The organism is Cytobacillus eiseniae (genome assembly GCF_017874625.1).
GTDB lineage: Bacteria > Bacillota > Bacilli > Bacillales > Cytobacillaceae > Cytobacillus > Cytobacillus eiseniae.
This window is the reverse complement of sequence record NZ_JAGIKZ010000013.1, coordinates 1-57,671: the sequence shown is the minus strand read 5'-3', so window position 1 is coordinate 57,671 and position 57,671 is coordinate 1. Positions and strand designations below refer to the sequence as shown.

General features: G+C 36.8%; 58 protein-coding genes, 1 pseudogene and 1 riboswitch (1 of these 60 running past the window's edge). Of the genes and pseudogenes, 46 read left to right on the top strand and 13 right to left on the bottom strand.

What is annotated here, in order from left to right; all coding sequences use genetic code 11:
* From cls to J2Z40_RS12105, 4 genes are all read left to right on the top strand, one after another.
* On the top strand, positions 1-375 hold the end of the coding sequence (gene cls / locus J2Z40_RS12120; RefSeq protein ID WP_066391576.1) for a cardiolipin synthase. It extends 1,137 nt beyond the left edge of the window; only the last 375 of its 1,512 coding nucleotides appear in the window; the start codon falls outside the window, past its left edge; the stop codon is at positions 373-375.
* 103 nt (positions 376-478) lie between these two features.
* Positions 479-1,876: a TldD/PmbA family protein gene (locus J2Z40_RS12115; RefSeq protein ID WP_066391578.1), complete on the top strand. Its 1,398-nt coding sequence runs from the start codon at positions 479-481 to the stop codon at positions 1,874-1,876.
* Entirely contained in the window at positions 1,873-3,216 is a 1,344-nt protein-coding gene (locus J2Z40_RS12110) for a TldD/PmbA family protein (protein ID WP_066391580.1), read from the top strand. The genes J2Z40_RS12115 and J2Z40_RS12110 overlap by 4 nt, the downstream gene beginning before the upstream one ends.
* Positions 3,217-3,317: 101 nt before the next feature.
* Positions 3,318-3,605 carry a hypothetical protein gene (locus J2Z40_RS12105; RefSeq protein WP_066391582.1) on the top strand — a complete coding sequence of 96 codons (288 nt, stop codon included), beginning with the start codon at positions 3,318-3,320 and terminating at the stop codon, positions 3,603-3,605.
* 28 nt (positions 3,606-3,633) lie between these two features.
* Here J2Z40_RS12105 and J2Z40_RS12100 read toward each other — a convergent pair.
* The 3 genes and pseudogenes from J2Z40_RS12100 to mscL all read right to left on the bottom strand — a co-directional run.
* Positions 3,634-4,068: pseudogene (locus J2Z40_RS12100) on the bottom strand (peroxiredoxin-like family protein); the annotation flags it as partial.
* A 232-nt stretch (positions 4,069-4,300) separates the two neighbouring features.
* Positions 4,301-4,939 (bottom strand): Bax inhibitor-1/YccA family protein, encoded by a 639-nt coding sequence (locus tag J2Z40_RS12095; RefSeq protein ID WP_066391591.1) that lies wholly within the window; start codon positions 4,937-4,939, stop codon positions 4,301-4,303.
* A gap of 66 nt (positions 4,940-5,005) precedes the next feature.
* Positions 5,006-5,380, bottom strand: a complete 375-nt coding sequence (mscL, locus tag J2Z40_RS12090; RefSeq protein ID WP_066391593.1) for a large conductance mechanosensitive channel protein MscL — start codon at positions 5,378-5,380, stop codon at positions 5,006-5,008.
* Positions 5,381-5,606: 226 nt separating this feature from the next.
* Between mscL and J2Z40_RS12085 the strand changes: the two genes are divergently transcribed.
* From J2Z40_RS12085 to J2Z40_RS12075, 3 genes are all read left to right on the top strand, one after another.
* Positions 5,607-5,909: a DUF997 family protein gene (locus J2Z40_RS12085; protein WP_066391596.1), complete on the top strand. Its 303-nt coding sequence runs from the start codon at positions 5,607-5,609 to the stop codon at positions 5,907-5,909.
* The gene (gene panF / locus J2Z40_RS12080; RefSeq protein WP_066391598.1) at positions 5,906-7,354 is read left to right on the top strand and encodes a sodium/pantothenate symporter; all 1,449 of its coding nucleotides are present in this window, start codon (positions 5,906-5,908) and stop codon (positions 7,352-7,354) included. The genes J2Z40_RS12085 and panF overlap by 4 nt, the downstream gene beginning before the upstream one ends.
* Positions 7,355-7,553: 199 nt before the next feature.
* The gene (locus J2Z40_RS12075) at positions 7,554-8,696 is read left to right on the top strand and encodes a DUF4309 domain-containing protein (protein ID WP_066391600.1); all 1,143 of its coding nucleotides are present in this window, start codon (positions 7,554-7,556) and stop codon (positions 8,694-8,696) included.
* Positions 8,697-8,741: 45 nt separating this feature from the next.
* On the opposite strand, the gene J2Z40_RS12070 is transcribed toward J2Z40_RS12075, so the two are convergent.
* Together J2Z40_RS12070 and J2Z40_RS12065 are read right to left on the bottom strand one after the other, a co-directional pair.
* Positions 8,742-9,974 carry an aminopeptidase gene (locus J2Z40_RS12070; RefSeq protein ID WP_066391602.1) on the bottom strand — a complete coding sequence of 411 codons (1,233 nt, stop codon included), beginning with the start codon at positions 9,972-9,974 and terminating at the stop codon, positions 8,742-8,744.
* Between the two features lie 97 nt (positions 9,975-10,071).
* Complete coding sequence (locus J2Z40_RS12065) at positions 10,072-11,352, bottom strand: MDR family MFS transporter (protein ID WP_066391603.1); 1,281 nt, start codon at positions 11,350-11,352, stop codon at positions 10,072-10,074.
* 122 nt (positions 11,353-11,474) lie between these two features.
* Between J2Z40_RS12065 and J2Z40_RS20010 the strand changes: the two genes are divergently transcribed.
* The 4 genes from J2Z40_RS20010 to hutH all read left to right on the top strand — a co-directional run bounded on the left by J2Z40_RS20010 (position 11,475) and on the right by hutH (position 15,894).
* Positions 11,475-11,609: a hypothetical protein gene (locus J2Z40_RS20010; protein ID WP_281064476.1), complete on the top strand. Its 135-nt coding sequence runs from the start codon at positions 11,475-11,477 to the stop codon at positions 11,607-11,609.
* 112 nt (positions 11,610-11,721) lie between these two features.
* Complete coding sequence (locus tag J2Z40_RS12060) at positions 11,722-11,946, top strand: hypothetical protein (protein WP_066391604.1); 225 nt, start codon at positions 11,722-11,724, stop codon at positions 11,944-11,946.
* Positions 11,947-11,953: 7 nt separating this feature from the next.
* Positions 11,954-14,143 (top strand): DNA topoisomerase III, encoded by a 2,190-nt coding sequence (locus tag J2Z40_RS12055; protein ID WP_066391605.1) that lies wholly within the window; start codon positions 11,954-11,956, stop codon positions 14,141-14,143.
* A gap of 257 nt (positions 14,144-14,400) precedes the next feature.
* Positions 14,401-15,894, top strand: a complete 1,494-nt coding sequence (hutH, locus tag J2Z40_RS12050; RefSeq protein ID WP_066391608.1) for a histidine ammonia-lyase — start codon at positions 14,401-14,403, stop codon at positions 15,892-15,894.
* 110 nt (positions 15,895-16,004) lie between these two features.
* Here the strand turns inward: hutH and J2Z40_RS12045 are convergent, their stop codons facing one another.
* Entirely contained in the window at positions 16,005-16,172 is a 168-nt protein-coding gene (locus J2Z40_RS12045; protein WP_162840468.1) for a hypothetical protein, read from the bottom strand.
* A 318-nt stretch (positions 16,173-16,490) separates the two neighbouring features.
* Here J2Z40_RS12045 and J2Z40_RS12040 point away from each other — a divergent pair, with 318 nt between their 5' ends.
* The 3 genes from J2Z40_RS12040 to motB all read left to right on the top strand — a co-directional run bounded on the left by J2Z40_RS12040 (position 16,491) and on the right by motB (position 18,457).
* Complete coding sequence (locus tag J2Z40_RS12040) at positions 16,491-16,706, top strand: hypothetical protein (protein ID WP_066391611.1); 216 nt, start codon at positions 16,491-16,493, stop codon at positions 16,704-16,706.
* Positions 16,707-16,890: 184 nt separating this feature from the next.
* Positions 16,891-17,685, top strand: coding sequence for a flagellar motor stator protein MotA (motA, locus tag J2Z40_RS12035; RefSeq protein ID WP_066391614.1), 795 nt, complete (start codon positions 16,891-16,893; stop codon positions 17,683-17,685).
* A complete protein-coding gene (gene motB / locus J2Z40_RS12030; protein ID WP_066391616.1) occupies positions 17,678-18,457 on the top strand; it encodes a flagellar motor protein MotB in 780 nt (259 codons plus the stop codon). The genes motA and motB overlap by 8 nt, the downstream gene beginning before the upstream one ends.
* A 431-nt stretch (positions 18,458-18,888) precedes the next feature.
* Here motB and J2Z40_RS12025 read toward each other — a convergent pair whose 3' ends face one another.
* Positions 18,889-20,094 carry an MFS transporter gene (locus tag J2Z40_RS12025; RefSeq protein ID WP_066391620.1) on the bottom strand — a complete coding sequence of 402 codons (1,206 nt, stop codon included), beginning with the start codon at positions 20,092-20,094 and terminating at the stop codon, positions 18,889-18,891.
* Positions 20,095-20,228: 134 nt separating this feature from the next.
* On the bottom strand, positions 20,229-20,645 hold the full coding sequence (locus J2Z40_RS12020) for a MarR family winged helix-turn-helix transcriptional regulator (protein ID WP_066391622.1): 417 nt from the start codon (positions 20,643-20,645) through the stop codon (positions 20,229-20,231).
* A 154-nt stretch (positions 20,646-20,799) separates the two neighbouring features.
* On the opposite strand from J2Z40_RS12020, the gene J2Z40_RS12015 reads away from it, so the two are divergent.
* From J2Z40_RS12015 to J2Z40_RS11905, 23 genes are all read left to right on the top strand, one after another.
* Entirely contained in the window at positions 20,800-21,894 is a 1,095-nt protein-coding gene (locus J2Z40_RS12015; protein WP_066391624.1) for a carbohydrate kinase, read from the top strand.
* A gap of 16 nt (positions 21,895-21,910) precedes the next feature.
* On the top strand, positions 21,911-22,819 hold the full coding sequence (locus J2Z40_RS12010) for a pseudouridine-5'-phosphate glycosidase (RefSeq protein WP_066391626.1): 909 nt from the start codon (positions 21,911-21,913) through the stop codon (positions 22,817-22,819).
* Between the two features lie 475 nt (positions 22,820-23,294).
* Positions 23,295-25,112 (top strand): polysaccharide biosynthesis protein, encoded by a 1,818-nt coding sequence (locus tag J2Z40_RS12005; RefSeq protein WP_066391628.1) that lies wholly within the window; start codon positions 23,295-23,297, stop codon positions 25,110-25,112.
* A gap of 29 nt (positions 25,113-25,141) precedes the next feature.
* Positions 25,142-26,026: a UTP--glucose-1-phosphate uridylyltransferase GalU gene (gene galU, locus J2Z40_RS12000; RefSeq protein WP_066391631.1), complete on the top strand. Its 885-nt coding sequence runs from the start codon at positions 25,142-25,144 to the stop codon at positions 26,024-26,026.
* 177 nt (positions 26,027-26,203) lie between these two features.
* Positions 26,204-26,800: a sugar transferase gene (locus tag J2Z40_RS11995; protein ID WP_066391634.1), complete on the top strand. Its 597-nt coding sequence runs from the start codon at positions 26,204-26,206 to the stop codon at positions 26,798-26,800.
* 29 nt (positions 26,801-26,829) lie between these two features.
* Positions 26,830-27,987, top strand: a complete 1,158-nt coding sequence (locus J2Z40_RS11990) for a DegT/DnrJ/EryC1/StrS family aminotransferase (protein ID WP_066391642.1) — start codon at positions 26,830-26,832, stop codon at positions 27,985-27,987.
* 68 nt (positions 27,988-28,055) lie between these two features.
* Entirely contained in the window at positions 28,056-28,412 is a 357-nt protein-coding gene (locus J2Z40_RS11985; RefSeq protein WP_066391645.1) for a helix-turn-helix domain-containing protein, read from the top strand.
* Between the two features lie 46 nt (positions 28,413-28,458).
* Complete coding sequence (locus tag J2Z40_RS11980; RefSeq protein ID WP_066391647.1) at positions 28,459-29,184, top strand: YveK family protein; 726 nt, start codon at positions 28,459-28,461, stop codon at positions 29,182-29,184.
* Positions 29,174-29,857: a CpsD/CapB family tyrosine-protein kinase gene (locus J2Z40_RS11975; protein WP_066391656.1), complete on the top strand. Its 684-nt coding sequence runs from the start codon at positions 29,174-29,176 to the stop codon at positions 29,855-29,857. Before J2Z40_RS11980 ends, J2Z40_RS11975 begins: the two co-directional genes overlap by 11 nt.
* A 31-nt stretch (positions 29,858-29,888) precedes the next feature.
* Complete coding sequence (locus J2Z40_RS11970; RefSeq protein ID WP_066391657.1) at positions 29,889-30,653, top strand: tyrosine-protein phosphatase; 765 nt, start codon at positions 29,889-29,891, stop codon at positions 30,651-30,653.
* A gap of 48 nt (positions 30,654-30,701) precedes the next feature.
* On the top strand, positions 30,702-32,213 hold the full coding sequence (locus tag J2Z40_RS11965; RefSeq protein ID WP_066391658.1) for a glycosyl hydrolase family 28-related protein: 1,512 nt from the start codon (positions 30,702-30,704) through the stop codon (positions 32,211-32,213).
* 52 nt (positions 32,214-32,265) lie between these two features.
* The gene (locus tag J2Z40_RS20110; protein WP_162840469.1) at positions 32,266-33,537 is read left to right on the top strand and encodes an O-antigen ligase family protein; all 1,272 of its coding nucleotides are present in this window, start codon (positions 32,266-32,268) and stop codon (positions 33,535-33,537) included.
* A gap of 148 nt (positions 33,538-33,685) precedes the next feature.
* The gene (locus J2Z40_RS11955) at positions 33,686-34,810 is read left to right on the top strand and encodes a glycosyltransferase family 4 protein (RefSeq protein ID WP_066391659.1); all 1,125 of its coding nucleotides are present in this window, start codon (positions 33,686-33,688) and stop codon (positions 34,808-34,810) included.
* Positions 34,811-34,866: 56 nt separating this feature from the next.
* Positions 34,867-35,859, top strand: a complete 993-nt coding sequence (locus tag J2Z40_RS11950) for a glycosyltransferase (RefSeq protein WP_083953828.1) — start codon at positions 34,867-34,869, stop codon at positions 35,857-35,859.
* A 3-nt stretch (positions 35,860-35,862) separates the two neighbouring features.
* Entirely contained in the window at positions 35,863-37,350 is a 1,488-nt protein-coding gene (locus J2Z40_RS11945; RefSeq protein ID WP_066391663.1) for a lipopolysaccharide biosynthesis protein, read from the top strand.
* A gap of 54 nt (positions 37,351-37,404) precedes the next feature.
* The gene (locus J2Z40_RS11940; protein WP_066391665.1) at positions 37,405-38,712 is read left to right on the top strand and encodes a phosphotransferase; all 1,308 of its coding nucleotides are present in this window, start codon (positions 37,405-37,407) and stop codon (positions 38,710-38,712) included.
* Positions 38,713-38,748: 36 nt separating this feature from the next.
* Positions 38,749-39,663, top strand: a complete 915-nt coding sequence (rfbA, locus tag J2Z40_RS11935) for a glucose-1-phosphate thymidylyltransferase RfbA (protein ID WP_066391667.1) — start codon at positions 38,749-38,751, stop codon at positions 39,661-39,663.
* A 20-nt stretch (positions 39,664-39,683) separates the two neighbouring features.
* Positions 39,684-40,709 carry an ATP-grasp domain-containing protein gene (locus J2Z40_RS11930; protein ID WP_066391668.1) on the top strand — a complete coding sequence of 342 codons (1,026 nt, stop codon included), beginning with the start codon at positions 39,684-39,686 and terminating at the stop codon, positions 40,707-40,709.
* A gap of 75 nt (positions 40,710-40,784) precedes the next feature.
* Positions 40,785-41,873: a DegT/DnrJ/EryC1/StrS family aminotransferase gene (locus J2Z40_RS11925; protein WP_066391670.1), complete on the top strand. Its 1,089-nt coding sequence runs from the start codon at positions 40,785-40,787 to the stop codon at positions 41,871-41,873.
* Between the two features lie 29 nt (positions 41,874-41,902).
* Positions 41,903-42,934, top strand: a complete 1,032-nt coding sequence (rfbB, locus tag J2Z40_RS11920) for a dTDP-glucose 4,6-dehydratase (protein WP_066391672.1) — start codon at positions 41,903-41,905, stop codon at positions 42,932-42,934.
* Between the two features lie 199 nt (positions 42,935-43,133).
* Positions 43,134-44,051 carry a beta-1,6-N-acetylglucosaminyltransferase gene (locus tag J2Z40_RS11915; RefSeq protein ID WP_066391674.1) on the top strand — a complete coding sequence of 306 codons (918 nt, stop codon included), beginning with the start codon at positions 43,134-43,136 and terminating at the stop codon, positions 44,049-44,051.
* A 6-nt stretch (positions 44,052-44,057) separates the two neighbouring features.
* Positions 44,058-45,365 (top strand): type III PLP-dependent enzyme domain-containing protein, encoded by a 1,308-nt coding sequence (locus J2Z40_RS11910; RefSeq protein ID WP_245350080.1) that lies wholly within the window; start codon positions 44,058-44,060, stop codon positions 45,363-45,365.
* 21 nt (positions 45,366-45,386) lie between these two features.
* Entirely contained in the window at positions 45,387-46,343 is a 957-nt protein-coding gene (locus J2Z40_RS11905; RefSeq protein ID WP_066391675.1) for an ATP-grasp domain-containing protein, read from the top strand.
* A gap of 111 nt (positions 46,344-46,454) precedes the next feature.
* Here J2Z40_RS11905 and J2Z40_RS11900 read toward each other — a convergent pair whose 3' ends face one another.
* Positions 46,455-47,075 (bottom strand): class D sortase, encoded by a 621-nt coding sequence (locus J2Z40_RS11900; RefSeq protein WP_066391676.1) that lies wholly within the window; start codon positions 47,073-47,075, stop codon positions 46,455-46,457.
* Between the two features lie 287 nt (positions 47,076-47,362).
* Between J2Z40_RS11900 and sipW the strand changes: the two genes are divergently transcribed.
* From sipW to J2Z40_RS11870, 6 genes are all read left to right on the top strand, one after another.
* The gene (sipW, locus tag J2Z40_RS11895) at positions 47,363-47,941 is read left to right on the top strand and encodes a signal peptidase I SipW (protein ID WP_066399088.1); all 579 of its coding nucleotides are present in this window, start codon (positions 47,363-47,365) and stop codon (positions 47,939-47,941) included.
* A gap of 88 nt (positions 47,942-48,029) precedes the next feature.
* Positions 48,030-48,662 (top strand): CalY family protein, encoded by a 633-nt coding sequence (locus J2Z40_RS11890; protein ID WP_066391677.1) that lies wholly within the window; start codon positions 48,030-48,032, stop codon positions 48,660-48,662.
* A gap of 68 nt (positions 48,663-48,730) precedes the next feature.
* Entirely contained in the window at positions 48,731-49,591 is an 861-nt protein-coding gene (locus tag J2Z40_RS11885; RefSeq protein WP_066391680.1) for an LPXTG cell wall anchor domain-containing protein, read from the top strand.
* Between the two features lie 374 nt (positions 49,592-49,965).
* The gene (locus J2Z40_RS11880) at positions 49,966-50,103 is read left to right on the top strand and encodes an anti-repressor SinI family protein (protein WP_245350079.1); all 138 of its coding nucleotides are present in this window, start codon (positions 49,966-49,968) and stop codon (positions 50,101-50,103) included.
* A gap of 92 nt (positions 50,104-50,195) precedes the next feature.
* On the top strand, positions 50,196-50,495 hold the full coding sequence (locus J2Z40_RS11875) for a DUF5658 family protein (protein ID WP_066391684.1): 300 nt from the start codon (positions 50,196-50,198) through the stop codon (positions 50,493-50,495).
* Between the two features lie 284 nt (positions 50,496-50,779).
* Positions 50,780-50,870: riboswitch (cyclic di-GMP riboswitch) on the top strand.
* A gap of 38 nt (positions 50,871-50,908) precedes the next feature.
* Positions 50,909-51,034, top strand: a complete 126-nt coding sequence (locus J2Z40_RS11870; RefSeq protein WP_083953991.1) for an anti-repressor SinI family protein — start codon at positions 50,909-50,911, stop codon at positions 51,032-51,034.
* Between the two features lie 159 nt (positions 51,035-51,193).
* Here J2Z40_RS11870 and J2Z40_RS11865 read toward each other — a convergent pair whose 3' ends face one another.
* From J2Z40_RS11865 to J2Z40_RS11855, 3 genes are all read right to left on the bottom strand, one after another.
* Complete coding sequence (locus J2Z40_RS11865) at positions 51,194-51,517, bottom strand: helix-turn-helix domain-containing protein (RefSeq protein WP_066391686.1); 324 nt, start codon at positions 51,515-51,517, stop codon at positions 51,194-51,196.
* Positions 51,518-51,629: 112 nt separating this feature from the next.
* Positions 51,630-52,694, bottom strand: a complete 1,065-nt coding sequence (mnmH, locus tag J2Z40_RS11860) for a tRNA 2-selenouridine(34) synthase MnmH (protein ID WP_066391688.1) — start codon at positions 52,692-52,694, stop codon at positions 51,630-51,632.
* A gap of 126 nt (positions 52,695-52,820) precedes the next feature.
* Positions 52,821-53,048, bottom strand: coding sequence for a DUF1128 domain-containing protein (locus J2Z40_RS11855; RefSeq protein WP_066391689.1), 228 nt, complete (start codon positions 53,046-53,048; stop codon positions 52,821-52,823).
* Positions 53,049-53,312: 264 nt separating this feature from the next.
* On the opposite strand from J2Z40_RS11855, the gene J2Z40_RS11850 reads away from it, so the two are divergent.
* Genes J2Z40_RS11850 through J2Z40_RS11840 form a run of 3 tightly spaced genes read left to right on the top strand, consistent with a single transcriptional unit; the run spans position 53,313 to position 55,023 of the window.
* Positions 53,313-53,792 carry a low molecular weight protein-tyrosine-phosphatase gene (locus J2Z40_RS11850; RefSeq protein ID WP_066391690.1) on the top strand — a complete coding sequence of 160 codons (480 nt, stop codon included), beginning with the start codon at positions 53,313-53,315 and terminating at the stop codon, positions 53,790-53,792.
* A gap of 13 nt (positions 53,793-53,805) precedes the next feature.
* On the top strand, positions 53,806-54,174 hold the full coding sequence (locus tag J2Z40_RS11845) for a YtxH domain-containing protein (protein ID WP_066391692.1): 369 nt from the start codon (positions 53,806-53,808) through the stop codon (positions 54,172-54,174).
* Between the two features lie 24 nt (positions 54,175-54,198).
* Positions 54,199-55,023 carry a YihY/virulence factor BrkB family protein gene (locus tag J2Z40_RS11840; protein ID WP_066391693.1) on the top strand — a complete coding sequence of 275 codons (825 nt, stop codon included), beginning with the start codon at positions 54,199-54,201 and terminating at the stop codon, positions 55,021-55,023.
* A gap of 264 nt (positions 55,024-55,287) precedes the next feature.
* Here the strand turns inward: J2Z40_RS11840 and J2Z40_RS11835 are convergent, their stop codons facing one another.
* Entirely contained in the window at positions 55,288-57,213 is a 1,926-nt protein-coding gene (locus tag J2Z40_RS11835) for a heavy metal translocating P-type ATPase (protein ID WP_066391695.1), read from the bottom strand.
* Positions 57,214-57,671 lie beyond the last annotated feature (458 nt).

The following is a 57,671-nucleotide window of genomic DNA, read 5'->3' as shown; positions in this document are numbered from 1 at the left end:
GAAGTAAAGATTATGGTGCCAGAAATTAATGATGGTTTTCTAACTCAATATGCAAGTAGATCGTATTTTCCAGAGCTTCTCCGCACAGGTGCAGAAATATATTCTTATAAAAAAGGGTTTCTTCATCAAAAAATCATTATAATCGATGGGATTCTCGCCTCAATTGGAACAGCAAATATGGACATGCGCAGCTTTCATCTTAATTTTGAAGTGAATGTCTTTTTATATGGCACGAGTTCAATCCGAGATCTTGTTGCTCATTATGAAGAAGATATGAAGGATAGTGAGAAGATCAGCCCTGTTCAGTATTACAAAAGGGGAATGTTAGAAAGATCAAAGGAATCCTTTGCCCGCCTATTTTCGGGTGTCTTGTAAACGGCAGCTCCATTTATAGATGGAGCTGTTTTAATTAGTAAAAAGAAGAATAAGATTGTATAATTTGAATAGTTAGAAAAGAAAATCAATAAGGAGGGGTTATATGCTAGCAAAATCAGTGATTGAGGATGTTCTAACAGCAGCATTAGCAACTGGGGGAGATTTCTCGGAACTCTTTTTAGAAGACCGCTATACAAATCATCTGGATCTGCAAGGTGGAAAAATTGAAAATAGTTTGTCTGGCAGAGATTTTGGCATTGGCATTCGTGTATTTAAAGGCTTGCAAAGTGTATACACTTACACAACGGACGGGACAAAAGAGGGCTTACTAAAGGCAGCAAGAAATGCAGCCCATGCGATTTCTGGAGAAATGACTATCCAGCCCGAGCCATTAAAAAAGGAAATTATCACTTGTGCCCACCCAATTACAATGAATCCAAGAGAAACAGAGAAAATCCGTAAAGTGAATGTGATGAAGAAGGCGTATGAGATTGCCAAAAACTATCATTCTAGCATTCAGCAGGCAATGGTTCGTTATTTAGATGAAGAGCAAAATGTCCTGATTGCTAATAGCGAAGGGAAATGGATTGAAGATCAAAGGGTGAGAAGCAGGTTGGTCATTCAATCGATCGCCTCTAATGGCAAGCAAATCCAGCCTGGATATTATGGTCCAGGTGCTCATAAGGGTTTTGAGTTTCTTGAGAATCTAAACATAGAGCATTATGCAAATGAAGCTTCAAGGATTGCGGTAACAATGCTTGGGGCAGACCCTTGTCCGAGTGGGAAGTTCCCGGTCATTATTGATAATGAATTCGGTGGCGTTATTTTTCATGAAGCATGCGGTCATGGACTTGAAGCAACAGCTGTTGCGAAAAACAATTCTGTTTTTGCTAATCGCATTGGTGAAAAGGTGGCTTCAGATGTTGTTACATACATTGATGACGGGACAATTGCGAATGAGTGGGGCTCGATTACAATCGATGATGAAGGGGAAAAGGCACGTAAAAATGTGTTAATTGAAAATGGCATCTTGAAAGGCTATTTAATTGATAAATTGAACGGACGCAGAATGGGCATGGAGTCGACAGGTTCAGGAAGAAGACAGTCGTACCGATTTGCACCGACCTCAAGAATGACGAATACGTACATTGCAGAAGGAAAGTCGACAAGAGAGGAGATTATTTCTAATACGGAGCATGGCATCTATGCAAAATATATGGGTGGAGGTTCCGTCAATCCAGCGACAGGGGATTATAACTTTGCAGTAATGGAGGCTTATCTTGTCAAGGATGGAAAAATAGGCAAACCGCTAAAAGGAGCAACCCTTGTTGGGAATGGTCCTGAAACGATCAAGCTTGTCGATATGGTAGGAAATAATTTAGCGCATGGTGCGGGCATGTGCGGCTCTTTAAGTGGAAGCATTCCTGTTAATGTCGGTCAGCCGATGATTCGTGTCAGTGAAATGACTGTGGGCGGAAGCAAGGAGGCGAATGTAGAATGAATATTCAACAATTCCAGGAAAAGCTATTTGAAATCGGTGAACAGCATGGCTTTACAGATATGGAGTTCTATTTTGAGCGCAAAGAAAAATTTAAATGTGGACTATTTAAGGGTGAAATTGATACTTATGAAACGTCTGAAATTGCTGGGGGTTCATTTCGTGGGCTATACGATGGGAAAATGGGGTATGCCTTTACAGAGAATTTAGATGAATCTTCCTTACTATATCTTGTTGAAAATGCGAAGGAAAATGCGCAATTTATTGAAGCTGAAATTCAGGAAGATATTTTCGAAGGCAGCAAGACGTATCAAGAAGGAAACTATTATTCTACTGAACTCGCAAAAGTAACTGTTCCTGAAAAAATAGAGCTCCTAAAAGAAATTGAAAAGCATATTTATGCTTATGATGATCGAGTAACAGGGACAAATTATTTTATTCTAGAAAGCGCAGAATCGACGAGATCCCTCATGAATACTAAAGGACTATCACTTGATGAGAGGCAGAATTATATTGGAATGTTTATTTCTGTTGTAGTGAAGCAAGGCGATGAAACAAAAACAGGGGCTTATGCGAAGGCAACCAAGGATTTTTCTGCCTTTGTCCCGAAGGAAATTGCCAAGTATGCAGTGGAGGAAGCACTTGCGAAGCTGAATGCACAGACAGCAGAAAGTAAGCATTATCCTGTATTATTGCGTAATGATGCAGCGGGAGATCTTTTTGAAACATTTTCAGAGATTTTTTCCGCTGAGAATGCCCAAATGGGAAGATCGCTGTTAAGTGGGAAGGAAGGAGAAATGATTGCTGCTTCATCCTTGCAATTGATTGATAACCCCTTTTTAGAAGAAGGGCTATTAAGTAGAAGCTTTGACAGTGAGGGTGTCGCTACAATGAAAAAGACAATTGTACAGGATGGCAAGCTTGTCACCCTTCTTCATAATCGAAAAACAGCTGGGAAAGCAGGTGTCGAGTCAACGGGCAATGCATATAAAGGATCCTATAAAGGCAGCTTAACGGTATCACCTACAAATTTATATGTGGAACCGTCAAATCAAAGCTTTGAAGAGCTTGTAGCGATGATGGATGAAGGCATTGTTATTACAGATTTAGCTGGCTTGCACTCAGGTGCAGACACGGTATCAGGTGACTTCTCACTAGCAGCTAACGGCTTTTTAGTGAAGGATGGAAAAATTCAAAAGACAGTGAAGCAAATGACAATTGCCGGAAACTTCTTTGAGTTATTAAAAAATATTAAAGCGACTGGTTCTGACCTAGAGTTTTCAATGTCTAATGTTGGTTCGCCATCGTTGTTGATTAAAGAATTGGCTGTGACTGTGGAATAGGTTGATAAAGGGCATATTACGATGAAGTGGTATGCCTTTAATTTGTTCCTAAGTATCATTTGTGTTTCAATGGATTAAGAAAATAAAGTGGGAGGTTCATTGTGGAAATTATTGCTTCCCTTCCTTATATGGTTGTGTCACGTTCGATTGAGTGGAATGAACAGCTTTTTATAGAAAGTGAAGAAAAGCTGCTTCTATTGGAGGATAAAATTATTTCCCATACAGATGATTTCACACTTGAAGAAATTTGGGATGTTTCCTACAGGGCGTCTAGCTCTGAATATGGCTTTTTTTATCTTCATACCGCTCGCGGCTTATTTTCCTATCGTGTCCATAAGATACCTGATCAATTTATACATAAGTATCGAGAAATTCAAAAAAACGGGTAAAAAGCATGATAACTTTTTACCCGTTTTTCTATTTAAATTGCCCCATTTTCACTAGTACATCATCCAATTTCGCATGATCTTCTGGTGATTCATCAATATGGTTCCAGAGCATCTTTCCTTTTGGAGAAAACAACCAGGTGCCGCCTTGTATGTAAACATCTTGAGTTTTCATGGATTTCATAACAAATTCCTTTTGCTTTTGATCAGTTGGGATGAATCCTTTTACTTTGCCTGTAATAAAGCCAAAACCAGCTTTTGCCAGCAGCTTCCATTTTGGCATCGTTTTATGCCCCATTCCTTTATACGCTTCTCTAGCTGGATCCCCCAGAATCGGGAAAGGAAACGGACCAAATTCGTGAAGGAACATTTTGATAAATGATCCTTTGGAAGGAGCAATCACAACAACCTGGAATCCCTTTTCAGTTATTTCATCGATTCGCTCACGCAACTGCGTAAGATAGTGCCTGCAAACAGGTCAACCGAGATGGCGGACAAAAACAACCATTGTGTATTGATGATTAATAACAGTTTGCAGTGAAACGTTCTTATCAGTCTCCTGTGTTTCTAAAAGAAAATTCAATGTGTATCCCACCTTTTATATGAGGTTTCTATATTATATCCAGAACGTTAAAAACAATAAAGAAATCAAACTCAGGCAATGCAAGGAACAAAAAAAGCAGGAGTTGATCTCCTGCTTAGTCCCTGCTTCCAAGAATTCCAAAAATACGTAAGATATTAATGAATAAATTGATGAAATCCAAATAAAGGTTAAGGGCCATTAAAGGCACCTCTTCAGCTGACACCCCATAATGCTTCATACGGTTAAAATCATATAGGACATATCCGCTGAATACAAGCACACCAATGAAAGAGAACGCAAGCATTCCAGTTGAGCTTAATGGCCAAAATAGGCTAAAGATTGAAATGGCGATTAATGCAAATAATGCAGCCATTAGCATCCCGCCTAAGAAGGATAAATCGCGCTTAGTCGTTGAAGCGTAAATGGCAAGTCCTGTAAATACTGTAGTTGTTGTAGCTAGTGCCAGTAATACTGGGTTTGGTCCAATTGTTGCTAAGTAATGTGAAACAATCGGATAAGTCGTTATTCCTGAGATAAATGTAAAGGCAAACAGGAATGAATAGGACATCGCTTTTTTACGGCGAAGAATGAATGCAAATACGAGCATTCCAATTTCAAGAATAATGAGCGGCAAGAACATAGCAGGTGGAATAAAAACACCTGTCATTGTACCTGCGAATGCAATCCCTAAAGAGATTGCAAATGTTCTAAGAACAGATGGCATATAGTGATTAGTCGTTTGTTGAGCATACATATTGTTTTTCCCCTTAAAAAGTTTTCTTATCTTTTATACGTTTGTCTTCTCATAAGGTTTCAAATATTATTGACCCTTTAATAAATCTCTTATTTCGGTTAATAGTTCTTCTTTTTTATCTACGACTGGTGCGGCAGGTGCTTCTTCCGTTTTCTTCTTAAATCGTTTATTAATTATTCTTATAAAAATAAAGATGGAGAAAGCGATAATAAGGAAGTCAACAACGGTTTGGATAAATAAACCATATTTAACCTTTGCTTCCCCAACTGTGATTGCTAACTCGCTAAAATCAACCCCACCAACAAGCAATCCAACTAACGGCATAATAATATCATCGACAAGGGAGGAGACAATTTTACCAAAGGCAGCTCCGATAATGACACCGACTGCAAGATCCAATACATTTCCTTTTAGTGCAAACTTTTTAAATTCATTCCACATATACTACACCTTTCTCGTATAAAATTATCGTTTATTATACTATGATAAGGATGTGAAAAACTAGTTAATAAAGGATTATTTTAGGTTCTGTTCTAAAAAAGGAAAAAATCGGCCTTACTTTATGAGAAGCAATAGTGACGAAAACAGCCTTATTTTATAATAAACGGAGGAAAAAGGAAGGGAGTGGGAGAAGATAAAAGGAAGAAATGAATTATTGGAGGTTGTGATGAGTAAAACGAACAAAAAGGCAAAGGACCCTCGATTTCTAATTGCTGAAAAGGAAGCATGGATTGGCGTAGGCCTTGTTCTATTTAATTTTATATGGTGGTTTGGATTTGCTTACGGTCCACTCGGTTCAGAATCAGTAGAAAACTATCAATATGTTTGGGGAATGCCTGCATGGTTTTTTTATAGTTGTGTCGTTGGCTTTGTCGTAATGGTTGTGCTTGTTATTATTATGGTTAAGCTGTTTTTTAAAGAGGTTTCCTTTGATGAGGAAGGAATAGAGGAAGAGGGTGAACTGAAATGAACTGGCAGGTCGTAACCCCTTTATTTCTTTTTTTAGTGATTATTTTTATTATAGGTCTTTGGGCTAGTAAAAAAATGAATGCATCTAATTCTTTTCTTCAAGAATATTTCCTAGGAGGAAGGGAACTTGGCGGCTTTATATTAGCAATGACGATGATGGCGACATACGGAAGTGCAAGCAGCTTTATTGGTGGACCTGGTGTGGCTTACACGAAGGGGCTAGGTTGGGTGCTGCTTGCAATGTCACAAGTAGTAACAGGCTATTTTGTGCTAATGATACTTGGGAAGAAATTTGCGATCATGGCTAGAAAATATCAAGCTGTGACATTGATTGACTTTTTAAAGGGAAGATATAAAAGTAAATGGGTCGTATTGCTATCCGCTTTTAGTATTATTGTTTTTCTATTTTCAGCTATGGCTGCTCAATGGGTAGGCGGGGCTAGATTAATTGAATCATTGACAGGCATGAGTTATCTTTCTTCATTATTTATTTTTGCCGTTTCAGTTATGTTTTATGTTGTTATTGGTGGATTTCGAGCGGTTGCATTAACAGATGCTGTGCAAGGAGCAATTATGTTTATCGGCACACTTATTCTGTTAATTGCGGTGATTATAGCTGGTGGGGGAATTCCAGCGATTATGGCTGATTTGGCTGCAGAAAACCCCAATTTAATTACTCCTTATGGCTATGAAAGAGAGCTCACTCCACTATATGTATCTTCGTTTTGGATTTTAGTCGGAGTTGGAGTTGTTGGTCTCCCACAAGTAACCATTCGTGCAATGTCTTATAAAAACTCAAAGGCGATGCATCGAGCCATTATTATAGGAACGATTGTTGTAGGCTTTATTATGCTAGGTATGCATTTAATTGGCGTATTTGCCCGTCCGATTTTGCCTGGGATTGAGGTAGGGGACACAGTCATGCCGCTAATCGCCTTAGAAGTATTGCCCCCGTGGCTTGCAGGTATTGTTTTAGCAGCTCCGATGGCAGCAATTATGTCGACAGTAGATTCTCTCTTGCTTTTAGTTAGTTCAGCCGTCGTAAAAGATGTCTATATTAATTACGTAAAGCCAGATGCGAGTGAAGGAATCATCAAAAAAATGAGCTTTGGAGTTACAACAATATTAGGGATTCTTGTCTTCATGATGGCCTTAAGTCCACCCGATTTGCTTATTTGGTTAAATTTGTTTTCCTTTGGCGGGTTAGAGGCCGCATTTATCTGGCCAGTTGTCCTTGGGCTTTATTGGCAGAGAGGAAATAAGTTTGGTGCAATTGCTTCAATGGTTGTTGGAATTAGCTCTTATATGATCATTCATCTATACTTTCCAGACCCATTTGGCATGCATACAGTTACCCTTCCAATTGTCCTATCATTTATCGCGTTTATTATAGTAAGCTTGATATCCAGTAGAAAACAGGTGGGGGATATGAGTTTTTCCTCTTAATGTAGATAAAGGAACGAGAATGCAAAATCAATTTGATTTTGCATTTTTTAAATCACTTTATAATTACAATGATAAAGCCTGAGGCTAAACAAGGCACTTCCGCTTTTCTAATCACTTTTGTAATATTAAGAGATTTGTAGAAATCTTTTTCTTTTGTTAAACTCTTAACAGAGTGATTCACATACTAGGGAGATTTCCAATGAAAAAATTCATTTATATCGCCTCATTATGCATGTTAACTGGCTTAACTGCTTGTGCGAATGAAATAGAAACGACGACTATTAAAATAGAAAATCAAAATATTAAAATAGATAAACAGTCACAAACTGAAAATTATTTGACAATTAGAACAGACGGAAAAGAAAAGATAGATTTGACATGGCTGAAAGAGAAAGCATTATATCAATTTGCGGCGATTGCCGATGAACAGGAGTACGTGATCTTTCTTTTCGCTCCTGATGAGCAAAATCGATTAAGCAATGAAAATAGCACGGATGGGAATAAAGGAGATCAATTATATACTGGCCATTATACAATGTTTCTTGCAGAAAAGGATGCACCATTCGCTTATAAACAAGAGGTGATGGAAGGGCTTGGGGAACTTACCTTTAATGCTTCGTCAACCCAGGTATATCCAATTAATATCGGCGGAGAAACAGTCTTAACGATGATCAATTCATCATCCAAGCCTTATTTTTATGGCATTGATAGTGGGGAAATAAAAAACATACCGATGAATGAGCAAATATTGCCAATCATCGGTAAGGAAATAAAAGCCATCAATCAAAAATTCATTCAGTCTGTTCATTTATATGGAGAGAAAGAGTGGATGTTTACAACGTGGAAATTTGATAAGGAATCAATGACTTTCATTAAGCATGATGAAACAGTGGTGAAAGGCAATGAGGGAGAAAACTGGTTTAATCTCTGGAATGAAAAGAAGGAATACTTTTTCCCCTTTCAAAATTTAGAACTTAGCAGTGATGTAATTGACAAAGCGAAGCAAGGGATCCCTTTAGGAAGTCCATATCCGATTGGAACGAATATTGCAAATATTAAAAAGTCAGATTCGAAATTTCTTGAAGAAGGCACAACCTATGTGATGTACCCTGATATTACGTATTATTTTGATGATGCGACAGGAATCGTTAATGCCGTATCAATTCCTGGAGAACGGATGAAAACAAATTTAGAGAATATAAAGAAATTATTTGGAGAACCAGCAGAAGAAGTAAATGGAAAAGATGGAAAGCGTGTTATTTATCAAGCAGATAAATATAGGGTTGAATTGATGATCAATCCAGATGAAAGTGTTGAAAGCATTTATTTAAGAAAAAAATAAAATCATGCGGAGAAATTCCGCATGATTCTTCTGCGTGAAAAATGTTTAGAACGCCCAATCTCCATTACGGAAAACAGGTTCAGAAGTGCCGTCAGCAGTAATGCCGTCAATATCCATTTCAGCTGAGCCAATCATGAAGTCTACATGTGTTAAGCTCTCGTTTAACCCATGTTCCTTCAGTTCATCGCTAGACATTTGCTTGCCGCCTTCTAGACAGAATGCATATGCACTGCCAATAGCCAGGTGATTTGAAGCATTCTCGTCAAATAAAGTATTGTAGAATAGAAGGTTTGACTGGGAGATTGGCGAGTTGAATGGAACAAGCGCCACTTCTCCTAGATAATGTGAACCTTCATCTGTTTCAACAAGCTGCTTAAGGATTTCTTCGCCTTCTTCTGCTTTTACATGAACAATGCGGCCATTTTCAAATGTGATTGTGAAGTTGTCAATGATGTTGCCCCCATAGCTTAAAGGCTTCGTGCTTGACACGGTTCCATTCACACCTGTTCTTAATGGAACAGTGAACACTTCTTCTGTCGGCATATTCGCCATAAATTCGTGGCCTTTTTCATTAATACTTCCCGCCCCACACCATAAATGCTTTTCAGGAAGTTCAATTGTTAAATCAGTACCAGGTGCTGTATAGTGAAGCTTTTTATATCTTTTGTTGTTTAAATAATCTACTTTTTCATGGAGTGTTTCATCATGCTTCTTCCATGCATCAACAGGATTTTCTACATCTGAACGTGTAGCTTTAAAAATGGCATCCCAAAGCATTTGTACTCTTGTTTCTTCTGGAGCATCAGGGAAAACCATGTCAGCCCATGCAGGAGAAGGGGCTGCAACAACTGTCCAGCTGACTTTATCGGCCATCATCATTTTTCGATAGTTCATCAGTGCTTTGCCAGCAGCTTTTTGGAAATTAGCAATACGCTCTGATTGGATGCCTTTAAATAAGTCAGGGCTTGCAGAAACAACAGACATGAATGCTGCGCCATCCTTAGCAAGCTCTTCTACTTCCTTTGCTCGCCATTCTGGGTATTCATTGAATGCCTCATCAGGTGCAAGCTCGTATTTTGTACGGGAAACAACATCATCGCTCCAGTTAACAATGACATTATGTGCCCCAACTTCGTAAGCATTTTTTACAACTAGACGGACAAATTCAGCTGAATCAAGTGTTGTGTTAATGACAAGTATTTGCCCTTTTTGAACATTTACCCCAACTTTTACCGCAAGCTCAGCGTATTTTTCTAAGTTTTTTTGAAATTCACTCATTATGTAGTCTCCTTTTTCAGAATCTTCCTTTACATTGTAGCGTTTTTGCTCTGAAAAAGAAACTTTGAATCATTTTTGGGGGCATAAAAAAAGAATCCTATGCGGATTCCTTTTTCAACTTTAGGCTGTTAGGCTTTTCAGTGATTGCAAACATGAGCCAGTATAAAAAGGCACTTAAGACAGCGAGTACAGCTAAAATAATGAATGTCCAGTCATATCCTATCCAGACGGTTAATGGAATGGATAGCGGTGCGATTGTTTTTCCAATTGTAAACCGAAGGCTAGCAGCTGCAAAGTATTGTCCACGCATATGGTTGGGGGCAATCTTCGAAACGAAGCTTTGCTGAATGCCTGTTACAATCAATTCACCGAGCGTAAAGATGGCCATCGCGAAGATTAATCCCCAAATCCAATTCGTTTGACCAATCATAAATATCGCTGCCGCATACATGAGGGAAGATAGAATAAACACATTTCTTTCCTTGTACTTCATCATTATTTTTGTTACGGCAACGGTAAACAAGGCAACAAGGAAACCATTTTCAGAAAGCAGAATACCAAAGGCTTGCTCTCCTTGAACAGTAAAGGACCAATCACCAAATTGAAATAACGTCTGGTTATGAACAAATTCCTTCATATAAACAGGAAGCAAAAGGTCGAGCTGCATAAAAGTTTGTGCAGCTAATACACCTGCGATAATAAAGAGCAAAAATGTTTTATCTCGAAAAATAACACCATAATCTTTCATTTGCCCAATTAAAACGGTATGCCACTTCTTATTTCCTTGAGAAATACCTGTCTGTACTGGCACGGTTTCACGCGTCATTTTTGCAAGTAGCCCAGATAACACCATGCAGATAATTCCAGCTATTAGTAATAAATAAAAGCGGTAATCTGCATAAAAAATCGCTCCTAAAATGGGCCCAACGACAACAGCTATATTAATAGATGTATAGAAAATAGCAAACACATGGCTGCGATCCTTTTCCTCCACGACATCAGCTACCATCGCCTGACTGGCAGGCCAATAAAGAGAACTAAATACACTTACAAGTGCGAAGCAAATAAACCCAATCCATGGAGAGTCAACCCAAGGAGAACTCGCTAAGGCAAAAACAAGATAACAGATCCCTTGACCAAAAGAGGCTAGAACCATCATCGTTTTCCGACCGAATCGATCAGCAAAATATCCGCCCATGAGGTTTGCTAAAACAGAAAATACCTGTGAAAAGACGAGCATCAGCCCTGCTTTATCCTTGCCAAACTCACCAGCGAAATAAATGGTTAAAAACGGAAAGAACATCCAAAAGGCAATATTTAAAGCGGATTCCCCAAACAATCGAACCTTTAAATTTGAATCCCAATCTCTAATTCTCATGCTGTTTCCTCAATTTTCTTTTTTTGAATAAAGTTATCATCCTACTGGAAGTAAGCGGAAACAAGGAAATCTTTACAAATTGAAAGAGTTTGTTTTTGCTAGTTTGTTCAATATAATAGTGCATGGCGAATAAAGCAGTGATCACGGCGAATAAAGCAGTGGGCATGTCGAATAAAGCAGTGAGCATGTCGAATAAAGCAGTGAGTATGGCAAATAAAACAGTGAGCACGGCGAATAAAACAGTGCATGGCGAATAAAACAGTGGGCATGGCGAATAAAACAGTGAGCATGGCGAATAAAACAGTGAACACGGCGAATAAAACAGTGAGCATGGCGAATAAACAGTGAGCACGGCGAATAAAACAGTGCATGGCGAATAAAACAGTGAGCATGGCGAATAAAACAGTGAGCACGGCGAATAAAGCAGTGAGCACGGCGAATAAAGCAGTGAGCATGGCGAATAAAACAGTGATCACGGCGAATAAAGCAGTGATCACGGCGAATAAACCAGTAAGCACTCCGAATAAATCTAGAAAATCCTCAAAAAATCCAGGGTATGCTATATTTAACATACGAAAAATAAGAAAAGGATGATTTAGTGATGGCAAAAAGCATAGTAATCGCAGAAAAGCCTTCAGTTGCACGTGATATTGCACGTGTGCTGAATTGTAATAAAAAAGGAAATGGATGTATTGAAGGGGATAAATATATCGTTACGTGGGCGCTTGGACATCTAGTTACACTTGCTGACCCGGAAAGTTACGATGTGAAATATAAACAATGGAATTTAGAAGATTTGCCAATGCTGCCTGAACGTTTGAAATTAACGGTGATCAAGCAAACGGGCAAACAGTTTCAAGCAGTTAAAACTCAGCTGATGAGAAAGGATGTAAATGAAATAATCGTAGCGACAGATGCTGGGAGAGAAGGTGAACTAGTTGCTCGCTGGATTATTGACAAAGTAAAAGTAAATAAACCGATGAAGCGTTTATGGATCTCTTCTGTTACCGATAAAGCGATTAAAGCAGGCTTTGCTAATTTAAAGCCAGGCAAAGCATATGACAATTTATATGCATCGGCTGTTGCACGCTCAGAAGCGGATTGGTATATCGGCTTAAACGCTACTCGTGCATTAACGACAAGATTCAATGCCCAGTTAAACTGTGGCCGTGTACAAACACCTACTGTTGCAATGATTGCTGCACGTGAGGATGAAATTAGAAACTTCAAAGCACAAACTTATTATGGCATTGAGGCGCAGACAGCTGATAAATTAAAGCTCACTTGGCAAGATGCAAAAGGGAATAGCAGAAGCTTTGATAAAGAAAAAATGGATTCGATTGTTAAAAAGCTAGGCAACAAAAATGCGATTGTGACGGAAATGGAGAAAAAGCCGAAGAAGTCTTATGCACCGGGTCTTTATGACTTAACAGAATTGCAGCGTGATGCGAATAAAATTTTCGGTTATTCCGCAAAGGAAACATTAAACATCATGCAAAAGCTGTATGAGCAGCATAAAGTGTTAACGTATCCACGAACAGATTCACGTTATATTTCTGCTGACATTGTTGGAACACTTTCTGAACGCTTGAAAGCATGTGGTGTTGGAGAATATCGTCCGTTAGCGAATAAAATTGCTAACAAACCAATAAAAGCATCAAAAGCCTTTGTTGACGATAGCAAAGTATCCGATCACCATGCAATCATTCCAACAGAAAGCTATGTAAACATCTCAGCCTTCACAGATAAAGAACGAAAAATTTATGACTTAGTTGTTAAACGATTTTTAGCTGTATTGTTCCCAGCCTTTGAGTACGAACAATTAACCCTCCGTGCAAAAATCGGTGAAGAGTATTTCGCTGCTCGAGGAAAAACGATCATATCGCTCGGCTGGAAGGAAGTATATGAAAATCGTTTTGAAGAGGACGAGGCAACGGATGAATTGAAAGAACAGATCCTGCCCCGCATTGAAAAAGGGGATACACTAACGGTTAAACTGATTGCACAAACATCAGGTCAAACGAAGCCGCCTGCACGCTTTAATGAGGCAACATTGCTTTCAGCAATGGAAAATCCAACGAAGTATATGGAAACAAAGGATAAAAAATTAGCTGACACTTTAAAATCAACGGGTGGATTAGGCACTGTTGCTACAAGAGCAGATATTATTGATAAGCTTTTCAATTCATTCCTCATTGAAAAACGAGGCAAAGATATTCATATTACTTCTAAAGGCAAGCAATTATTAGATTTAGTGCCTGAGGAGTTAAGATCACCAAGTCTAACTGCTGAATGGGAACAGAAGCTTGAAGCGATCGCAGCGGGCAAGCTAAAAAAGGAAGTCTTTATTGGTGAGATGAAAAGATATACGAAAGAAATTGTTTCTGAGATTAAAGCGAGTAATAAAAAATATAAGCATGACAACATTTCAACAAAGAGCTGCCCAGATTGTGGGAAACCAATGCTTGAAGTGAACGGCAAAAAAGGGAAAATGCTCGTGTGCCAGGATCGGGAGTGCGGCCATCGTAAAAATGTTGCACGTGTGACGAATGCGCGCTGTCCTCAATGTAAGAAGAAGCTTGAACTCCGTGGAGAAGGAGACGGTCAAATTTTCGTATGTACATGTGGACATCGCGAAAAACTGTCTGCTTTTGAAGCACGTCGTAAAAAAGAATCAAAGGGAAAAGTGGATAAACGTACAGTCCAAAAATATTTAAAAGAGCAAAACAAACAAGAAGAACCAATCAATAATGCATTAGCAGAAGCGTTGAAGGGATTAAAATTTGATTGAAAAAGGGATTAGAGGTATGTCTTAAACGCTTTACCTCGCTAATAATTTAATTATCTATCTTGTTAAAATTTTACATTTCATCATTGACAACTAATCTGTTTTAAACGTAAAATTAATTATATTCGGAAAATTTCTGATTGGAATGATTGCTATGACTGCTCAATTGATAGCTCGTTCATACAAAAAGGCTGTACTTCAAACGCTTGTTTGAAGTACAGCCTTTTCTTTATCTCACTAATGGAATGAGGAGGAAGGAAATGGTTATTTTATCTGGAAACACACTCACTTTAGAGGACATACGAAAGGTATTATTCGATAATGAAGAGGTTACTGCATCTGAGGAAAGCCTAGCTAAAGTTAGAAAGAGTCATGATGCTGTAAAGAGAATCGTAAATGAAGAGAGAATTGTTTATGGAATTAATACAGGATTTGGCAAGTTCAGTGATGTCCTTATTCAAGCGGATGATGTGAATGATCTACAGCTTAATCTGATTCGATCCCATGCTTGTGGTGTGGGCGAGCCTTTTCCTGAGTTTGTTTCACGTGCAATGGTTCTTTTACGAGCAAATGCGCTGCTGAAAGGTTTTTCAGGTGCGCGACCAGTCATTATTGAGCGCCTACTTGATTTAGTTAATAAAAAAATTCATCCAGTCATTCCACAGCAAGGCTCATTAGGTGCCAGTGGGGATTTGGCGCCGCTTTCTCATCTTGCACTCGTATTAGTAGGTGAGGGAGAAGTATTTTACAACGGTGAAAGAAAGCCTTCACATGAAGTTCTTTTAGAAGAAGGATTGACACCGCTCACATTAGAAGCAAAAGAAGGACTGGCCTTAATTAATGGGACCCAAGCGATGACTGCAATGGGAGTAGTCGCCTATCTCGAAGCAGAGAAGCTTGCCTATCAAAGTGAGCTCATTGCAGCAGTCACAATGGAAGGCTTGAATGGCATTATTGATGCTTTTGATGAGAAGATCCATTTGGCAAGGGGTTACAAGCAGCAGGTTGATACGGCAAGAAGAATTCGTGAATATTTATCAGGCAGTGCTTTAATTACAAAGCAAGGAGAGATCCGTGTTCAGGATGCTTACTCTATTCGCTGTATTCCGCAAGTACACGGGGCTTCTTGGCAAGCACTTGACTATGTAAAAGAAAAGCTAGAAATCGAAATGAATGCAGCAACTGATAACCCGCTCATTTTTGATGATGGTGATCATGTAATATCTGGCGGAAATTTCCATGGACAGCCGATTGCCCTAGCAATGGATTTTATGAAAATTGCGGTTGCAGAGCTTGCTAACATTTCCGAGCGAAGAATTGAACGTCTTGTTAATCCACAGTTAAGTGACTTGCCGCCATTTTTAAGTCCAGAACCGGGTCTTCAATCAGGTGCAATGATTCTTCAGTATGCAGCGGCATCGCTTGTGTCAGAAAACAAAACATTGGCACATCCAGCAAGTGTAGATTCGATTCCTTCCTCCGCGAACCAAGAGGATCATGTGAGTATGGGAACAATCGGTTCAAGACATGCGTATCAAATCATTCAAAATGTGAATCATGTCCTTGCGATTGAGCTGATTTGTGCGCTTCAGGCGGTAGAATATAGAGGCATTGAAAAAATGGCTGATAAAACAAAGCATTTTTATGAAGAGGCAAGAAAAATTATTCCTTCGATTAAAAAGGACCGTATTTTTTCTACAGACATTGCGGCTTGTTCTACTTGGCTTAAAGGCTTTGAAATCACTTCTCTATAAATCAGAAGAGGGTGTCCGAAAGGTTGTATTTCGCCTTTTGGACACCTCTTTACAAACGATTACTTTCTAGGAGTTTCACTTACCGTATATCACTTAATGGAATACGATATTCATCTAGTTTCCTCTTCCTCGACACGGTTTTTAAAAGCTTCTTGAACAACAAGAAATTCCTCATCTTCCTGAGCTTCAGTTGATGCACGCATATTCACTTTCGCATTTTCAGGGAACTCCCCTGGATGATTTTTCTTTTTGTGATTGAAATGTTCTCCACGAGCCATTTGAACCCTCCTTTTCTTTTCCTTCAACTATTTTCCCCCATTTGTAAAAACCTATGTACAAACCTTCTTTCGTTATGGTTCTTTCTCAAGCTTATTGTTATTGGCTAAAACTCACAAAAATGGTCCAGTTGACTCGATCATAAATCAAATTGTACCAACCAACATCAAGGTTGAAGTAAATAGCAATCTAGAACCATGTTGTCCATCGCTAAAATATCAGTTTTTTAACAAATGTGTTTTTTTCCTGCCAGTTTGTCCATTCGAAAAAAAAATTCATACATATTCTATAGTAACCTGAGAGGGAAAGGAGGGGGAAAGATGTCAAACTGTTGTAACAGCAATCACAACAATAATGGACGAGTATTTGGTGTTGACCAAGTGATTATCCGAGCAAATCAAGTCATTGTTCTAGGTGAGAATGATCGCAGAAATGGAAATGTTGCAGGCGCAGAAGATAACGGAAGATGTAGAAACAATAATGTAGGTGGAGCAGAGGATAATTGTAGAAGACGCAGAAGATGTTGTTGGTGGTAGTTTCTTAAAAAAAGGCAGAGCAGGGAATTCCTGTTCTGCCTTTTCTATAGCTCTTAGAATAAAAAATGTAAATTGACCTAAAGCTTAAGCAAATTTTGTCGAAATAAGAATAGAGAGTCCTTAATCTATGAAAATAGTAATGGTTCAATAAAATATAAAGATTAAAGAGATGGGTGAGACGTATATGGATAAAACATCGATAATTGGCTTAATTTTAGGATTCATTGCAGTATTCGTCGGGATGGTATTAAAAGGGGTACCGATAGTCGCTTTAGCGAATCCTGCTGCAATTCTGATCATCCTTCTTGGTACAGCAGCTACTGTTATTATTGCCTTCCCAACAAGTGAAATTAAGCGCGTACCTAAGTTATTTGGTGTTATTTTTAAAGAAAAAAAGCAAATGAATCCGACAGATTTAATTCAATTAATTTCAGAATGGGCTCAATTAGCCCGAAAAGAAGGCTTACTAGCATTAGAAGCGAAAACAACTGAAATAGATGATCCATTTCTTAAAAATGGATTGTCATTAGCTGTAGATGGTCAAAGTGCTGACTACATACGAGATGTGTTAAATGAAGAAATCGATGCAATGGAAGAAAGACATTCTGCTGGAGCATTAATATTTACTCAAGCAGGTACCTATGCCCCTACATTAGGAGTATTGGGAGCTGTTGTAGGTTTAATTGCTGCATTAGGTGATATGAGTGACACAGATGCGCTAGGACATGCAATTAGTGCTGCATTCGTTGCTACTTTGTTAGGGATCTTTACTGGGTATGTGCTATGGCACCCATTTGCTAATAAGTTAAAAAGGAAATCAAAGTTAGAATCAAGATTGAAATTAATGATGATTGAAGGTGTTTTATCTGTCTTGGAAGGAGAAGCACCGCGAGTGATCGAACAAAAGCTTGCTTCCTATCTACCTGTTGGAGAAAGAAAGAAATTTCTTGAAGAAAGCAGCGTGAAGGCAAATGAGTAGACGAAAAAAGAAAAAACATGATGAGGGGCATGTGGATGAATCCTGGCTCCTTCCATATTCAGATTTGCTTACTTTATTGCTTGCTTTATTTATCGTTCTTTTTGCCTCAAGCTCTGTTGATGCAGTAAAATTTCAAGCCATTTCCAAAGCCTTTAATAGTGCACTTACTGGTGGAACAGGTGTTTTTGAATTTCAAAGTCCAATGCCTGAAGGGCAAAAGAATGCGGATATAGAGGATGCAGAAGAAACAGAGGAAAAGGATGAAAATGCGCCTAATATATCTGAGGATATGCTTAGTGAAGTGGATAAGGAAGAGTTGAAAGCAATTCAAAATAAGGTAAATGCCTATATTGAAGAAAATGAGTTATCAGGAAGACTGGATACTTTATTAACAGGCGAAGGATTAATGGTTTCGATAAGAGATAATGTGCTATTTGCATCAGGAAGTGCAGATGTAAGAACAAATGATATAAACATTGCGAATGAAATTGCAGAGCTTCTTATTATGGATCCACCTAGGAATATTATTATCAGCGGCCATACAGATAATGTACCAATCGGAAATGCACCTTTTGATTCAAATTGGGAACTAAGTGTAATGAGAGCAATCAATTTCATGAAAATTATTTTGAAAAATGACGAGCTTGATCCAAGAATGTTCAGTGCTAAGGGATTTGGAGAATTCCAGCCTGTTGCATCTAATGATAATAGTGCAGGAAAAGCAAAGAATAGAAGAGTAGAAATTTTAATTTTGCCAAGAACTGAAAGCTAAACCAAAAAAGGTTTGGCTTTTTTTTATGGGCTGATGCTTCCCTTGTTTAATTATTCAAGAGGGGAGCTACTTCTTTTGATGATCAAGTCGCTCGGGGCCTTAATTATTTGCAAAATAAGCCATAAAAAAAACTGCTCAAACAGCAGCAGTGAACAAGGAACGGTTATTCTTCAGCTTCCTGCTTGCTGACTTTGTCAGGTTTACACAAATGATCGATCAGAATGCCGAGGGATAGAAAGGCAACAATAGGAATGGCATAATTTAAAATCCAAATATAGGTCATTGGTTTTCTCCCTTTCGAAATATTTTAACAGTATTTATATTATTTACATTATATTCTAAAGTTCATAAAAAAGACAAATATTTTTCACAAAAAATTCATAATTAGATATTGACAAAAAGAACCCTTAAAAAGGGTTCTAATGATAAATTTATATCGTCATTTCAGCTTCTGTTTGGATGACTTTTTCCTTAGTGGACTTTTTGTCATGCAGGAAGTAATAGGTAATAAATGAAAGGAGTACTACTCCTGCAAGAACGATATATAAGGAAGAAAAGCTTGTATAGACAGCGACTACGCCAAGTGCGTAGGAGCCAATCCCAATGCCTGAATCAAAAAAAGTGAAATAGGTAGATGTGGCTAACCCTCTTTTTGATGCAGGTGATTTTTTAATAGCAATTGTTTGCAAACTTGGTGATAGACTACCATAACCTAAACCGATAATGACACCAGAGGATAGGAATAGCAGTGTCGTATCAGCTTGACTGAGCATAACTAAACCGATTGCAAATAAAATGATCGATGGATAAATAATTTTATTTTCTCCATACATATCAAACCACTTTCCTGTAAATGGCCGGCTTATTAAGATAGCAGCTGCATATACGACAAAGAAGTAGCTTGCCGCTTCGAGTAATCCTAGCTCTTTCGCATAAACAGAAATAAAGGAGAGAATGCCGGAGTATGCAAAGGCAAGAATCCCACCGACAATTGAAACAGAGATGGCATTTTTCTCAAAAAAGCTTGCAAATGAAAACGTTGATTTCTCTTCTTTCTCAGTAGGTACGATGCATTCTGGAATATGAACAAATAGTGATAATAACAAGGCAAATAGCGATAAAACTGTACATAACATAAAGAGCCAATGAAAGCTAGTATATTGAATCATCGATAATCCAGCAAAGGGACCAATGACCATCGCTAAATTCATAAATAAAGCGTAGTAGCCAAGTCCTTCCCCTTTTCGTTCATTAGGCACAATATCGGCAATTATGGCTCCTGTTGCAGTTGTTGCCATTCCAAAACCAATCCCATGCATGAATCGAAGGGCAAGTAGTAGTAGAAAGGAATCTGTCCATAAATACAAAAGACTAGAAAGAAAGAAGATGGTTAGTGAAAAGAGGAGTGTTTTTTTTCTTCCAATTTGATCAATCCATTTGCCCGTGAATGGCCGACATAATACAGCTGCAATGAGGAATACAGAGACGATCGCACCAACCTGTGACTCATTTCCCTTTAAATCATCCAATATATAAATCGGCAATGTTGTTAATAAGATATAAAATCCCATAAATAAGAAAAAGCTAATAATTGATATACTTAAAAAATCTTTCGTCCATAATGGCTGTTTCTTCATGATGACCTCCGTTAATAAGTAAGATAAGTTAGTATGAATTTGTGGCTTGAAATCAGAGACTAGATGAAGAAATAGGAGAATGTAATTCACCGATTAATCTTACCAGAGACAAGCTAATTCGAGGAGAAAGGAATTTATAGGCCTTCGCTCATTTTTCTAATAATTGATTGTGTAAAAAGAAGTTCTTCTTCACTTATTTTTTTTAGTATATTGTTTTCGCATGTCCGCACAGCTTGGAGCCATCCATCAAATTGTTGGACTGCCGCTTCTGTTAGGATGATTCTTTTCTCCCGTCTATCTGCCCCCATTTCTTTGGTAATCCATCCAGCACTCTCTAATCTTGATAATGTACGTGTCATTGTCGGTGCTTCAACCCCAAGGTATTGGGCTAATTCCTTTTGTGAGGATGGGCCATTTGTATTTAATAAATAGATAATTGTCCATTGGGCAGAATAAAGTCCAAGTGGAACAAGTGCTTCATTTAGTGCTTTTGAAAAATGCCGTGTGAATTGATTAATAGAATGGAAAAATTCATTACGATTATCGCTCATACATACACCCCACTAAATTAGTTACCTAGCTAATTATATGGTTTTAATAAATACTTGTCTACCATTAAACTTACAGGGAAAAAATATTTGCGTTTTATCGAAACTTATGTTTATAATATAGACATAAGTTTATCAGAAGTGGAGCTGAGAAAATATGAATGAAAAAGAATCGTTGATATTGCAGCTTATTAAAACAAATCCATTTATTTCACAGATTGAACTAGCAGAGAAGACTGGATTGTCAAGATCTGCAGTTGCTGGCTATATTTCCTCGTTAACAAAGGATGGAAAGCTGCTTGGCAGGGCATATATCCTTCCAAATAAGAAGGATATTGTGGCTATTGGCGGGTCAAACGTTGATAGAAAAATCCAATCGCTTAAGACCCTCCAGTATGGAACGTCCAATCCAGCTGAAAGTTCACAGTCATGTGGAGGAGTTGCAAGAAACATTGCTGAGAACTTAGGGCGGTTAGGTTGTGATGTCTCCCTAATGACAGTTGTTGGCGAAGATCCTGAAGGGGAATGGCTGCTTGATTATACGAAGTCCTTTGTCGATATTCGTCCATCACAAAAGCTATCAGATCAGCCAACTGGCACATACACAGCTATTTTAGACAATGAGGGTGAAATGGCTGTTGCTCTTGCAGATATGAGTATTTACGATTCCATTGATCAGGAGTTCATTGAGAAAAGATGGGGCTATATTGCCGCCGCCTCAATGGTTGTCATGGATACGAATTTCTCAGATGATGTGTTGAAGCAGGTAATTACTCGTTGTGAGATAGAAAATATTCCATTATGCATCACACCTGTCTCCTCTCCAAAAGTGAAAAAGCTGCCACAAAATCTTCAAGGTGTTACATGGTTGATTGCTAATAAAGATGAGGCTGAGGCATTATCTGAAATAGAGATTAAAGAAGAAGGCGACTATTTTAAAGCAGCGGAAAGAATCCATAAAAAAGGTGTAGAGAAAGTTGTGATCACTCGAGGTGACAAGGGGCTCATTTACTACACGAAAGAAGGCGAAGCAGGTGCCATTCTTCCACCAAAAGTGGAGGTAGAAGATGTGACAGGTGCTGGTGATTCCCTTGTATCAGGCATTATGTACGCTTATTTAAAAGGATTAGACACAGAAAATGCATGTAAAATTGGGATTGCCTGTTCCATTCTTACACTGCGGTCACATGAAACCGTTAATCCAGCATTGAACGATTTGCATCTGCAAGAAACATTTAAAAAATACTTTTAAAAAGGAGATTAACATGATGATAGAAAAATACTTAGAGTTTTCAGCTGAGGTACAAGAAGCAAAGAAAGCGAATAAACCAATTGTTGCATTGGAATCTACAATTATTTCACACGGAATGCCTTATCCACAAAATATTGAAACAGCAAAAGAAGTAGAAGAAATTATTCGCAAGAACGGTGCAGTTCCAGCAACGATTGCGATTTTGGATGGCAAGATCAAAATCGGCATTACAGATGAAGAGCTTGAATTCCTCGGGACAAGCAAGGAAATTGAAAAAGCGAGCCGCCGTGATCTTCCATACCTATTAGCAAATAAAAAACACGGAGCAACAACTGTAGCAGCAACAATGATCTGCGCACAATATGCAGGAATCGAAGTGTTTGCAACAGGAGGCATCGGTGGTGTTCACCGCGGAGCAGAAACAACAATGGATATCTCTGCCGACCTTCAAGAGCTTGCCCAAACGAATGTAGCAGTTGTATGTGCAGGTGCGAAATCAATCCTCGACATCGGACTTACATTAGAATATCTTGAAACACATGGAGTGCCTGTTCTTGGATTTGAAACAGATTCATTGCCAGCATTTTACACACGAACAAGCCCATTTGGTGTCAACTATCGTGTAGATACAGCAGAAGATGCAGCAGCAATGATCCGTACGAAATGGGAGCTTGGATTAAATGGCGGAGTAGTTGTAGCCAATCCAATTCCAGAGGCAGATGCGTTAGAAGAAGCATTCATAACAAATGTGATTGAATCTGCATTGAAAGAAGCAAAAGAAAACAATATTGCTGGGAAAAAAGTTACTCCATTCCTATTAGGAAAAGTGAAAGAACTAACAGAAGGAAAAAGTTTAACGGCCAATATCGCATTAGTGAAGCATAACGCTGAAGTTGGAGCGAGAATTGCAGTGAATTTAAAGTAATAAAGTAGCTAGTCCCCCTTGTATAGAGCAGGGGGGACTAGTTTTTTTTTGTCGTTAAAAGAGAGAAATTGTTCTCACATAGGAAAAATTTCATTGATTTGTTCTTTATAAAGAACTATAATAGGCATATGGCATAACAGAATGTATAAAATTAGGATTAAACTCGTATATAAATAGCTTGTTTATAAAAATAAAGGATGAATGGGCACAAAGTAAGAAATGCTTGTACTTCTTATTGTTTTAATGTTCGTTATTAAGAATATAACTTTGATTTGTCAATGGTGATGTCTCCTGACCATTATCAATGGAGGCACTCGGCTATATTGTGGGTTGAAAAACCTTAGACGTGTTTGTCGTCGATAGTATGGTGTGAGGATGGGTTAGATGCCCAATTTTTAAAGTTTTTATCTATAAGATTTTTGTTAAAGACCTTATAGATAAGATCTTTAAAAATTAGAAAAGGAGGATTAGAATCATGGGTTTAAGGAATCATTTTTCATTTTTCATTTTTTCTGATTCGATTGTCGTACTTATCGCTTTTTCTTTGGGCAGCATTTTAACTAATCACTTTTCGAATATTCCTTTTATCTCATTAATGCTTAGTTCTTTATTATTATTACTCTCTCATCATGCTTTCAGCTCTATTTATAAACTTTATAAGAAGTCCTGGCAATATGCTAGCATTGGCGAACTCATTATTATTATAAAAACTATTACCTTTTCTGTACTGTCAGTTGGTCTCGCCCAGCACTTCATTCTTCAAGCAGCTAACTTCCGTTTATTAATTGTCACTTGGATGTTTTATATTTTGCTTATTGGAGGGACGCGCTTTTTTGGAAGAATAGTAAGAAATACAAAAATGATTGAGTTGAATAATAAAAAAAGAACATTAATTGTTGGAGCCGGTTCAGCAGGAACGATGGTTGCGAGACAACTGTTACAAAATAAGCGAGCTGAATTATTACCTATCGGATTTATTGATGATGATTGGAAGAAACACGGCCTTGAGATTCTTGGAATCCCTGTAATTGGTGGAAAGAATCAGATCGAAAGAGCAGTCAAGGAATATGAAATTGATAATATTGTAATTGCCATCCCTTCATTAAATAAAACAGTCCTCAATCAAATTTTCCAATTATGCATGGAAACTGGGAAGAAAACACAAATGATTCCAATGCTTGAAGATATCATGACTGGTAGAATTTCGATTAATCAATTTCGTGATGTTCAGGTAGAAGACTTATTAGGCAGGAAAACGATTGAATTAGATGTGGTAGGAATTTCCGAATTTATTACGAATAAAGTTGTTTTAATTACAGGGGCAGGTGGTTCAATCGGTTCTGAAATTTGTCGACAAGTAACAAACTTTAATCCGAGAAAGGTAATTCTACTTGGACATGGGGAAAATAGTATTTATTCGATAAAATTAGAGCTGGAAGAAGGGTTCAGACATACAGGAATCCAATTTTGTGCAGAAATTGCAGATATACAAGATGGAGATAAAATGATGAATGTTATGAATAAGCATCAGCCAAATGTAGTATATCATGCTGCTGCACATAAGCATGTCCCTTTAATGGAAGATAATCCAGAAGAGGCGGTAAAAAACAACGTGATTGGCACATTAAATGTTGCAAATGCGGCCAATTGGAACCATGTTGAGAGCTTTGTTATGATCTCAACTGATAAGGCAGTAAATCCGACGAGTGTGATGGGTGCGACAAAACGTATGGCAGAAATGATTATCCAAAATATGAATCAAGTGAGTAAAACAAAATTTGTAGCTGTACGATTTGGAAATGTATTAGGAAGTAGAGGCAGTGTAATCCCACTATTTAAAAAGCAAATACAAAAAGGGGGGCCAGTAACGGTCACAGATCCTGAAATGGTTCGCTATTTTATGACGATTCCAGAGGCATCAAGACTAACTCTCCAAGCAGGTGCCTTGGCCAAGGGTGGGGAGATTTTTGTGTTAGATATGGGCGAGCCAGTAAAGATCATTGATCTTGCACAAAACTTAATTCGATTGTCAGGGAAAAATGTTGAAGAAATTGGCATAAAGTTTACTGGAATTAGACCAGGTGAAAAGTTATATGAAGAGCTATTAAAGGATGATGAAGTCCATCCAGAGCAAGTCTATCCTAAAATTTATATTGGAAAATCACTTAATCAAGATGTCGAGCCGATTATGCAGTTATTAGATGAATTTATTATGATGGATACCGAACTATTAAAGACAAGGCTGCTTTACCTTAGCAATCATCAAGGAAGTAGCAAACTAGCTGTACTATAATTAACCGAAAGATTACGGAGGTGAACGGGGTGAAGATTCGGAAAGCGATTATTCCTGCGGCAGGGTTAGGCACACGATTTCTGCCAGCAACAAAAGCACAGCCAAAAGAAATGCTGCCAATTGTTGATAAACCAGCGATTCAATATATTGTTGAAGAAGCAATTGAATCAGGTATTGAAGATATCATTATCGTGACAGGTCGTGGAAAACGCGCAATAGAAGATCACTTTGATAAATCTTATGAGCTTGAAGAAACACTTTTAAAGAAGAATAAACAGGAACTGCTTGAAAATGTCAGGAAAATCTCCAATTTAGCAAATATCCATTATATCCGGCAAAAAGAAGCGAGGGGACTAGGGGATGCGATTTTCTGTGCAAGCAGATTTATTGGGAATGAACCCTTTGCTGTTCTTCTAGGTGACGATATTGTACGATCTCCTGAGCCTTGCCTAAAACAACTAATTAAAGTTTTTGAAAGGTATAGCACTTCAGTTGTTGGTGTTCAAGAGGTGGATAAAGAAGAAGTAAGTAAATATGGAATTATTGAACCGAAAAATAGCAGTGTGGATAAAATCATCTCTGTTAAGAAATTAATAGAAAAGCCTTCTATCAAGGACGCCCCTTCTAGATATGCCATTTTAGGAAGATATATTTTGAAACCAGAAATTTTTGATATATTAGCAGATTTACCGCCTGGAGCAGGGGATGAAATCCAATTAACAGATGCAATAAATCAACTTAATGAAAAACAAGAAGTAATTGCATATGATTTTGAAGGAAAGCGATACGACCTTGGAGATAAGCTTGGATTTGTGAAAGCAACAATCGATTTTGCTTTAGAAAGAGCGGATATGAGGAAGGATGTTTTATCCTATTTAGATCGAATTGTAGAGGGACAGAAAATTCTAAAGTAATTGTTAGGGTGATGATGTGGAGATTCTTGTAATTGGAGGTTGTGTATGGGGGTGTTTAGCGTTCAAGCAAATCCCTTCGAACTTTATCGAAATGCGAATTAAAAATATATGCCTACGGTTGATCCTCGCCTTACGAAGGATTTTTTTTATGCAGAAGAAAGGTGGGGCAATGAATACATGAAGAGAATAATAGACCTAGTCATTTCGACTTTTGCCTTAATGCTCCTTTTTCCTTTCATGCTAGTAATAAGTATTTTGGTGAAATGGAAGCTAGGTTCCCCGATTATTTTCAAACAGCAGCGACCTGGTTTGAATGGCAGACCATTCTATTTATATAAGTTTCGCAGCATGAGTGATCAAAAGGATGGAGAGGGCAAATTACTTCCAGATTATCAGCGATTGACACCATTAGGCACTTTTCTACGAAAATATAGCCTTGATGAGCTGCCGCAGTTAATGAATGTGCTAAAGGGTGACATCAGTTTAGTCGGACCACGGCCATTATTAATGGAATATATTCCATTATATTCAGAAGAACAAGCGAGCAGGCATCAAGTGAAACCGGGTATAACAGGCTGGGCACAAGTGAACGGCAGAAATGCCATCACATGGGAGGAAAAGTTCGAGTTAGATGTTTGGTATGTGAATCATCAATCATTGTTTCTAGATATAAAGATTCTATGTCTAACAGTCATAAAAGTTATTCGATCAGATGATATTCATATTGATGAGCAAGATTTTAAAGGAACAATTAGAAAGGAAAGTCATGGATAAAGCATGGCGTGTCATTGGAGCTGTTATGGATGGTAGAGACATTAGTCAGTAATCGAATTTATTTATCCACTCCGCATATGAGTGGAAAAGAAATGAACTATATTAATGAAGCATTTCAATCGAATTGGATTGCGCCACTAGGACCAAATGTAGATGCATTTGAAAAAGAGATTGCAAGAATGGTAGGAGTGAATGAAGCGGTTGCGGTAAGTTCGGGAACTGCGGCCATTCATTTGGCTCTTTCTTTACTCGGTATACAAAGAGGAGATTATGTCTTTTGCTCGAGCTTTACTTTTGTAGCAACAGCAAATCCAATTCTCTATCAAGGAGGAGAACCTGTATTTATAGATTCAGAGCCTGATACGTGGAATATGTCACCGAGTGCACTTGAAGCGGCATTTAAGGATGCAGTAAAAAAGAAGCGGCTTCCAAAGGCAGTGATCATTGTAAATCTCTATGGACAGTCCGCTAAAATGGATGAACTCGTTGCGATTTGCAATCATTACGATGTCCCGATTATAGAGGATGCAGCAGAATCGCTTGGCTCAGCTTATAAAGGGAAGGCTAGTGGGACATTTGGAGACTATGGCATTTACTCCTTTAATGGAAACAAAATTATCACCACATCAGGTGGGGGTGTACTCGTTTCGAATCATGAGGAAACACTGAAAAAAGCAAGGTATTTAGCCACTCAAGCGAAAGAGCCTGCACCTTATTATCAGCATAGTGAAACTGGATTTAACTATCGCTTAAGCAATATCTTAGCTGGAATTGGTCGAGGACAATTGGAAGTGCTGGAACAAAGGGTACTAGCAAGAAGAAATGTTTTTCAAATCTATAAACGGGAATTGACTGAAATCCCTAGTATATCCTTCATGCCAGAATTAAAGGATACCTACTCCAATCGCTGGCTGACTGCTTTCACATTGAATGAAAGACGAACAGATGTGACGATTTCTGAATTACTCCAAACGTTAGAAAAAGGAAACATTGAAGCAAGACATGTTTGGAAGCCATTACACATGCAGCCCCTTTTCAAGGATACACGATACTATTCCCATCAAGAAAATGAGAGTATATGTGAGCAGCTTTTTCGAAGAGGAATATGCTTGCCATCTAGTTCCAATTTGGCGGTTGATGATCAAATGAGGGTCATTGATTGTATAAAAAATAAGTTAAGTCAGTAATGAATTATTTTTGTGAGGGAAATGAAGTGAACGTATCGTAGACGACAAATTAGAGTAGAGGTAAATCAATGATCGGAAAAAATGTAGCAAGAATAAGAAAGCAGAAAGGATATACACTCTCAGAGTTTGCTGAATTAGCAAACATATCAAAGTCTTATTTAAGTAATATTGAACGGAATATTAATAAGAACCCTTCACTAGAGGTCATGCAAAAGATTGCAAAGGTATTGAATGTTGACTTAATTACATTACTAAAGCCAGGAATGAGTAGGGAAGAGCATACGTATATTGATCAAGAATGGGTTGATTTTTTTAATGAATTGAAGGCATTGGGGATTGAGAAGGAGGAGATACAGAATTACCGGATGTTGATTGAATTTATTAAATGGCAGAATAAGAATGTTTCCCAGATTGAAAAGAAATAAAATATTCGGGCATTGACTTATAGGTTGGAAGGTCATGGAGGTACAAATGGAGGAAACAATTACAATAAAAGAGTTATTTAATATCTTAAAAAAACGCTGGCTCATCATTGTCCTTACCCCTATTATGATAGGATTAACAGTTGGATTAATTACTCATTATTTATTAACACCTTTCTATCAGGCATCAACTCAAATCCTAGTCAATCAAAAAAATTCTGAAGTGAATATGATGGAATTAAGCAGTAATGTAGATTTAATCAATACGTATAGTGTCATTATTAAGAGTCCAGCAATCCTTGACAAGGTAAACAAGGAACTGAACCTGTTACAACCTAGAGAGCAACTGACAAATAAAATAGCCATTGATATGCATGAGAATTCCCAAGTTTTTTCAGTGACAGTAGAGGATGAAGCGGCAGAAAGAGCGGTAGATATAGCAAATGCGATTTCAGAAATATTTCAAAGGGAAATTGTTAACATAATGAATGTTGATAATGTCAACATTCTTGCAAAAGCAGAGTTGGTGGATTCACAAAAACCGATAAGTCCAAACGCACTATGGAATATCACCGTTGCAATAGTTGTTGGAATGATGGTCGGAATAGGAATCGCATGCTTGCTAGAATATCTCGACAATACAATAAAGGATGGAAAGGATGTTGAAAAATATCTTGGACTTCCTGTACTTGGCTCTATTGAGAATATATCAGTAAAAAAGGGGGGACAGGGAAGCAAATCACAAACTGTAGGAGGGGAGACCCTTGAGTCGTAAGTTGAAAAGGAAAAACTCGATCCCATTAATAACATTTAACCAGCCGAAGGGAGCCATTTCTGAACAATATCGTTTAATTAGAACAAATATAGAATTTTCTTCCGTAGATCAAGAAATAAAATTGATTTCAGTTACTTCACCTGAACCGGCAGATGGAAAATCTACAACTGCTGCTAATCTAGCCATTATATTATCGCAACAGGGAAAACAGGTATTGCTCGTGGATGCTGACTTAAGGAAACCGTCCATTCATTTTACATTTAATGTTAGTAACATTGATGGATTAACGAATGTTTTAGTAAAGAAGGAACCATTAGAAAATGTTTTATCAAATTCGTACATTCCTAATCTCTGTTTATTAACAAGTGGTCCTTTGCCACCGAATCCTTCAGAATTATTAAACTCTAAAATGATGGATCAATTATTACGTGAACTAAGGAACAAGTTTGATTACGTGATTTTTGATACCCCCCCTGTTCTAGCTGTTACAGATCCACAGATTTTGGCTAATAAATGTGATGGTGTTGTATTTGTTATTTATAGTGGAAAGACAACTAAGGAAAGAGCAATTAAAGCAAAGGAATTATTAGAAAAGGCAAAATCACAGCTTCTTGGGGTAGTTGTAAACGGCGTCGATTCAAAGAAGAATGATTATTATGGACAATATGGGTAATCTTTAAATATAGAAGGGAGATTGTTTTAGATTGATTGATTTACACTGCCATATTCTCCCAGGTGTAGATGATGGGCCAATTAATTATTTAGAGTTTATTGAGATGGCGAATAATGCAGTTAGAGAAGGGATTACCCAATTAGTTGCATCTCCACATCACTTAAACGGCCAATATGAAAATAATAAAAACGAGATAATTAAATATGTGGGGGAGTGTAATGACTATTTGATAAAGGAGAATATCCCTCTTGTTATCCATCCTGGTCAGGAGTTAAGAATTCATCATGAGATTTTTCATTCACTTGAGAAAAATGAAATACTAACAGTAGGCGATTGGAATAAGAACTTATTACTAGAACTACCCTCAGGTTGGGTTCCTGATTATACACTTGATGTTGTCCATGAACTTCTACTAAAAGGAATTACGCCAATCATCGTTCATCCAGAGAGAAACAAGGGGTTCATGGATAATCATCATCTATTATATCAATTTGTTGAAAACGGGGCATTGATGCAGCTAACAGCAGGCAGCATTATCGGTCAATTTGGGAAAAAAATAAAGTCCTTTTCTGAGAGAATCATAGAACACCAGCTATCACATTTTATTGCTTCTGATGCACATAATAATCATACACGAAATTTCTTTCTTCAGGCAGCTTATGGAAAAATTACGGAAACCTATGGCATTCATCAGACATTTTATTTTAAAGAAAATGCAGAGAATTTAATTAAGGGACTAAATATTACGATCGAGAAGCCACTTTTGTTTCGCAAGAAGATATTAGGGATTTTTTAATTTATTAAGATCCAGTTAGATTCCTCTATTAATGAAGGAGAATAGGGAGTGAAAAAAAGAAGGATTATATTATTTAGCTGCATAGGATTCATGCTCCTTTTTATTGTTTTTTATTTTCAAAAAGGAGAATTAAGCAATCATAAGCAATTAAAGGATCGGGTTTTCGATAAAGCATTAATTCAAAAGAATGGCATAAGTATTGATGAATATGGAATAAAAGGGGATGGGGTTTCTGATGATACAGAAATCTTCCAATATGCAATGGATGATGCGGTAAAAAATGATAAGATTCTCATTGTCCCTGCTAATACTTATGTAGTTAGCCCTTCACAAATGGGAGATTCCACTTCAGCCTGTTTATCTGTTCCGAGCAATGCGACGATCTATTTTGAACCTGGGGCAAAATTGAAATTAGCGGATGATTCTCCAAGCTGGTCACGAGTGCTTGTTATTGATAATGTGTCCAATATTCAATTACTTGGACTTTTAGAAGTGGATGGAAATGCCTCTACAATTACGGATGGCAATGAACATATGGCAGGAATTTTTATTTTTAATGCGAAGGATGTTTTTATTGAATCTGCCTATGCCCATGATACGTATGGTGATAATCTTTTTATTGGCGGGACAGAAGAACAGTATTCAAGTCGTATAACCATTCAGAAATTTAGGGGAGTGACGGCAGGAAGGAAAAACGTAGTTATTCATTATGTGGATGATCTGCATATAGGAACAGCCATATTAGATAATTCTCGTGGTGGGGTTGGAAATAGTTGGAGAGGGGCTAATTCACTAGATTTAGAGCCAGATAATTATAAAGGAAATAGACGGTTTTCTCAAAGAGTTGATTACCTTTCAACTTATGGGATGGGGAATGACTTCACCGTTGGAACAAAAAAAATATTAGCAGAAAAGTGGTTACTTGACATTGGCCAATTTAATGTCGTGCTAATGGAGGGAGCAACAAAAGGGTTACATTCCTATGCTGTAACAGTGAAAGTAGATCGTTTGTTTTTGAAATCCTCCGAGAACAATGAGGACACTGGAATGAAAATGATGTATGCTGCTCATTGGGAAATTAATGAGGCATATTTTGATGAAGGAAGAGGATATGCGATATCAGCTTCACAAGAGCATGGAGAAAAGCCTGTGTTAAAGCTTGGTAAAGTGTTCATTTCTAGGCCGATGGGTGAAGGAATAGAGCTATGGGGGGCAGATGCCACGATCGATGTACTTGAAGCAAATACTGTACAGGGCATTGTTCTTCATGTATTATCTACAAACCCTCAAATGGTTCATATAACAAATCTATTATCGAGAAATTCAGGTCAATCAGAGATTATTTTTGTTAATGATTATGGATTTACCCCATCTGTTACAATAGAGAACCTGATAATTACGGATGACCGAATGACAAAGGCGAAACAGATTGCAACATTATATTCTCAAAATGCAGTTGATGGATTCCAAATGGGTAATATACAAAATTATGAGCAATTAAAAGAAGTATGGTTTGGTCCGGATGTGGAAAATCCCAGATGGAGGGGAGGAGATGATTAAAATCTTCTCCTTATTTTTTTGAAATTTAAGGATGATCGAGAGGAGCATAGGAGTGACGACTGTACATGAAATTGAAAAAGATGGCAAAGGCAGCAATCCTCTTTTTATCATTCCTCTCTTTTTTATGTCTATTTTATTACATCAATCAAGTGTCATATTTGGAGTGAACTTTTCACTAGCTGATTTCTTTTGTTTCTTTCTTTTTTTAATCTTAATGATGTGGAATCAGTTTTATATTCCAATCCAGTCCATGCTGTTTTTTATTCTAGTATTTATCGTTGTGCTTGTATCCGCTGTTTTTTTTGTGCCAATAATATTTTCGTATACTCCCGAACCAACTCGAATTATTAGTGATTTTATGAAACTATTAGCGATTTTTTTATATTTCTTAGTGGGTTATAACTTATTAAGGATGGGAAAAATCACTATTTCTATAAAGTGGTATTCGATCATTGGTTTAATCATTGGGCTAATAGGGGTTCTATTTACACTTTTAAATATTAGATTATTTTCGTCTGTTTTATTTTTCTTAGATATTAGGTTCAAAGGATTTATGAATGACCCAAATTACTTTTCTGTTCTACAAGTAACGGCCCTTGTCTATTTTACCAGGGTAAAAACAATCCCTCTGCGGTTTAAGTATTTTGCAATTCTTATTTTGATTTTATCTGTTCTTGTTTCGGGATCTAAGACGGGGATTATTACATTATTTAGTTATTTTTTTATACGAATAATCGAATACACCCTAATTTCTAAAGAGAAGAAAACAAAGAAGATTATTTTACAACTGTCGCTTATTTTTGCCCTATTAGCTATTGCTTTTATAATAATTAGGGGATTCCCAACTCTCTTAAATATGTTATCTTCTGCTGTACCTGCATTCTCAAGAATTGAACCACTTTTTACTGATTTTGATGAAGCGATTTCAGGAAATGGTTCTGATCGAGCAGATACTTGGAAAGTTGCATATTTAATTATTCAGCACTCTCCTTTAATTGGTACTGGGATTGGTTCGTATACTCATATTGCAGCAGAAACATTTTACTATAATAATGTTGCTCATAATACATTTTTACAAATAACTGCTGAGTGGGGAATCCCTTTAGCAGTTCTTTTCTTTACATTTATTGGGCGCTTAATTGTGAAATCGTCAAACTCTCGGAAGAGTAATTTCGAAATGAACTATATTTTAAGAGATATTTTAATCATTCTATTAATTGGTTCGATGGCTATTTCATTAAATAATGCACGAGTGCTCTGGTTAGTAATTGGTGCCTTGCTCTCATCATTAGGGAAAAAACAAACACAAAGGAGTCTTAAATAATAGGAAGTTCAACAGTTTTTTTGCAGTGCCAAGCTAGTTATTAGTGAATCTATCAGGCTTTTACTGGTTGTTTTCCATTCTTCTTTCGTTTCTATAAGTCTCGAATTGGGTGGACGGCCAGTTAATGCGGGATAAAGGGGAATAATGAATGAAAATTTTATGTGTAACGACTATTTCCAGTACAGTAAATGCCTTTCTGATTCCACATATAAGATCTTTGCTAGCAAGTGGAAATGAAGTTGGGGTGGCCTGTAATTTAATAAAGGATGTGGACCCAGAAATCAGAAGACTTGGCTGCAGTGTACATGAAATTGAATTCCAAAGAAGCCCAATCAAAATGGAAAATATACGTGCCTACAAAAGGATTAAGAAGATTGTGTTGGAAGAAGGGTATGAAATAATACATGTCCATACACCTGTCGCTTCCTTTCTAACAAGATTAGCGTGTAGAAGGTTAAATGTGAAAGTTTTATATACTGCGCATGGATTTCACTTTTTTCAAGGGGCACCAAGAAAAAACTGGTTCATCTATTATCCGATTGAAAAAATTGCAGCAAAATGGACTGATAGTTTAATAACAATGAATGATGAGGATTATCTTTCAGCAAGAAATTTGAAACTAAGAAAAGAAGAATCAATATTTAAAGTAAGTGGCGTAGGAATTGATCTAGAAAAATTTATCCCACAAACTACTGAAAGAAAACAGGCATTACGTGAGGAGTATCAGTATAAAAAGGATGACTTTATTATTATTTACATTGGTGAATTAAGCTATCGAAAGCACCAGGACCATCTTATCAAGGCAATCAGTTTAGTGAAAGGAAAGATAGAGAATGTCCGGCTTTTACTAGTTGGAGATGGCGGATTCGAGGAACAATATAAAAGATTAGTTCAAACATTGAATATAGAGGGTTATGTTGATTTTCTAGGTTATCGAAAGGATATTCATCATTTGCTCGCTCTTGCAGATTTGGCTGTTTCAACTTCCAGGCAGGAAGGGTTACCAGTAAATATTATGGAAGCGATGGCAACAGGGCTGCCGATCATTGTAACTAATTGTAGGGGCAATCGGGATTTAATTGTAGATGAAGAAAATGGCTTTATTGTAGGAATAGATGATATTGAGGCGTGTGCCAATGCAATAGAAACACTATATCAATCCGATGAGTTGAGAACAAGGTTCGCAAAGAAAAGCAAAGAAAGGATTCATCTATTCTCAGAGGAGGCCGTTTTAAAAGAAATGAGAGAAATATATGCTTCCTATTTACGATAAACGAAACGGTTACTTCTAAATCAATTAAAATTTCAAATGCAGAAGGAGTAATAGATATGAGTTTATTAGTAAGTATAAATTGTATAACGTATAACCATGAAAAATATATTGCAGCATGCATGGATGGTTTTTTAAAGCAAAAGACGAGTTTTGATTTTGAAATTATTATTGGGGAAGACTGTAGCACGGATCAGACAAGAAAAATGATTGAAGAATATATGAAGCAATTCCCTGGGAAGATCAAGTTAATTACGTCTGACTCTAATGTTGGATGGAGAGAAAATGAAAAAAGGGTATTTCATGCTTCAAAAGGTAAATACATTGCTATTTGTGAAGGCGATGATTATTGGACTGATCCATATAAATTACAGAAGCAAGTCGACTATATGGAGAGTCATCCTGAATGTAGCCTTTGTTTTCATGCAGCCATCATTGTAAATGAAAATGGAAAACGAAGTGGCGAGGTATCACGGCCATATACTCATTCGAAAATATCACCAACCGTGGATATGATTACAGGAGGTGGAGGGTTTTGCCCGACGGCGTCCCTCTTATTTAAAAAAGAATCAATGGAAAATCTCCCCGGGTTTTATCAGGATGCCCCAGTAGGTGATTATCCACTTCAAATGATCCTAGCTAGTCAAGGCTATGCCTATTATATGGATGAAGAAATGTCTGCATATAGGGTTGGTGTCTCTGGATCATGGACAAATCAATTATTCTCGGGGGAGAATGCGGCAGAAAAGATCGCAAATGTAAAAAAAGGAGAGATCCTTCTCTTAGAACAATTTGATCAATACACAAATAAGAAATATACGTTTGAAATAAAAAGAACAATAAGAATGAGAGAATTTGAACGCCTAGTCTTGCAAAATAAAAGAAAGCAAGCATTGGACAATGAAGTTTTTTCTGAGGAATTAAGTATGGTAGAAAAAGCTAAGGTCTATATTCAACTATATTTCCCTGCATTTTATCCTAAAGTTTTCATGTTCATTAGAAAATACCAAAGAATAGCTAAACTCTACTATAGATTAAGAAGTAGCAGATGACCAATGAAGGGTAATCATAATCTCAAAGAAAAAACGGTAAGAGGATTGTTTTGGAGCATTCTCGACTTACTATCAAATCAAGGGATTCAATTCCTAATTCAAATTATTTTGGCACGCTTATTGCTGCCAGAACATTTTGGATTAATCGGTCTAACGATTGTTTTTATTGCTATCTCAAATGCCATCATTGATGGGGGAATATCACAAGCTTTAATACGAGAACAAAAAGTGACGCAGACAGACTACTCGACAATCTTTTACTTTAATTTACTCATGTCCTGTGCAGTATATGCTGCACTTTTTACTTTTGCCCCGATGATCAGTACTTTCTTTAAAGAGCCTCAACTCATTTTGATATTGAGACTATTATCTTTAGGATCAATTATTCATTCATTCAGTATTATTCAAAAGGTTCAATTAACAAAGAATGTTGATTTTAAACGGCAAACAAAAGTAAGTATCATCTCAAGTGTTGCATCGGGAATTATCGCTGTTATTTGTGCCTTTAATGGTTTCGGTGTCTGGGCAATTGTCATTCAAACTCTTTCCATGCAGGGGATTCAGTCCATCCTTTTATGGTTACTAAATGGGTGGAGACCATCATTTGTATTTAGCTATTCTTCGTTTAAGAGATTCTTTAAATTTGGGTCAAGGCTACTGGCTGCAAATATGATTTCAACAGTCTATTCAAATATCTTCTATCTATTGATAGGCAGAATGTATTCATCTAGCCAACTAGGATATTATACAAATGCTGTTAGGCTAAGTGAAATGGCATCCTTTTCATTAACGGTTGCACTTCAGCGCGTAACATATCCTGTATTTAGTCGTATGCAGGATAATCAAGCAGTACTTAGATCCAGCTTTAAGCGAATCATTAAAATCACAACCTTTGTTAATTTTCCGATAATGGCGGGTCTTGCTGCCATTGCACCTTCACTGATTCATTTGTTATTTGGGGAGAAATGGATGGCAATGGTAATTTACTTTCAACTATTATGCTTATCAGGAATGTTATACCATTTACATGCAATAAATCTAAATATCCTCCAAGTAAAAGGAAGATCCGACTTGTTTCTTCAATTAAGTATTGTAAAAAAGGTGATTTTTACTTTCATCATTATTGCAGCTGTGTGGGCAAACTTAGGAATGATTGGGTTAGTAGGTGCTGCGGTTTTGGATTCCTATCTAGCTTTCTTAATTAACAGTTATTACTCTGGTAGAGAAATTTCCTATTCTACCTTTGAACAGATAAAAGATTTGCTGCTCATTTCATTAAATACATTCATTATGGCAGTAGTCGTCTATGCAAGTGGCGATATTTTCCCAGATAACCATCTAATTAAATTAATCATGCAAATATGTCTAGGCTGTTTTGTTTATATCGCTTTGAGCAAAGTTACAAAGAGCAGAGAATTAATGGAAGTTTGGACAATTGTATTATCTTTTGTAAAAAGAGGAGATAAAAAAATGAAGGTAATCAGCAAATGAAGGAAACGATCGTAATGATTGAATTCATTCATTATATCAGGAGTCGAGCCTACCATGTGGATACTTAAAAAGGTGTATCATATATTCATTCATGAGGGATTTGCAGCAGTACTAGTAGAAATGCCTTCATGGATTTTCGGCAGATATTTTCTGCACTTACGTACGAAAAAGGAAATGGAAAAAGCAGCAAGATACGGAGAACGATTGATTCGGCTATTTCCGAATAAACAATTATTCTATCAATGGCTAGCCAAATGCTATAAAGAACTTGGAAAAGAGGACTTAGCAAAAAGCACATTACTAAAAGGATTAGAGAAGAGAGTATCCATAGCTGAAATCATCGAAGTCTTAGGAGAAAAAATGAATCCAGCTATTTTCCTAGAATCGAAATATCTTTATTTAGGTGGAGAACAAAATTTAGGCTGTATTGAACATAGAGTGGTTATCAATGGGAGGCAAAAAGTATATCTCACAAAAATTTCTCCAAGAGTTGGTTTTGAAAATGAAAAGCTGTTTTACAATAAACTCTATCATTCATTTCGAGCCTATCGGGAAATCACTCCTCAATTGATTAACTTTACAGAGTTCATCGAGGAAAATCTCCTCTTCATTACAATGGAAAAAATGGATGGGTTGCCGCCTGCATTCAATCAAAATAATATAGAAAAAATGATTCAAGCACATAATCTCATGACTTCAGTCAGATATAAGGAGCTTATTCATTGCCTCCCAAAACAAAATTTGAATAGGCAAGTGAAATTACTAACGGATGGCGATCCGACAAATCCAATTCGTGCTTTGCATTCATTTGCCTCTATTCATACAAAATTGACAAATCAACAGATTTTTCAATATGTTGACAAACGAATGAAGGAATTGAATTATTCCTTGGAATCGACTCAATTGCTGACAAGGCTAGAGAAAGTTATTGTAGGGAAAGAATTATTCAATAAAATCAATCCAGCTACTCATTATTCACTACAGCATGGTGATTTTAATGATCATAATATGTTGTTGGAAGAAAAAAGCGAAAAGCTCTATCTAATTGATTGGGGGAATTTAGCAATCGGACCAAGATGGATCGATATGGCAGGGTTTCTAGGTCAGTTAAAGCATCCTTTCCATCGAATTAAAAATGATTATTTATTAAACCCAGCAGCAACCGGAGATTTCGAATCAATTGAAAAGTTATTTTTTATTTATACACTTATTATTACTTGGTTCATTGTTTTTGAGAAAAATGAATTTGACCAGCTTCATGATTTATATATTCGACCAGCTTTAGAGATGGTTGAAGCTTTAGCGTTAGAGGTGGAGAAAAATGAGGGAAATGATAGGTCTATGATTAAGCAGAAAGTCTAATAGGGGATTAACACTCGTAATGGAAGGAGCGATTTTATGAAGGGGATTGTTTTAGCTGGAGGCTCGGGAACAAGACTTTATCCAATTACTCAAGCCATCTCTAAGCAATTATTACCGATTTATGATAAGCCAATGATCTATTATCCATTATCTGTGCTCATGCTTGCTGGCATTCGGGATATCTTAATTATTTCTACGCCAAAGGATTTGCCACTTTTCGAAGAATTACTTGGGGATGGTTCCAGTTGGGGGATAAAACTTGAATATAAAGTGCAAAAGCATCCACGTGGCCTAGCGGATGCTTTTATTATTGGTGAGGATTTTATTGGAGATGATTCTGTTTGTCTTGTATTAGGTGATAATATTTTCTATGGTCCAGGCTTTACCCCTTTATTGAAAAATGCGGCTAACTTAAAGGAAGGAGCCCTTTTATTCGGGTATCAAGTAATGGACCCACAAAGATTTGGTGTAGTCGAGTTTGATGAGGAATATAATGCCTTATCGATTGAGGAAAAGCCAGCAGAGCCAAAGTCAAATTTCGCGGTAACAGGATTATACTTTTATGACAATCAGGTGATAGAGATTGCGAAGCGTGTATCTCCATCTGCTAGAGGTGAACTTGAAATTACAGATATTAATAAAGAATATTTAAGGAATAAGCTGTTAAAGGTTGAGCTTCTAGGACGCGGATTTGCCTGGCTTGATACGGGTACATTTGAGAGTTTCTTAGCAGCTAGTCAATTTATTGAAACGATAGAAAAGCGCCAGGGCTATAAGATTGCTTGTTTAGAAGAAATTAGTTATCGAAATCAATGGATTTCTACCGAAGATGTGTTGGAAAAGGCTATTCAATATAAAAATGATTATGGTGCTTATTTGAATGAATTAGTAAGCAGCGAATTTATTCACGCCCATTTGGCAGCTGTTAAAGCGCCAGAAACGATCTATTAAAGAAAAAAATGGAGGTACCAATGAAAATCTTGTTAACTTCAGCTGGACGTAGGGGATACTTAGTTAGGTACTTTAAAGAAGCCATTCCTAATGGAGAAATACATGTAGCAAATAGTTCCGAGTATTCTGCGGCTATCCAATTTGCTGATCGATTTGTTGTTGCCCCTCTTATTCATGATGAGTCATATATCCCTTTTTTACTGAGTTATTGTTTGGAACAGGAAATTACAGCCATTATACCTTTATTTGATATTGATCTGCCCATACTTTCTAGTAATAAAAAGCAATTTGAACAAATTGGAGTGACTGTGATCGTTTCCGATGAGAAGGTGATTGATGTTTGCAATGATAAATGGGAAACATATCATTTTTTGCAAAGAAATGGATTTAAGCATCCACATACCTTTTTATCTGTATCTAGTGCATTGAATGCAATTGATGCAGGCAAAATTTCCTTCCCATTAGTTGTTAAACCAAGATGGGGAATGGGGTCTATCTTAATTTTTGAGGCAGAAGATCGTATGGAACTTGAAATTTTCTACAATAAAATCAAACGGGAAATAATGAAAACATATTTAATCTATGACTCAATGAAAAATAGGAATGAAAGTGTAATCATTCAAGAAAAAGTATATGGGCAGGAATACGGCTTGGACATTATCAATAATTTGGATGGAAACTATGAAACGACAATTGTGAAAAAGAAGATAGCCATGCGAGCGGGAGAAACAGATTATGCTGTAACGGTTATGGATGAAGAATTGGTTCAAATGGGTGAACACTTAAGTCGTAAGCTTGGACATATCGGCAACCTTGATGTGGATATTTTTCATTGTAAGAATGGGGATGCCTATATTTTAGAAATGAATGCACGGTTCGGTGGCGGTTATCCTTTTAGTCATTTAGCTGGTGCCAATTTACCTAAAGCGATGGTTGCTTGGCTACAAGGGGATCGTGTGAGTAAGAATGAATTGCTGGTCACTCCAGGGGTTGTTGGCTATAAAGATATAAATATTATTGCTCGTACAAAAGTGCTGATGACATAAATGCCAGATTTGTCTCCTTTCAAAATAGGAGAGGGCAAATAGAAATGGATTTTTTGTATAGGGGAGGGACTATAAATGATACCCGTGTCACAGCCTTTTCTTCCACCAAAAGATGAATATGACCATATGATTGCAAAGTTGTGGGATTCAAAATGGCTAACAAATAATGGAGAGTTCGTGAAAGAGTTAGAAAAGGAGTTAAAAAGATATTTAGGCTTGTCTTCCCTGCATTTTGTAAGTAATGGCACAATCGCATTGCAATTAGCGATAAAAGCATTAGAAATCAAAAATGAAATCATTACGACTCCATTTTCCTTTGTCGCGACGACGACCTCGATCCTATGGGAGAATTGTCAGCCTGTATTTGTTGATATTGATCCGCATACGCTATGTATGGATCCTAATCGAATAGAGGATGCGATAACGAGTAATACAACGGCTATTTTAGCGACACATGTATACGGAATTCCTTGTGATGTAGAAAAGATAGAAAAAATAGCAAAGAAATACAATCTCAAAGTTATTTATGATGCTGCTCATGCTTTTGGCGTTCAATATAAAGGACGCTCATTATTGTCGTATGGGGATCTTTCTACATTAAGCTTTCATGCAACAAAATTATTTCATACGGTTGAAGGCGGAGCCGTGATTAATAACGGAAATTGCAATTGGGATCAGAGCATTAAGTTATTAAGGAGCTTTGGATTTGAAAACGAAGAATATATCATGGCTGGAATCAATGGGAAAAATTCAGAATTCCATGCAGCGATGGGTTTATGCAATTTAAGATATGTAGATGAACAAATTAAGCGCAGAAAAGATCTAACGGAATTGTATCATGAGTTGCTTGGTGAACACTTCAAAAGACCGAGTATACCTATGGACACGATATATAATTATTCCTATTATCCAATTATCTTGAAAAATGAAGACGAACTATTGAAAATACAATACAGACTAAAAAAACAGAAGATTGAAACTAGAAGATATTTCTATCCGTCATTGAATAGGCTGCCGTACGTAATAAGGAATGCTACTTGTCCAATTTCTGAGGATATTTCACAAAAAATTCTTTGTCTGCCACTCTATAGCCAATTAGAAATGGAGGATGTAAAAAAAATTACAGATATAATGATGAAAAAAGAAGCAGTAAGCACGATATAGATTTAGGACGGAAAAATGGGGAGAGTTCAATGAATTTACTTATTACAGGAGGAGCCGGGTTTATCGGCTCTAATTTTATTTTATATATGCTAGAAAAGCACGAGGACATCCGAATTATTAATCTTGATAAGTTAACCTATGCTGGTAATCTTGATCATCTTAAAGCAGCTGAAAAGGACCCCCGGTATTTTTTTGTAAAAGGAGATATTTGTGATCAGAGTCTCGTAAAAAATCTATTTACGAAATATTGCATTGACGGAGTTATCCACTTTGCAGCAGAATCACATGTTGATAATTCAATCAAAAACCCTCAAGCATTTATTGAAACAAATGTAGGTGGGACTGCTACTTTACTTGAAGCTGCAAGACAATTTTGGATGAATGATGCGAATGCCTATCAATCGGCACGTTTTCTTCATATTTCTACTGATGAAGTGTTTGGTACGCTTGGAGAAGAGGGTTTTTTTACTGAAGATACTCCATATGCTCCAAATAGCCCCTATTCAGCAAGTAAGGCTGCTTCAGATCTGCTAGTAAGGAGTTATTTTCATACATTCAATATGAATGTTGTTACAACAAACTGCTCGAACAATTTTGGGCCGAGGCAGCATGAGGAAAAGCTAATCCCAACAATTATTCGAAAAGCATTAGCATTAGAGAAAATCCCTATTTATGGGAGTGGGAAAAATATTCGTGATTGGATTTATATCCATGATCATTGCAGAGCACTTGAAAAAGTTTTTTTTGATGGAAAGATAGGAGATTCATATGTAATCGGAGGTCATAACGAAAAGTCGAATATTGAAATTGCACTAGAAATTTGTGGGATTCTTGATGACCGAATCCCGATTACAAGAAATGAACAGGGAATCATCAGTTATCAACAATTAATTGAATTTGTAGAAGATCGACCTGGCCATGATTATAGATATGCAATTGATGATGCGAAAATAAGAAAACAATTAGGGTTTCGGCCAACCTATGATTTTAAGAAAGGGATGGAGGAAACAATCGCCTATTTCCTATTAAAGGAGAATGCTTATGATGTTTATTCAATTTAGAAATCAGATGTGGGATTTTTATAAAGAAAGATGATTCAGTTTTATTTTATGATTATCCATTAAATTAATTGATTTTTTTCTTGAATATTTTTGATTAAGGCTTTTCCCTTGGTAACCAATTGTTAATTGGAATGCTGGCTTGCGGTGTGAAATAAATGTTGGATTTTTAATCTATGAAAGATTAAGAGAGGGAAGAATAATGACTACAACATTAGCAACTGCCTATATACTGCAGATTCACAATAATCCAGATCAAGTCAATAAATTTATTACTCAGCTTCTTACAGGAAACCAGGCGGATATATATGTTCATATTGATAGAAAAAGCTATGACAAGTTAAAAGGCAAAATAATCATTCATCCAAATGTAACTGTTTTATCAACAAGTATTAATTGTGAATGGGGAGATATCAGTCAAGTAGATACAACACTTTTGCTCTTAAATGAAGTAGTTGCCTCAAAGAAAATGTATGATTATGTCTGTTTAAGAAGTGGGCAAGATTTATTAGTAAAGGATGGCTTTAAAGACTTTTTAATAACAAACAGCGGGAAAGCATTTATGACATATAAGAGAATGAATCGGAGTAACTTAGGACATGTCAAACTTAAATGGCCAAAAATAACCCGTAGACGTTATACGACTGCTCACCCAATAAGAATTTTCAGGAGAATTTTGCAAAGTCTTTATCGAAAGGGAATCAATCTGTCTCCCAATTTAAATGATTGGCCAAAAGATTACCAATTTTATAAAGGGTCGCAATGGTTTTCCATTCCATTTGATCTAGCGAAATATGTCATTGAATTCGTAGAAGAAAATGAATGGTACTACAAGTTTTTTGAACATACACTCGTCCCTGACGAAAGCTTTTTTCATACATTAATTCTAAATTCATCCTATCGGGAAGCAGTTGTGAATAATAATCTATATTTCTGGAAATGGGGAGAAACACTAAGTGATAAAAATTCCCCTCAATATTTAAGTAGTGGGGATATCGAACAAATAGTTGGTTCAAACCAATACTTTGCTAGAAAATTTGATGAAACGATTGATCAGTCTGTAGTGCATTACTTTTACGAGAGAATCGGATTTGGTCAGAAAATAACGAATACAGGGTGATAGGGATTGAATAAATTAGTAGAAGAAGAAAATGCAATACAAGGCTACTATTCACAAGATGGGATGAAATTTGATTATCGGAAGCTTAATGAACTGGAAAACAGCTATGGTTCCTCATTTTATATCGTAAATGTTCATAAACTAAGAGAAAATTATCTAAAAATAAAACAGGCATTTAAGAGCAGATACGATAATTTTATTATTGGCTATTCTTATAAAACAAATTATCTCCCTTATTTATGCAAGGAATTGTCAAGGTTAGGGGCCTATGCAGAAGTAGTATCTCGGCTAGAGTATGATTTAGCAATTAAATTAGGTGAAGACCCGAAAAGGATCATATTTAATGGACCATTAAAAAGCAGAGAGGATATCCATTTAGCCTTAAAAAATGAAAGCATCCTTAATGTTGACTCACTGTATGAGGTCGAGATGATTAAGGATTATGCGCTGAAAAATCAAAATAGTGTGGTAAAAATTGGTTTAAGAGTAAACTTCGATCTTACTGAAAATGGCGAGCCAATTTTACAAGATGGATACGAAATAAGTAGGTTTGGTATTTGTATCGAAAATGGCAATCTACAATCAGCAATTATTGAATTGAAAAAGATAGCAAATATAAAAATAATCGGGCTACATGGACATTTTTCTACAACGAAGAGAAGTGTTGAATCTTACCGAATAAAGACGAAGAAGCTTTGTATGATTGCTAAGCAAAGTCTAGCAGATAGCTTAGAATTTATTGATATTGGCGGGGGCATTTATGGTGAATTGCCAGCGTCATTTCAAATAAATGCCCCTACTTTCGATGATTATGCAGAAGCGGTATGTGAAGTAATGAATCGGGAATTTATGGATTTTGAAAGAAAGCCAGCCTTGATATTAGAGCCAGGAGTGGCAATGGTTGCTAATGCGATTATATTTATTGCAAAAGTAATTGAAACGAAAAGTGTAGCAGATCAATCTTTTATTTTAGTTGATGGTAGTGTACACAATATAAAACCAACGATGCATAAAAATAATCTGCCTATGCAAATCATCAGAAGGAACAATGATCTGAAGGCAAAAAAAATGTTTAATATTGTAGGATATACGTGTATGGAAAAGGATTATTTAGCACATGGAATCAATGATGCTCTACCAAATAAAGGGGACTATATTATATTTGAAAATGTCGGGGCATATACAATTGTGTTCAATCCTCCTTTTATAAAAGTGCGCCCTCCTATTTTAGCAGCAGAAAATAATGACATTTTTGTTGTTCGAAGGAAAGAAGAATTTAAGCAATTTTTTAATGAAGAACTATATATTTTTTAATAGGCTAAAGGTGAGAAGCGAATGAATATCTTAATTTGCAGTGTCGGGAGACGTGTGAAACTAGTTCACTATTTTAAAGAAGCACTTCATAAAGTAAATGGAAGAGTGATTGCTGTAGATTGTGATATAAATGCACCAGCCTTGCATTGCGCTGATGTGTTTGAGGTTGTGCCTCGGATCGATCATCCGAATTATATTACCCATATAATCGACCTATGCGTTAAATACGAGGCAAAGGGGGTTTTAACTTTAATAGATCCTGAATTATCATTACTAGCTTCTTATAAGAAAGAGTTAGCAAACCATGGCATTCAAGCAATCGTATCTGAGGAAAGGATCATTGATATTTGTTTTGATAAATATAATACCTATCAATTTTTACAAGAAAATAATATTCCTTGTATCCCTACTTATATAGATGTTGAAAAAGCAATGAAGGATATAGATATAGGAAAAATAAGCTTTCCATTAATCGTGAAGCCAAGAAATGGAAGTGCAAGTATTGGCATCCATAAAGTAACTACAATGAAAGAGGTTGAAGATTATAAGGAGCGTTCTCACTTTGTTCTGCAGCCTTTTATTGATGGAGATGAGTATGGGGTAGACTGTTATATTGATCTAATTACACAGCAAACAACAAATATCTTTGTGAAGAAAAAGATATCTATGAGGGCAGGAGAAACAGATAAATCAATATCAATAATCGACCCTATTTTAAATGAAGAGGTTGAGAAGCTTATAAATGTACTTAAACCAATCGGACCGATTGATATTGATTGCTTTAAAACAGAAAATGGCTATGTCATATCAGAAATTAATCCAAGGTTTGGCGGTGGATACCCACATGCGCATGAATTAGGACAAAATTTTGTTCATAATATTATCAATAATTTATTTGAGAAGGCAAATAGCTTTGATGAGAAGGGGTATAAAGAAGGGAGCACCCTATTAAAATTTGATGATTTTATTCTATTTTAATTGTGAACGCTATCTAATCGGAATGTAGCCGTTCATAATTATTATGGATCAATTTGTATTCTATGATGTAAGTAAAAAAGGACCAGTCCCAACTATGTTTGGGGCTGGTCCTTATTCGCGTTCTACATCAATTCTATAGGCTGTCAACACATATCGGTAAGGTGCATCCCCTATAAATGAGAATGGATAGCAGGTAGAGACGGTCAGTGTTTCAATTGGTGCCGTCGATTGAATGACTGTTGTATCATTGGCGTCAACAATCTGTGAATCACTAATTTCATAACTGAATTGTCCATAAGGCATCATAATTGTGAAGAGGTCTCCTATTTCTAATTCTCCTAGCTTGCGAAAGACTGTGTCACGATGCCCAGAGAGCAAAATTTGATCAGGCTCTCCTGGGAAAACAGTGCTGGAATAATGTCCTACCCCAATTTCAAGTTCATCTTCATCGGTTCCTTCTATTATAGGGAGTTCTGCCTGTAGTCTTGGAATTTTCAATATGCCAATTACTTCTCCTTTTTTGAAAGAAATGTCAGAAAAGTGTTCTTTCTCTCGAACGCTTTCTTGTTCTTTATGATTGAAATAAGAAATCTTCTCCTTTCCTTCTATTAAGGCAGCGTTCAGTTCTTTTTTTTGTTGAAAAAGGTCAAATAAGGAGTAGGAAATAAGGAATGTACCAATGATCATAAGAATAGCTGCTATAAGAAGGCTAAAATGCTTCATTTGCTTCATGATTTATCCTCCAATGCTTTTTATAATTTCATTATAAAGAACAAAACGTTCAATAAAAAATACAAAATAGTAAGATAATTTGAGGGAAAGGGAGGAAATAAGAGGAAAACGTTCTTTATAACGCAAAAACGGCTGAATTTAGCCTTTTTCAAAATAATACATTTGAACTATACTCAATTCATAGAGTTCGTTAAAGAGAACGGAAACGTGGTTATTAAGAACTTGTGGATGTAAAGGCAAAAGCGGATTTAATAAGGCAGCAAAAGGATGGTGGAGGAATCATGAAGTTGAAAAAGGTAACAAAAGTGATTAGCAATCTAATAACAGCATTCCTATTTATGGTCGTAGTTTTCATGGCTATTCTAGTCATCTCAACAAAAGCATCAGGTGGAGAACCACAAGTATTAGGCTACCAGCTCAAATCCGTTTTATCTGGCTCAATGGAACCAACCTTTTTAACCGGGTCTATTATAGCAGTTGAGAAAGTCGAAGGGGAAGCAAAGAAGGGCCTTAAGGATGGGGACGTCATAACGTTTGTTGATAGTGAAGAAAGATTAGTCACTCACCGAATTATTGGAATTAAAACAAGTGGCGAGCATGTTATGTACGAAACAAAGGGAGACAATAATAATGCAGCTGATATGGATCCAGTCCTTTCAGATAATGTCCAAGCAGTATACACAGGATTTACGATCCCTTATGTAGGTTATCTCATTAATTTTGCTCAATCGAAGGAAGGCAGCGCACTTTTGCTCATTGTACCTGGTCTATTATTACTAGGCTATGCAGGATTTAGCATCTATCAGGGCTTAAGGGAGCTTGATCCAAAAAAGAATGAAAAAGACACCGAAGAAAAGACAGCTTAACATGGTTGCACTCCTTGTAGTTTCTACAAGGGTCAATATAAAAAATTATACATACCCCCAAAAAAAGGGTAAGAGGAGGAAATGGAAAATGAGCGTTAAGAAAAAATTAGGTTTAGGAATCGCAGCAGCAGCACTAGGTATTTCATTAGTTGGTGGAGGAACATTTGCATACTTCAGTGACACAGAAGTTTCGAACAACACATTTGCAGCCGGTACATTGGATTTGGCAGTAAATCCTTCAGTAGTTATTGATGTAGATAATCTTAAGCCTGGGGATGTAATGGTTAGAGAATTCGCATTAGAAAACAACGGGTCTTTAGACATTTCAACAATTGACCTAGCAACTGCATATAATGTAGTAGATGCAAATGGAGACAATACTGATGACTTTGGTAAGCACATTAAAGTCCTTTTCCTTGAGAATGCAGACAAAACGGGTGATGGCTGGGTGATTGGGGATTACAATGATATCATTTCTGAAACAACACTATATGACCTTCAAAATATGACTCCAGATGCTGTAGAAAATTTAAATCACTGGATCACTGAACTTCTTGGTTTAGGTGGAGAAGACAGCGGATTAGCAGCTGGTGCTACTGATTCAATGTACGTAGCATTCGAATTCGTCGATAACGAAAAAGACCAAAACGAATTCCAAGGGGATGCATTAGAACTTGAATGGACATTCACAGCTCACCAAACAGAAGGTGAAGAAAGATAATATTCAACTAACAAAAGGCGGGAATTCATTCCCGCCTTTTGTTAAATCCAAACATGTGAGGTTACGCCATGAATAGCCAAACTCTACTGGCAAAACCGTTGAAAGTAATATTTCTTGCGAGTCTAATAATCTTCTTAATTTTAGGACAGAAAAATGTGAGTGCAAATGAAAAAGAGCTTGATATCAATACAAGCACAAAACCAAATGGCTATATTTTTGAAGTAGGCAATTTAAAACCAGGAGATTGGATGCCGAGAGATATAACAATTTTTAATGACGGAAAGCAAGATTTTAAATACACAGCTGTAATTGGTGAGAAAAAGTCGGTTAAAGGATTGCTGGAAGAATTAGAGTTTCTTGTGAAAAAAGAGGATGTTGTCTTGTATGAAGGGAAGCTCGATCAATTTCAAGGGTTTACGCCGAGAAATTTAGCAAAAGGGAAGAGCGAAACTTTGTTTTTAGAAGTAAGGATGCCTTCTGGACTAGGGAACGTATTCCAAAATGCCGGTGCCGAAGTTGAAATTATCTTTCAAGCAGAAGCACTAGGAGATCCAGGTAATCCAGGCGATTCAGGCGACCCAGGTGATTCAGGCGACCCAGGTGATTCAGGTAATCCAGGTGATTCAGGCGACCCAAGTGATTCAGGCGATTCAGGTGACCCAGATAACGAAGGAACTCCAGACGACTCGGATAATAATCCAGGCAATCAAGATGGTTCATCTCCAGGGGATTCAATAGAGGTAGATGGAGATGTGAATGACCCAGAAAATACGAAAGAAGTAATTGCTGTTACGCCTGAAATAACAGAACATCTATTGCCGAAAACAGCTACAAATACGTATAACTTTCTTTTAATAGGTGCTGTTTTACTAGGAGCTGGAGGCCTTCTTGTATTTTTCTATTTCCAAAGGATGCGTCGTAATCAGTAGGAGAGGCCGATGAAATAGATGATTTCTAGGCCTTATCATTGAAAGAATGGTGGTGTCATATGTACCAAAAAAATTGTGACCGATGTTGTCGATCTTCTTATAGCAGTTGTGAAGTGGGTGAGTGGTTATGCCCAGTTTGTGGACATGATCTAACGGCATATCCTTTTTTTGATGCGATGACGTTGGAGAGGATAAATATGAAACTCCCGCCTATTCATGAAAAAATGGATAAGTATCGCAAAGGGTATGCCTACATAAGAGAATAGTAGAATAAAAAAATTTTTATAAAAAAATGCATAGTCCTAGATAAGTAATAATAAAGATTAAATATAGCTATATATTCTAGTAGAGGAAACCTACTTGGGGGGAGTATTGTGGTCGATACAAAAATAGAGTTCGCAGAAATAGATCAAGAATGGCTGCAGTTAATAAAAGAAGCAAGAGAATTAGGAATTGAGAAAAAGGAAATTATCGACTACTTAAATAATGGAATGCAGACAATAGAAAATTAATAAGAACTTCAAGAATAAGTATTTCTTAGAATGATTATCATCATAAGAAATGCTTTTTATTTTGTATCAGTGATCCTAAAAGGGTGATTTTTTTGAATAAAATAGTAGCCTATTTAGCGTTATTAAATGTAGCGGATGGTACACTTACATTTTTTGGACTTCAATATTCCTTAATGGAGGAAAGCAATCCGCTAATGAATCATCTTTATGCATTCAGCCCACTGCTTTTTCTCGGTTATAAATTTCTACTTTCTGGTGTTCTTTGTCTATTAGTTCTTACGAATAAATTTCCAACCTATCGTTTTGTAAAAGCAATGCTAGTAACTGCAGCGGCCATTTATTCGGTAGTTATTGCCATTCATGCCATGTGGATTATTCCGATCATTGTGTAGGGAAGCTAGTATAAAAAAATAGAATGATTAAATATCAATGATATTTGTGGGAAATATATCTGATTCCAAAATAAAACTTTCGACTTATTATGTAAAAAACTTCTTAATATAAAGAATGATTTCTTTGATTATATCGATTGCTTGGATAAGTGCTTGAGGAAAAATGTCGAAAAAGGACTAAAAAAAATGGATTAAAAATTTTCAGAAAAGACAAAAAGTAACAACTTTAGTGAATTAAATCATATACAATACAAAATATAGAATAGATTACATATCTAAAAAAGTATAGAAAAAGGCAAACCTATTGAAAAATAGGGACGCAAAGTCACGGGTCTAAGGTATTAGTAGAATTACTAGGATCGCCGGATTGCCTTCAAAACGAAAAGTATTTTGGGGGGAACGATGTGGTTGAGATGAAAGTTAGAATGGAAGGAATTGACATTGAGTGGTTGCAGCTTATATTGGAAGCAAAAAATATGGGCATAAATAAAGAAGAAATTAAGGAATTTTTCACCCAAAATAAGGTGGGAAATGATTGAGTAAAGTGGCTAGAACTCATCTATTATGGGTTCTAGTACTTTTTATTTTCAACCTCGGTTTTACTAGTACCCATTCTCATTACTATTGAAACATTTATATGTTTGCATGAAACAAAAAAGCACGAACTCCACGTAATGATGGTTTTCGCACTTTTTTCTTTATTTACTCTGATCAATTCTCCACTTATTGAATTCCAGAAACTCACGAAATTGTTCTTTTGATACCCCTGATTTCATTGCTTCTTGAACAATATTCATCCATTCCGAATCTAATTCCTCTTTATTTGGCTGTTCATGTATTAAATGGTCAACAGGTACATGTAGTACCGCAGCGATTTTTTCAAGAAATTGTATAGAAGGGTTTGTTTGTAAGTTTCTTTCGAGCGAACTTAAATAAGACTTGGCCACGCCAGCTTGTTCGGCAAGTTCGGATAACGACATTTTCTTTTCTTTGCGGAGTATTTTTACGCGTTCACCGATCATCCAATCTCACACACCTTACTAGTTATAGAAATAAATAAGTATTTAAAGGATTTATACAGTTCCATATTAAGAACATATTTCTATCTTATCATAAAGCTTCGGAAAATTTCACTTATATTTGTCGGTTGAGAAAATTTTTTTCAATTAATAGGATGATTTCATTCATTGTAGATTCTATATGTTCTGCATTATTAATGAAGTGGAATGGTTCCGTGTACTCCATTTTTTTATGTGCATAGCGAGGGTCGTAATATTCCTCAAGCAATATTTTAATGACTAAATGATAATTTTCTTGATTAACCGCTTCATCAAGACGAAAAATGAGATCATAATCTTTTAAACGTTTTTTTATATAAACTAATCGTTCAATCACTTTATTATGGAACCATTCTTCCTGCAGGTAAGGGAATACATAATCAGAATAGATTCGTTCAATCCTTGATTGTAAAGAGGATTGTAGCTGTATATTCATTCCTTGTTGTTTCTTTAATAATAAGGCTTCAGGGATCACAACTTTCCCAATTCGCTTACTTTCAGCTTCAATCAAAAAATAGGGTGATTCTTGCATGCCCATTAATGATTGAAAAAGAAGGGCATCAAATGTCTTTTGGTTGTTTCCGGTAAACAATCCATATGTTCCAAAGATCGATCCGCGATGACCTGCTAAAGCCTCTAAATCAATAACAGGAAATCCTTTATCGCTTAATCCTTTTAAAATATCTGTCTTTCCTACACCAGTCATGCCATGTAATGTAATTGCTTTTTCTGGAAGCATCGCAGGAATTTGTTCTAAGATATATTGGCGATATGCTCGGTATCCCCCGACTAATCTAGGAATAGAAAGTCCAGAAAATGAGATAAAGGTAGCAACTGCTTTGCTACGCATCCCGCCTCTCCAGCAATAGATGATTGGCTGCATGCCATTTGCTGATATCTCCTTAATTTCTCCTAAAAGAGTAGGGAGTTTTGGGGAAACAACCTCCATTGCTTTCCACTTTGCGGCATCAGAACCTTCTTGTTTATAGATCGTCCCGATGACTGCTCTTTCTTCATCCGTAAATAACGGGATATTTACCGCACCAGGAATACAAAACTCTTTAAATTCCACTGGGGAACGTACGTCAATTGGAATTGCATTTTTCAATTGGAGCAATTCACCAACAGTTATTTCTTTCATGGCTCTTCCTCCGATTTTTTCATGTACAAGTATATTTTAACTGATTTTTGCTAGAGATGAAAATGGAAAGTAAACACCAAATTTATGTATAAAAAAACAGCCCTCACGAAAGGCTGCTTTCACATGTTATTTATTCTTTCTGAGATTTCCAAGCTCTTCCACTAATGCTTGCATTTCATTTGGGCTAAATGAATTTTTTTTCATCACTAGGTCATAAATATCTTTTAATTCCTCGTACATCTCTTCATCAAAGTGAGATGGTTTAATAGCACCTAAATTTAATACCTTCAGCTTATTCTTAATTTCTTCAATCATGTACTCTACATTTTCTGTTGATTTCATCGTTAAATTCATTCAGTTATCCCCTCCCAAATTTATCTTATTCCATATGTGTTAAAATAATATCTGTTTTTTTATAAAAATGAGCGCCAAAATCCAGCTGCTAACGGAGCCTTCCAAGTAATATTACTACTATTAGCCTTGGGTTAAACTAAAATTCCCTCTTCCTTCGTATTCTCATCTTTCCATGTTCATTATAAAATGTCAACTAAAAATCGTATTATTGGTTGCAGAAGATAGCAAGATGGAAGAAAATAATGACAAGGAGGAATGAAACATATGATTAAGGTATTATTTGTTTGTCTCGGAAACATTTGCCGATCACCAATGGCTGAAGCGATGTTTCGTGATCTTGTTAAAAGGGAAGGATTAGAGCATGCAATCGAAATTGATTCAGCAGGCACTGGTGATTGGCATATAGGAAATCCGCCACATGACGGAACGAAAGAAATCCTCAAGAAGCATCAAGTTATAGCTGATGGCCTTGTTGCGAGACAAATGAAAGATAGTGATTTGGACCATTTTCATTACATCGTAGCAATGGATGCATCCAATATCGAAAACATTGAAAAAATCGGGAAGGGAAACCAAACATCACGAATTGTTCGATTACTAGACTATGTAGAGGACCAGCAGGATAAGGATATACCTGATCCGTATTATACAGGCAATTTTGAAGAAACATATGAGCTAGTGAAAAAGGGCTGTATTCATCTATTAAAAGAAATTCGCAGCAGCCATACTACCTTAGGAAAGTGAGAGTGGAAAGAAAATGGGGAAATCATTATTTTGGAAAGGTGTCATCCTTGGTGCAGTTGCTGGAGGGGCTTTAAGTCTATTAGACAAAAGCACGCGTCAAACTGTGGCATCCAATTGTAAAAAAACAACAAGTGAAATTTCTTATTATGTGAAGCATCCTAATGTAGTCGTCAATCAAATAAAAGAGGTTTCAAGTAAAATAAAAAACACAGTGGAGCAGGTCACTTCTGAAGTTGCATTTATTGCTGATCGAGTAGAAGAATTACAAGACGGAACGCCTGATGTTTTCGGGCTTGTTGAGAAAACAAAGGACGCCTTTCTAGGAGAGGAAATGGATGAGGCATACAAGGAATGGCCATTAAAGGATGAGATAGACAAGTAGAATGATGTGAAGAGAGGTGTTGGAATGGGACGAGCCTTTACTGCTTTGCTCCCACGTTTGTGGAAACGAGTGTTTGAGGATGATGTATTTGGTCTTGCTGCACAATTGGCCTATTTCTTCTTGCTTTCGTTATTTCCATTGCTAATATTTCTGGTCACACTCTTGCCTTATTTACCGATTACACAGGAGGATATTCTCGGAGTTGTTCGTGATTTTGCACCAGGAGATAGTATGACATTAATTGAGACTAACTTAAATGAGCTCTCAACGAAAAATGGCAAGCTTTTGTCGTTTGGAATAATTGCGACGATTTGGTCTGCATCCAATGGAATCAATGCCATTATTCGTGCGTTAAATAAAGCATATGATGTGAAGGAGAATCGTCCATTTCTGATTGCTAGGGGAATGGCCATTTTATTCACCTTTGCGATGCTATTTGTTATTGTTGTTGCCTTGCTTCTCCCTGTGTTCGGGAAATTAATTGGTACATATTTATTTGCTAAATTTGGTCTTTCTGATGAGTTCCTTGCCACATGGAATACACTTCGTTGGCTAGTTAGCTCAATTATCTTATTTATTATTTTTACGGGTCTTTATTGGCTTGCTCCTAATAAAAAATTGAAATGCTTAGCGGTTATTCCTGGTGCTGTTTTTGCCACGATTGGTTGGGCTTTATCATCGCTCGCCTTTTCCTATTATGTAACGAATTTTGGGAATTTCTCTGCAACCTATGGGAGCATCGGTGCGATTATTGTCCTAATGATTTGGTTTTACCTAACAGGGATTATCATCATTCTTGGCGGGGAGATCAATGCGATTTTCAGCCAAAGCAAAAAGGATGATTGTTGAAAATGCTATAAGTTTCCTTAAATAATTCATCGCTTCTGTTAAAAGATAAGACAGGGGGAAATGAATGATCAAAAAAAGGAGGCGCAAATAATATGACGAAGAAAACAAAAAAAGATGGTGGAACAAAGCAAAAAGGCAAAAATAAGCCAAATCAAAAAACCTCTGGTTCAGCAAATGGACAGAATGGCTATCATTAAATAAAAGCCCGGGATTCTCCCGGGCTTTATACTGTACATAGGATTTGAATTAGTACTAGTTAATTTCCTACGATCTTAAAAGTCTCAAGCTATTTAAGATCACTAAAATTGTGCTGCCTTCATGGGCAATGACACCAAAAGGAAGGTCAACAAATTGAAGAAAGTTTGATGTAATTAGGAACGTAATTACAATAATTGAAAAGACAACATTTTGCTTAATAATTTTGTTCATTCTTCTTGAAAGTGTAATTGCTTCTGAAATACGAGGGAGATCATTTTTCATTAGCACCACATCAGCTGTCTCGAGGGCAACATCAGATCCTTCCCCCATGGCGATGCCAACATTAGCTGTCGCAAGTGCAGGGGCATCATTAATGCCATCACCAACCATTGCCACATTCGTATATTTTTCCTTCAAATGCTTTAAATGTTCAACCTTATTTTCTGGCAGGCATTCAGCAATATAGTCATCCAATTCAGCTTTGCCGGCAATGGCTTTTCCTGTATTTTGACTATCACCAGTCAACATGATTGTATAGATTCCTTGTTTTCTTAAATCACTAATTGCTCGTTTTGTTTCTTCACGAACGACATCCTGCAATGCAATGAGTGCAGTAATTTCCCCGTTTTTCTGAACGAACACAGTCGTTTTTCCTTCCGTAGCCATTTGTGCTGCAGCACCGTTAGCGAAGTTTTCTGCTGCTTTTGCACCGACGAATTTGGCCTTTCCAATTTTCCATTCTTCATGATCAATCGTTGCTTTCACGCCCCAGCCGGCGACATCTTCCATGCTTTCAGGATTTAAGAAAGATTGTTTTAATGTGTTCTTTGCATATTTAATAATCGCATTTGCTAAAGGATGTGTAGAGTGACTTTCAATGGATGCTGTTTTTAGAAGAATTTCTTCTTCCGAATAGCCATCCGCTACAATGATATCTGTTACTTCAGGCTTTCCTTTTGTTAATGTTCCTGTTTTATCAAAAGCAATCGCTTGTAAATGGCTTAAATTTTCTAAATGAACCCCGCCTTTAAAAAGGATTCCGCGTCTTGCCCCATTAGAGATCGCTGATAAAGTTGCAGGCATAATCGATGCAACTAGAGCACAAGGAGAGGCGACGACAAGCAAGATCATTGCACGGTAAAAGGTTTCAGTCCAGCTCCATCCTAAAAGAAAATGGGGAGCAAACATCATGAAGACAACAACAGCCAAAACAACTTTCACATATGTCCCTTCAAAGCGCTCAATGAAAAGCTGGGAAGGAGATTTTTCTGTTTGGGCAGATTGGACAAGCTCAATGATTTTTTGAAAAAGGGTTTCACTATTCGATTTTGTAATTTCAACTGTAATGGAACCATTTAAATTGACTGTGCCAGCATAGACAGCATCCTCGATATCTTTAGAAACAGGGAGGGACTCTCCTGTAATCGCTGCTTCATCAATCGTCGTATGACCTGCTATGATTTTACCGTCAGAAGGAATGCGTTCCCCTGGTTTCACTAAGATTTGGTCACCGATAATTAATTGTGATACATGTACTTTTTCCTTTTTTCCATCAGTGACGCGTAAAGCTTCCTCAGGCTGAAGCTCCATTAAGGCAGAAATTTCTTTATGGCTTTTGTTCATCGTGTATGTTTCGAGTGCACCGCTGACAGCAAAGATGAAAATAAGAATCGCTCCCTCTGTCCAGTAGCCAATGATTCCAGATCCGATGGCAGCAAAGATCATCAGCATTTCTACATTTAACTCTTTATTGGCAATGGTTTCTTCGATTCCTTCTTTTGCCTTAGCAAATCCCCCAATAATAAAAGCAAGGATATAGGTGATCACGGAAGCAGTTGCGAGCTCATTTTTGTCGAGTAGCCAGCCTGCTGCAATGAGCACACCGCTAAATAAGGCAGCAATCAATTCGGCATGTAGCTTTATCTGATCAAACCATTTGGTAGTTGTTGCTTCTGTTTCCTCTTTTACTAAGTTTTTATCTTCTAAACTCATCATTTTTCCTCCTTTAAACAATTTTAATCATCATTCACTGAGCCTTCTAATTGATAAGAAGAATCAGCTTCAATTGCCCTATAAAACAACGAAAGCTGCCACCCGGGGGTGACAGCAAAAAATATAAAGTAAAAGGATTACTAATTTAGATTAATTATTATTAGTTTACTATACAACAGATGAAATGAACAGAAATTTATTTTATTAAAATGAAAATTTAATTAAAGACTTAGTCGTACTGAATGGTCATTTTCTTGTGTTTGAAAAATAACCGGAGAAATTCCGGCTAAATTGGGAAATACCTGTATTTCCTTAAAAATAAGGGAGGTTTTTCCGCTTATTTGGTTCAAATCGATGATTTTTGGATTAAGTCCATATAATTGTGTAAAAAGAGAATGAGCCATATCAATTTCTGGTTACAATGTTTTCAGCGACGAAAATTGTAAAGGAGAAATTGA

Excerpts from the sequence above, each read along its gene's own strand:
- J2Z40_RS11990 (WP_066391642.1), top strand. The coding sequence starts at position 26,830 with ATGGTAGAGACATTAGTCAGTAATCGAATTTATTTATCCACTCCGCAT.
- J2Z40_RS12085 (WP_066391596.1), top strand. The coding sequence starts at position 5,607 with ATGAGTAAAACGAACAAAAAGGCAAAGGACCCTCGATTTCTAATTGCT.
- J2Z40_RS11905 (WP_066391675.1), top strand. The coding sequence starts at position 45,387 with ATGAATATCTTAATTTGCAGTGTCGGGAGACGTGTGAAACTAGTTCAC.
- J2Z40_RS11855 (WP_066391689.1), bottom strand. The coding sequence starts at position 53,048 with ATGAATTTAACGATGAAATCAACAGAAAATGTAGAGTACATGATTGAA.
- J2Z40_RS11930 (WP_066391668.1), top strand. The coding sequence starts at position 39,684 with ATGAAAATCTTGTTAACTTCAGCTGGACGTAGGGGATACTTAGTTAGG.
- J2Z40_RS12115 (WP_066391578.1), top strand. The coding sequence starts at position 479 with ATGCTAGCAAAATCAGTGATTGAGGATGTTCTAACAGCAGCATTAGCA.
- J2Z40_RS12065 (WP_066391603.1), bottom strand. The coding sequence starts at position 11,352 with ATGAGAATTAGAGATTGGGATTCAAATTTAAAGGTTCGATTGTTTGGG.
- J2Z40_RS11940 (WP_066391665.1), top strand. The coding sequence starts at position 37,405 with ATGTGGATACTTAAAAAGGTGTATCATATATTCATTCATGAGGGATTT.
- J2Z40_RS11985 (WP_066391645.1), top strand. The coding sequence starts at position 28,056 with ATGATCGGAAAAAATGTAGCAAGAATAAGAAAGCAGAAAGGATATACA.
- J2Z40_RS11950 (WP_083953828.1), top strand. The coding sequence starts at position 34,867 with ATGAGTTTATTAGTAAGTATAAATTGTATAACGTATAACCATGAAAAA.
- J2Z40_RS12070 (WP_066391602.1), bottom strand. The coding sequence starts at position 9,974 with ATGAGTGAATTTCAAAAAAACTTAGAAAAATACGCTGAGCTTGCGGTA.
- motB (WP_066391616.1), top strand. The coding sequence starts at position 17,678 with ATGAGTAGACGAAAAAAGAAAAAACATGATGAGGGGCATGTGGATGAA.
- J2Z40_RS12110 (WP_066391580.1), top strand. The coding sequence starts at position 1,873 with ATGAATATTCAACAATTCCAGGAAAAGCTATTTGAAATCGGTGAACAG.
- rfbB (WP_066391672.1), top strand. The coding sequence starts at position 41,903 with ATGAATTTACTTATTACAGGAGGAGCCGGGTTTATCGGCTCTAATTTT.
- J2Z40_RS11865 (WP_066391686.1), bottom strand. The coding sequence starts at position 51,517 with ATGATCGGTGAACGCGTAAAAATACTCCGCAAAGAAAAGAAAATGTCG.
- J2Z40_RS11845 (WP_066391692.1), top strand. The coding sequence starts at position 53,806 with ATGGGGAAATCATTATTTTGGAAAGGTGTCATCCTTGGTGCAGTTGCT.
- rfbA (WP_066391667.1), top strand. The coding sequence starts at position 38,749 with ATGAAGGGGATTGTTTTAGCTGGAGGCTCGGGAACAAGACTTTATCCA.
- J2Z40_RS12010 (WP_066391626.1), top strand. The coding sequence starts at position 21,911 with ATGATAGAAAAATACTTAGAGTTTTCAGCTGAGGTACAAGAAGCAAAG.
- J2Z40_RS12095 (WP_066391591.1), bottom strand. The coding sequence starts at position 4,939 with ATGTATGCTCAACAAACGACTAATCACTATATGCCATCTGTTCTTAGA.
- J2Z40_RS12055 (WP_066391605.1), top strand. The coding sequence starts at position 11,954 with ATGGCAAAAAGCATAGTAATCGCAGAAAAGCCTTCAGTTGCACGTGAT.
- J2Z40_RS11890 (WP_066391677.1), top strand. The coding sequence starts at position 48,030 with ATGAGCGTTAAGAAAAAATTAGGTTTAGGAATCGCAGCAGCAGCACTA.
- J2Z40_RS12045 (WP_162840468.1), bottom strand. The coding sequence starts at position 16,172 with ATGGCTCGTGGAGAACATTTCAATCACAAAAAGAAAAATCATCCAGGG.
- J2Z40_RS12015 (WP_066391624.1), top strand. The coding sequence starts at position 20,800 with ATGAATGAAAAAGAATCGTTGATATTGCAGCTTATTAAAACAAATCCA.
- J2Z40_RS12020 (WP_066391622.1), bottom strand. The coding sequence starts at position 20,645 with ATGAGCGATAATCGTAATGAATTTTTCCATTCTATTAATCAATTCACA.
- J2Z40_RS11850 (WP_066391690.1), top strand. The coding sequence starts at position 53,313 with ATGATTAAGGTATTATTTGTTTGTCTCGGAAACATTTGCCGATCACCA.
- J2Z40_RS11945 (WP_066391663.1), top strand. The coding sequence starts at position 35,863 with ATGAAGGGTAATCATAATCTCAAAGAAAAAACGGTAAGAGGATTGTTT.
- J2Z40_RS11915 (WP_066391674.1), top strand. The coding sequence starts at position 43,134 with ATGACTACAACATTAGCAACTGCCTATATACTGCAGATTCACAATAAT.
- J2Z40_RS12075 (WP_066391600.1), top strand. The coding sequence starts at position 7,554 with ATGAAAAAATTCATTTATATCGCCTCATTATGCATGTTAACTGGCTTA.
- J2Z40_RS11835 (WP_066391695.1), bottom strand. The coding sequence starts at position 57,213 with ATGAGTTTAGAAGATAAAAACTTAGTAAAAGAGGAAACAGAAGCAACA.
- panF (WP_066391598.1), top strand. The coding sequence starts at position 5,906 with ATGAACTGGCAGGTCGTAACCCCTTTATTTCTTTTTTTAGTGATTATT.
- J2Z40_RS20010 (WP_281064476.1), top strand. The coding sequence starts at position 11,475 with ATGGCGAATAAAGCAGTGATCACGGCGAATAAAGCAGTGGGCATGTCG.
- J2Z40_RS11925 (WP_066391670.1), top strand. The coding sequence starts at position 40,785 with ATGATACCCGTGTCACAGCCTTTTCTTCCACCAAAAGATGAATATGAC.
- J2Z40_RS11980 (WP_066391647.1), top strand. The coding sequence starts at position 28,459 with ATGGAGGAAACAATTACAATAAAAGAGTTATTTAATATCTTAAAAAAA.
- J2Z40_RS12060 (WP_066391604.1), top strand. The coding sequence starts at position 11,722 with ATGGCGAATAAAACAGTGAGCATGGCGAATAAAACAGTGAGCACGGCG.
- mnmH (WP_066391688.1), bottom strand. The coding sequence starts at position 52,694 with ATGAAAGAAATAACTGTTGGTGAATTGCTCCAATTGAAAAATGCAATT.
- J2Z40_RS11885 (WP_066391680.1), top strand. The coding sequence starts at position 48,731 with ATGAATAGCCAAACTCTACTGGCAAAACCGTTGAAAGTAATATTTCTT.
- hutH (WP_066391608.1), top strand. The coding sequence starts at position 14,401 with ATGGTTATTTTATCTGGAAACACACTCACTTTAGAGGACATACGAAAG.
- J2Z40_RS12040 (WP_066391611.1), top strand. The coding sequence starts at position 16,491 with ATGTCAAACTGTTGTAACAGCAATCACAACAATAATGGACGAGTATTT.
- J2Z40_RS11995 (WP_066391634.1), top strand. The coding sequence starts at position 26,204 with ATGAAGAGAATAATAGACCTAGTCATTTCGACTTTTGCCTTAATGCTC.
- motA (WP_066391614.1), top strand. The coding sequence starts at position 16,891 with ATGGATAAAACATCGATAATTGGCTTAATTTTAGGATTCATTGCAGTA.
- J2Z40_RS11900 (WP_066391676.1), bottom strand. The coding sequence starts at position 47,075 with ATGAAGCAAATGAAGCATTTTAGCCTTCTTATAGCAGCTATTCTTATG.
- J2Z40_RS11870 (WP_083953991.1), top strand. The coding sequence starts at position 50,909 with ATGAAAGTTAGAATGGAAGGAATTGACATTGAGTGGTTGCAGCTTATA.
- J2Z40_RS12025 (WP_066391620.1), bottom strand. The coding sequence starts at position 20,094 with ATGAAGAAACAGCCATTATGGACGAAAGATTTTTTAAGTATATCAATT.
- mscL (WP_066391593.1), bottom strand. The coding sequence starts at position 5,380 with ATGTGGAATGAATTTAAAAAGTTTGCACTAAAAGGAAATGTATTGGAT.
- J2Z40_RS12005 (WP_066391628.1), top strand. The coding sequence starts at position 23,295 with ATGGGTTTAAGGAATCATTTTTCATTTTTCATTTTTTCTGATTCGATT.
- J2Z40_RS11840 (WP_066391693.1), top strand. The coding sequence starts at position 54,199 with ATGGGACGAGCCTTTACTGCTTTGCTCCCACGTTTGTGGAAACGAGTG.
- J2Z40_RS11955 (WP_066391659.1), top strand. The coding sequence starts at position 33,686 with ATGAAAATTTTATGTGTAACGACTATTTCCAGTACAGTAAATGCCTTT.